We start from the raw sequence: 50226 nt of genomic DNA on the forward strand, positions 1-50226 counted from the left end.
GGAGCAGGCAAAGGCGAAGCCGACCTTGCTGGGATGGTTCGTCGGCCAGGTGATGAAGCAGACCGGCGGCAAGGCCAACCCGCAGGCGGTGAACGAGATGCTGAAGGCGAAGCTCGGTATCGAATGATCCACGGCGACATCCCGGCGAGAGCAAAGTATGTTGTCGCCGTGCCATCGCTGAGATCGGGTTCACATCGCAGAGCAAGTCTACTGACAGATACAACAGGCTCGACGCGATTGTGACGCGCGGCTTGGCGCTATCACCCTAGTTCCATAAGACGAAGCCGCGCCTCCGAGCCACCTAGCTTTCCGATAGTGAGTTGCGGAACACATCGACCTTCGTCTCTAGGCATCGCCGAAGACTAAGGTCTGTCGAACCGACTGCATACCAGCCCTCGGGCTTCTGGTAGAAATCCAGGCCGCGGCCGACCTTGATGGTCCAGCCGTTATCCAATCTGACCTCACGGTCATGCATCTTTTCATTCAGCCTGACCTCGAGCGCCACGTCATATTCCAAGAGGCTCTGCTTGAGCTCGTCCAGCTTTTCCTGGAGCCCAGCCATATCGGTCTGTTGGTCGCAAGAAGTGATGAGGGTATCCGAAACGCCGCCTCGTCCCAGGTTCCACTGCCCAGAAGGATTGCGGTTGAACTGGCCCTTCTGACAAAGCACGCGCCGGAAGGCGATCAGTGGTTCCACGAGGCAAAGTATGACGGCTACCGCATGCTGGCTGGAATCGAAGATTGCCAAGCCCGTCTCGTGACGCGAAACAACCAGGATTGGACGCACCGGTTTCCAGAGCTGGCCGAAGCTCTCGCCAGATTCGCCCCTCGCGGCACGATCTTCGACGGAGAAATCTGCAAGCTCGCTGACTCAGGCCTCAGTTCGTTTGCGGCCCTGCAGCAGGCGCTCTCAGACGAGGCGACAGCGGACTTGGTCTATTACGCCTTTGATCTGCTTTTCCACGAGGGGGTCGATCTGCGGCAACGTCCGCTCGAGGAGCGTAAACGGCTACTAGCTCAGATCCTGACCAATGCCCCACCAACCGTTGTTTTGAGCCAGCACCAAGTCGGTAATGGGCCGGAGATATATGCCCGAGCCTGTTCCCTTCACATGGAGGGCATTGTCTCGAAACGGCGGACGTCGCCCTACATCGGGGCTCGCAGTCCCGACTGGCTCAAGACGAAATGCCTCAATACCGAGGAGTTTGTCATTATCGGCTATACCGATCCGCAGCGTTCGCGGGTCGGCTTCGGGGCCCTTCTCGTTGGTTATTACACCCCATCTGGAGAGCTGACCTACGCCGGCAAGGTCGGGACCGGTTTTACCACCGACCTCTTGTTGTCGATGCACGACATGCTGAGCTCGATCGAGCGGAGTTCACCAACTGCGGTCTTGCCGAAAGGCACCTACATGCGCGCTCCCGTTCATTGGGTCGAACCCCGATATGTCGCACAGGTCGAGTTCTCCGAGTGGACTCGAGACAATATCCTCCGCCATCCTGCTTTCCTTGGACTGCGGGAAGATAAGCCCGCGCGCGAGGTCATCGTTGATCGGTCATCTCAGTAGGATCGGAGATCCCGTCGCGGCGTATCCAGCATTTCCTCGAGAGCGGGATTAATTTTCCCTGGATCAAAGCCCGATGAAGTGTCATGCCGTCCTAACCCTAGGACCTTCCAGCCTCGGGTTTTGTTTATCCAAGGGCGGACAATAGATGCTTAGAGTCAGTATGATCGCTGCTTCGGTCGCCTTGTCGGCCATGTTGATGTGCCCCGCCTCGGCACAGACTGGGACGAAAGGAGCAGAACCGAGAGCAAGCTCGGGCCCGAGCCCTGTCTATGTTAACGGATCCTGGCTAGTTCAAAAGCCGGATAGCGTTCCGGGGAAGAGGATCTACCGTCGGTACTCCTTCACGAAGGATATGGACCTACCGAACGTGATGCTCTTTCAATGTCCGAAAGAAAGACGCGAATTCGTTCATCTCAGTTTGGAGATGAAGCGAGTTGGACCTATCGGCGCGGCCTTCTCAACTGAATTCGAGGATTTCCAGGCGCGGTTTCTCGTCGATGACAAGAGGAGCTTTTCTCTCCCTGGGGAGCTTATCAAAACCGAACTCTTTTTTGACCGCACTCCTGAGACCGCCGATGATTTCGACAGTCTCCTCATGGCACAGGAGTTTCAGATGAGACTCGGTCAGCGGCAGGTCCGGGTTATTTTTAAGGTGCTGCCTGAGTTCACCAAGGCATTGCCCGACATCCTTAAAGCCATGAAGGCCCCTCCGGCGTCGTTCCTAACGACTCAAGAGGCTATACGCGACTGTCGCCTATATCGTGCTGAGGCCTCGTAGCGACTAGTCTGCAAGACGCACTCACCCTCGTGGGATATGCGGACATTCGTAAGGGGGCATACAATCGTCCTGGTTCATCCCCATGATTGAGGCTGCAAGTGGGCTCTGTTGGTCTAAGTCCCTAGAGGCGAGGAAGGTCTTGACCGCGTTCACAAGCGCCGGCTCTACGCTGACCCTGGCCTCGCCGTGGACCCTGAGGAAATCGGCTGCTTGCCCCAGCGCATCGAGCATCCTGACGATTTCGACAACAGTGCCGACAGTGATATTGACGGCCTGCCTGCCGCTATAAAGACGGGGTTCGGTCATTGTTCACCTCTCAGAATGGAAGCAGTGACTGGTTGATAATGACGGTGTTGGCCCGGTTATTCAGTTCATAGCGGATGATGTTCTGCTGGATGGCGAGGGCGGCGCGGCGCTCAGCCGGTGTTCCGGAAGCATTGACGAGCTGACCTCCGAAGACCTTTATTGCTTGGGCTTCGGACAAGGATTCCACGGGCCGGGAGAAGGCAACGATGAGTTTGTGAATGTCGGTGCGGCTCGCAGTCGCCGTAAACGTCCCATCTGCCAAGCGCACTTCGTCTCGGATCGGCGAAAGATGAATGCCCGGAGTTGCAGAACCGAAGATCTTCGTCTCAAACTGCAGGTTATTGACGACCGTTGGCGCGCCCTGAGGCTTGTCGGCAGGCCCTCCGAGATTGGCGAATTCAGCGAGGTCGACGAAATCGTCAATCATTTTAGCAAAGCCGACATTCCCTGTGATCGGGTACATGTAGTCTTTGTCTAGGTTTTTGTCCTTGCAGTAATTTTCCTTCACGTCACGCAGGAGACCCACGAAGGTATCGGTGACGGTGAAGTTCTGGATATTCTGCCGTGAGCGATCGACTCCCGCACTAAGGCCTAGAGTCCGCGTACCACGAAAGAAGGTGTGTAGCAGGCTTGCTCCGCCGCCCAGATTATTCACCTCTTGACCATCGAAGCTGAAATTATAGGCGATCGCCGCCTGACCGTACTTGCCGATATAGGATCGTGTGATCTTGTCGAGCGGCCAAAGATTGATGATGTTTGGATCGATCTGGTCGTGAGCGAGCCTATCACCGAGTTCCTTCGCTTTGGGGTCGGATCTACTGAGCAGCCAGTAAGCCAGTTTGTCTTTGACTGCCTCGCGAGCCTCGCAGCGGATCTTCTTCACGATCTTGAAGCTGGAATAGCTTGTCACATCATCAGGCAGTGGAGCGATGGCGCAGCCGCCGGCTGCTAGGCCGAGGCCTAAGATTACTAAGCGCGATGCCGTTGCGCTCCACCAAGCTGCCCCCATGGCACACTCCGGTTTTTCTCGCAGGGCAGCGTTGCAGGACGGTTAGGAAAAGACAGAGCAAAAACGGATGATTTCCCGTCTCTTTGGGGCAATCTCAGCGGACGTTCCGCGTCGGGACATGGATACTCGATCGCGTTCCGGACCTTGTTCGGCGATGTCCAGCTCAAAAGCCCGCGCTTCTACGTTCCCAAAGAGCGGCAGGCCAACTGTCCGGCAACGATCTCGCCTCTGACGCAGTTGCTTCCCGATCATATTGCGCCGGAGCGCCTGTACCTCGAGACCCGCTGGGCTTCGCTTGTCCCCTATGCGGCAGCCGCCGATCTCCTGGCCGACGTGCTTCCTATCGGGAGCGGCGTCAATGCAACGACGGTCCGTCAGCATGTGCTCCGTGCCGCCGAGCGGATGGAAGACGATCTCGCTGAACAGCGGACTTCATTCACCGACGGCAGAGATCCTCGCGAGTGGGAGGATCTGCTGATACCGGATGGGCGGATGGTCATTGGCCTCGACGGCGGCTACATCCGCGATTGGCGCGAGAGAAAAAAGAACTTCGAGCTCATCGTCGGCCGGTCCATGCCCGAAGAGGGAGACGCCCGATACATCGGCTTCGTTCATGGTTATGATCGCAAGCCGCATCGTCGCATCATTGACCACCTCCACCGGCAGGGTTTCCAGGTCGATCAGGATCTGACCTTCATCACAGACGGCGGAGAGGTCCGTGTGCTTGCCGAGCGGATCAGCCCGTGCAGCGAGCATGTGCTCGACTGGTTCCACATCACCATGCGGATCACGATCCTGCGCCAGTTTGCTCAGGGACTGGTGCACCATGACAAGGAGGCCGGGACGGCGGCTCTGGATGAGCTGCGCCGGATCAAGTGGTTCCTGTGGCACGGCAACACGTATCGCGCTCGGGAGGCTATCGATAACCTTCTCCTCGACCTTGAGGCTCTCGACAGTCGCTATCCCAACCTGCGCAAGTTCAAGATCGCGATGCGGGAGTTCCAGGTCTATATCGTCAGCAATGAAGCGAGCCTGATCAACTATGGCGAGCGCTACCGGTCCGGTGAGCGGATCTCCTCGGCCTTCGTTGAGGCGACGGTGAACGCGGTTATCAGCAAGCGCTTTGCCAAGAAGCAGCAGATGCAGTGGAGCCGACGCGGGGCTCATCTGCTGTTGCAGACGCGGACCAGGACCCTGGATGGCTCACTGCGTGCCGCATTCGAGCACTGGTATCCCGGCATGATGAACGACAATGACAGGGGTCGCAGACAGGCCGCTGCTTGATTGCCCCACAAAACCTCATGCTCTCCACAACCGCCCCCGTAAAAGGGCGAGTCGATTTCAAGACCTTCCCCTAGGCCGGGCAATAGACCGCTGTAGATCTGGCGTATGTCCCAATATACATTTTAGTACTTCCGCCCTGCGTCAATATACGATCTAATAGAGCCTGATCAAGTCTATAGTCAGTGGAGTAATCAGTGATCCAGTCCCTTGTAATCGATTACAACAGGAGATTTGTTCATGGACACCAAAGTGAAAAGGCGGAAAGACAGCCGGGATGATCAGTCGACCGCTCACTACAGCGGCCGCTTACTGGCAATCACGAGTACCGGGCCTGTCCGAAGAGTACGGATAGCTGGCAGAGCTCTCCCGGTGGCTTCGGCCCTAACCGTCTTGACCGAACTTGCTGATCGCGCCGGCGGCGTGGATAGATCATACCGGTCAACGATCGCTCAACGGGTTAAGGGCAAAGCGGCGTATGAGGCGTGGATGAACTTCTACACGCCCCTCTCTCTCGGGCTTCTAACCCTTTCAGCTCGCGACCGTCTGTACGTGCTGTTCGAGATCCTTCGCCATATTAAGCGGGAAAACTCCGCTGCCGGCGTAGAGCCGCTTCTGGCGTCCGCTGTCAACGCCACTTGGCCCTTGCTGTCGGTCGAGGGCCTAGAAACGATCGTGGCCATAGCCAAACGACGTATTGCCGAGTCAACTTTCGCCACCCGGCACGCGACCTCTGTCTCTGACGCGACATCCATGACGACGACATACCTCGCACCGGGCGAGCTACAGCGCATAGATGTGAGCCAATGGATCGATGAGTGGCGACTCCAGCCCACCAGGAACTTCTGGGGAGTGACGGACGCGGCCGCGAACGGGCTTCTGGGCCGACTGGGCTTCGGTGGAGGACCTGCGGGTACGTTCGGCAGCTGGGGCGGGCCTGGACTGCCTGGCGCTAATGGCGACTTCGGCTACGGCGCCCCGGGCGGGTTCGGCGACATCCTTGGCCGACTGGGTTTTGGTGGAGGGCCTGCGGGCACATTTGGCAAGTGGGGCGGATCTGGGTTGCCTGGCAGCAACGGTGACTTCGGCTACGGCGCCCCAGGCGGGCTCGGCGACATCCTTGGCCGACTGGGTTTTGGTGGAGGGCCTGCAGGCGCCTTTGGCAAATGGGGCGGGCCCGGGTTGCCAGGCGGCAACGGGGGCTTCGGTGCCGCAGGCGGGCCTGACGACGCTCTCGGCAGGATTGGTCTCAGCCGCGGCCCGTTTGGTGCGTTCGACCCTGGGATCAATGGAGGGGCCACGGGGTTTGGCGCGGGGCTAGGACAGAGTGGGGCGATGCACCCGGAGGGCGATGGTTTCGGGCACCATCTAGTGGATTTCGCCAAATCCACGTGGCAGGCAGTAACGTTTGGCACGGCAGGCGTCAATGCTGCCGGTAAGCTCTTTGGTGAAAGCGCCGCCCCAGACGCCGCCAAAGACGCCGCCTCAGAAGCCGCCAAAGAAGCCGCCGCAGAAAAAGCCTCAGGACCCCTTGAAGTCGCCTCAAAGGCCACTGCTTTAGTGATACTAAGCCTTGGCGGTGCTTATTTGGTTGGCTCCGCACTAGCGGCTGCTGAGGATGCATCGGATGAGGCTACCAAAAAAGCTTGGGTGCCATCGACGCCCGTGAATCCTGGCGATGGTCAGCAAGGAGGCGGCCAGCAAGGCAGTGGTCAGCAGGGAGGTGGTCAGCAGGGAGGTGGTCAGCAGGGCGGTGGTGAGCACGGTGGTCATGGCGGGCCCGATTCCGATCCGAAAAAACACCGTGAAGGCGACAGCTACCCCGACCCCGACGGTTCAGGTGTAGGCCCTGTGGATCCCACGTGGATCCCTGTCGATGACGGACCTGGATCTGGTGGCGGGAATCCATTGTGGTCTCCCGCGTACGACGGCGACGAGCCGCCGGATCCAACGATGATTTGGGATGAGAATGGGGGTGGCGGAACACCTAACACGACCGGTCGCGGGGTCGTGCTTGAGTTAGTCGCGGGGAAGGGATTGCTTGCCGGCGTCGTTCAAGTCGGACCTAGAACGTTTCAATTAACGTGAGAGGCAGCGCCACCTGGAAGCACAGTGGTGAGAATGAAAAAACGACCTGCATCGGGCAGTATTTCACCAAAATACAATTGCTCGGTGCAGCGTACGAACCAGAAGACCACAAGCCATACCTAATGCGGACAATGTAAAGATCGCGGCGAACATCATGCTGACGTCAAGCTGGCCTGCAAGGGATTTGATGACGTATCCCAAACCGCTTGTTGCCGCAATGAATTCGCCAACTACACATCCCGTGAGGCTTAATACCACCGCGATCTGCAATCCGGTGAAGATGAAGTGTGCCGCCGACGGCAGCTTGACATCGCGCAGTGTCAACCAGCGACTAGCTCCAGCTGCTTTGTAGAGATCTAGAAGCTCCGACTTCGACGCATGCATTCCGGAAAAGGTATTCACGAATGTCGGAAAGAAGCACACGATCGCTGCGAGGAATACCTTTGACTCGGTCCCGATACCAAGCCAGACGATCAGCAGTGGTGCGATGGCGACGACAGGCATGGCCTGAAGCGCCACGACAACAGGGAAGATGAACCGCGCTCCAACCCTGAACTCTCCGAGAAGGACGCCTAAGCCGACCCCAGCGCAGCACCCGACAACAAATCCCATCGCAGCAGCCTTCAGGGTTGCCAGAACATGGACATGTAACGTTCCTCTGACCAGACCAGTGTATAGTGCGCTGCCTACATCCGCCGGTGAGGGAAGAACGGTCGGATCAACGGAGAAGAAGAAGACGGAATAATGCCAGACTGCGAGGAGGACAGTGAGAGCCGCCAAAGGCGCAAGAATCCGTCTCATAGTGCGCTCCTTGGAGCCAGATTGACGATGTTGGTGGCAGGCCTATGCCAAAACACAATTTTCTGACCGGCTGCGCGCACGAGCGCGCTGCTGATCAAGCCTAAGATGCCCAACGCGAACATTGCGGCAATCGAGGTGGTTGTATCCAGGGTATTGGATGAATTCACGATCAGGAAGCCGGTTCCCTGCGTGGCATTGATGAATTCCATGACCACGCATCCCACCAGGGCAAAAGAGGCCGAGATCTCGAGTCCGACGAAGAGTTGCGGAGCGGCTGACGGGATGCGCAGATGGAGCATAGTATGAAGTCTGCCCGCATTTGAGACACGGAACATATTGGACAAGTTCGGATCGACACTCTTCAATCCGGCGAAGGCGGACGTGAAAAGCGGGAAAAAGCAGATTAGAGCGACCAATGCGACTTGGCTCTGCATGCCAAATCCCACCCAGACGAAAACCAGAGGCGCAATCGAGACTTTGGGGATGGATTGGAAGCAGAGGACCAGAGGGTAGAATGAGTTCTCAAGAACCGGAAATTCCGTCAGTAGAATTGCCAGGCTGAGAGCAATGGCGACGCCGATGCAGTAGCCAATAAGGGAGGCTGTTATCGTGGCGCCGATATGGGGCAGCATGTCTCCGCCGACGATGCCCGACCAAAGCCGCAGAAGAACGTCGTCTGGAGATGGGATGAGATGTGACGGCGGCTTAAAAAGCGTGACCGCTGCATACCATGTAAGGAAAAGCACCGTTATTGTGAATAATGGAGCTAAGAGCGAAACGAGTTTGTCGGTGACCCTCAGCATGTGCTTTTCTCACCAAATACGTGCCGCAGGTGCCCGAGCAGGTCGTTGAAGTCCTTCCGAGCCATAGTCTCGACTGTGCGTGGGCGCTCGAGTGGAACAACCAGCTCGTCCACGACGCGCCCCGGTCTTCCTCCCATTATCAGGACACGATCAGCCAGGAAGACTGCTTCCTGAATGGAGTGCGTGATGAAAAGCACCGATTTGTGTGTAGAGGCCCAAATGCGTTGGAGCTCAATCATCATGTGCTCCCGCGTCATAGCATCGAGGGCTGCGAACGGCTCATCCATGAGCAGAAGCGCAGGATCGTGGATCAAGCCGCGAGCAACGGCTACGCGCTGCTGCATGCCACCTGAAAGCTCTGACGGGTAATGGTTGGCAAAGGCTTCAAGCCCAACGAGCTTGAGCAGGTCGAGAGCTTTGTCCCGGTAATTTTTGACAGGTAGCCCCATGGCGCGAACGGGCACCAGAACATTGTTCAGAACGGTCTTCCAGGGTAGGAGCGTGGCCTGCTGGAAGACGATGCCTACGTCCGAGCGAGGCGATTTGACAGGCCGGCCCTTGAGGTGGATCTCGCCTTCCGTTGCGGACAAAAGGCCCGAAACGAGCTTCAGCAAAGTGGATTTGCCGCACCCCGAAGGCCCAAGCACGGCCACGAACTCTCCCGGTTTTACATCGAGCGAGAGATTATCGAGGGCTCTGAGGGGGCCCCTGCTTGTCCCATAGGTGAGCGAGACATCGCGGATCGAGAGACCTGCTTTGTATGCCGAAGCCGTGTCGACGGTGTGCAAAACCGGCCATAAATTGGGTTGCGCCATCCGGTTCATTTCGCCGCCTTCCTGAGGACGTCCGTCCGATCCCAGCGGTTGGCCCCTTCGACGAACTCGCGTGTGATGAATAGATCCGGGTTCAGATCGCCTCGCTTTAGCTGGCCGCTCTGGTGCATCACATCGATAAGGTTCTTGATGGCACCCGGTTCATAATCTCCAAAGCGATCTTCCTTGGCTCCGCCGAAGACGATGTCCATGTCGAGCTTGGTGAGTTGGACATTGCTGGCGATGTACCCGGCCTCCTTCTCGGCGGTCGGCTTCGCCGCAGAATCATAGTCCCAGAAAGCACGGACGCAGCCCTCCAAGTTCGCCCTGCAAGCAAAGTTTGACTTTGCCATCACGCGCGCCATCTTTTCGACCAGTTGGGGCTTCTGGGCGATAGTATCATCGTGGGCGATCAGGCCGTTCGAAAAAAGAGACTTGTACTTCTCGGGAATGGGCAGACGCTTAATTTTCGTGCCGGCCAGAGCCATTGACTCATGCTGGTGGGCGAATAGGCTTAAGGCTTCGACTTGGCCCGAGCTCAACTGTCTCCAGGCTGCCGGCCCGAGGCCGACTGGCATCACCGCCACATCCTTCATCCATTCCACGCCTGAGTCTTTCATGATCGATTTCAGGATAGGGATGTTGCCCCAAGATAAGGCTCCGACGCCAAGCTTCTTGCCCTTTAAATCCGCAATTGAATTGATCGGAGAATCTTCGCGTACCACGAATTCAAAAGGGGAAATCGTATACGCGTTGTAGAAGAGCTTGACGGGGAAGCGCTCGTTCTTGTCCAAAGCTACCAATAGCAGATCGGGGTTTGGTAGGCCGAAGGTAATAGTCTTATTGGCAACTTGAGGCACTAGGATAGCTGTTCCTTGAACAGCAACGAATTCAGGATCCAACTGCTCTTCTTCGAAGAACCCAAGCTTCTTGCCAAAGATGAGGGCGGAGGTATAGGGCTGCCAGGGATTAGGAGCGCCGATCCTGATCTTCTCCGTAGCCGAAGCAGCGCCTACGCCGAAGAAACAAGCTAATGTGGCGAGGAGTGCACTCTTGAACGTTTTCATCTCTAGATTCCCATCTGGTTTGCAGCACTGCATGAGGCTTGAGCGCTCGGCCGGGTTTGCTTCACGCTCGTCCTTCTTGTTGATGCCCTAGAAAGACTGGGCCATTACCGTACAGCCGGGTGCCGGGCTGCAAGCATTTGTAATCCAACTTGGCTGGATTCATGGTAACCGCTGCCGGGGCAGCGAACTCGATGATGTTGCTCGTGATAGGAGCGAAATCGGCACGATAGTGGTTTGTGCTTTTAACAACCACGATACGATGCTCCTCCGGGTTCACGCCGACAGCACGGAAGCTCTCGCGCTCGACGTACCAGGTACGGACGGATGTCACGACAATGCGCACTCCGCCGCACCGGAGTTGAGCCATTTTACCGAGATTCATCTTAGTTCCGCCGAGCATGGGCCCGCGAAGGTCGAAGGGACCCTCATGTAGGCGCTCGACGATGAAGGAGCGCCGTAAAGGTTGGTGACCGGGCATACCCTTGCCCCCAAGGTCGACGACAATCTCGGCGGCTTCTCCGGCGGCATGTGCGAGTGCAGCGGTATCCGGATCGTATAGCAAACCGACGGCGGCGTCCGGTGCGCCGGCGCGCAGCAGCGCCTCGATAGCCCAGATCGTGTCTGAGGTTGCTCCGCCGCCTGCATTGTCCTGGACGTCTGCCATCACTATTGGCTTGCTTGTCGACAAGGAGAGAGCCATTCTCACTGCGGTGTCGACATCAGGCAAGTTGACTGCAAAGTGGGCTTCGGTGGCGAGTATTTCCGCCTCCAAGCAAGAGATGGCCCGCTCAAGCTGTTCCTGATTCGGGCCATACCCATAAACGCAAGGCCTGCACTGAGGCACATCAGCCAAGGAAAAGCCCGTCATGAAGGACAAGCACGTACCCTCTCCGGCTTCCTTTTCCAGCCTCTCCAAAGTTGAATAGAGGGAGCGACAGGGCTCCTCCATCGTCGTTTGCAAATATATCGGCATCAGGAACGGTATGGACCGGAATGTCTTCGCATGACGTGGGCCTCCGGCGAGCAGGGGAGCCAGCAACCGGTAGGCGCGTGCGCCCGTCTCGAGCATGTCCACATGTGGATAGGTGCGGTACGCGGCAATGCCGTCCGCGATCTGGATCATTTCCGCCGTGACGTTGCCGTGAGAATCCAGTGAGATGACCAAAGGCACATCCTCTCCGATCAGTGCCCTCACGCGCCTCAAGACTTCCGCATCCGCGTCCTCGACATGTTCGGCAACCATGGCGCCGTGCAATTCCAGAAACACGGCGTCAAGGCGTTCAACCCGGCGTAGCGCGTCAAGCATTTGCGACATGATGCGCTCGAAGCATTCCCGCTCAAGACGACTGGCGGGAGGAGCGAAGGCATGGATGAGCGGTACGAGCTCATGTCCATCCCGCCGTGCAGCCTCGGCGAAACCATGAAGGCTGAATTTGCTCGGAGTCTTCGTGAAGACATCCGACCCAACGGGAATCCCGCCGCCCATCCAGTCGCCGAAGTCCGCATACTTGGTAGGGAAGGGAGCGAAGGTATTCGTTTCGTGAGCAAAGCCAGCGACTGCAATCCGCATGTCAGCACTCCAGATTGACATCTCAAAAAAATTTCATAAGCTTCATAAACATGTCAAGTGGCGATTATGATGAATCATGACATTTTAACGGCCCCTTCTGAGCCGCAGGAAAAGTTGACGGAGCAGGCCTTCCGGAGGATTCATTTAGGAATCCTGTCCGGCCAGCTAAGGCCAGGAGCGCCGGTGACGGAAGTGGACCTGATGGAGCAATTTGAGCTTACGCGTGCTCCCGTCAGGCACGCCATAGCGCGGCTTGGGCATGAGGGCTGGCTCGTCGCGCAGTCGAAACGCCGTTACGTGGTCAAGCCCATTACCTTGCGCGATGTCCGAGAGGTGTTCGATCTGCGCAAGCAGCTTGAGCCGGAGGCTGCATTGCGCGCCGCTGGCCGCGTGAACGAAGCTCGTCTCGCACAGTTCGACGAGATCATGAGCCAGACCTACGATCCCAATGATGCCGAGAGCGAAACACGGTTTTTTGCCGCTAATTCGGCGCTGCACTGCAGCATCGCCGAAGCGGCAGGCAACCAGCGGATCACCCAGATCGTGAAGAAGCTCCATGACGAGAGTGAGCGCATCCTTCGTGTCGGCATGCGCTACATCAATTGGAGCCACAATTGGCAGCACGGCCACGAAGAGCTGATTTCCGCGCTGGTCTCGGGCCAAGGAGAGTTAGCCGCGCAAATCGCTCTCAGGCAAATCAATCAGTCGGAACGTATAGTCATGGATGCCATGACGGAACTTCTCGACGAAATTAGCTTCGGTCTGGGACCGGACGTTAGGAACACCAAAGTATGACCAGCACTTACGGTCTGACGGCCAGATTCAATCACATTTCTTTGCTCAGCGAAGAGACTCCTCTGGTCGAGCATAGCAGCTTGGGCGAGCGGCTCTCCGGCATAAGGCTATTCATCAAGCGTGACGACATCGCCACTGTTGGCGGCGGGGGTAACAAGCTCCGCAAGCTTGAATTCGCTGTCGGCAAGGCGCTGGAAGAGGGTGCGGATACCCTGGTCACTTTCGGAGCGCTGCAATCCAATCACGCGCGATTGACCGCGGCCGTAGCGGCTAAGCTCGGCATGCAGTGTGAGCTCGTCCTCTCGAAGCGCGTGCCCCGAAGCGGAATACTGTACGAAAACAACGGCAATGTGCTGCTCACAAAGCTGTTTGGGGCAAACGTTCATATCCTATCTCCGGACGCTGATCCTCTCGAATGGTGCGCCCATCACCTGGGAGTGCTGCGGCAGCAGGGGCGGAAACCCTATGTAATTCCTTTCGGCGGATCGGATTGCCTAGGTGCGCTGGGCATGGCGCATTGCGCGTTCGAGCTTATAGATCAACTCAAGAGGCAGAATGCAAAGGCCGACCACGTGGTCGTTGCCAGCGGGAGCGGCGGCACTCAGGCAGGTCTCCTGGCAGGTTTGCACGCCGCTGGCTCCGATGCCCGGGTTCATGGCATCAGCGTTCTGCATCCGGCCGAAAAGCTGTGCGAAATCGTCTCCTCCATCGCTAAGGAGGCTTGCACCGCCATGGGAGATAAGCCCTTCGATGCTTCCAAGGTCCAAGTGAACGATCGGTACGTCGGCGCCGGATATGGCATTCCCTACGACGGAGTTCTCGATTCGATTCGCATGCTCGCTGGAACGGAAGGGGTTCTCCTCGATCCGGTCTATACCGGAAAAGCCTTTACGGGGCTTCGGGAACTAGCCGAGCAGGGAGCATTTGCGCCAGGCGAGACGGTCGTTTTCATCCACACTGGAGGTCTGCCGGGTCTGTTTGCCTATTCGGACGAGTTCACGTCCGCAGAGATGGTCACAGCCTCCAGCTCCACTGAAAGCAGGGCTTATGCGTAGCGATAACGAAGCTCGAATCAAAAGCCTAAAGGACGCTCTCTATACATGGGCGCTCGGGGATGAGCGCTTGAACTCCGATGTCCGCAGCGGGCGGTTCGACGCCGAGGTTGATGAAGACGCAGCGGCCATTAACAGGCGGCAGAATTCGTTCAAGGTCGATCAGGCATCCACCGGAATCGTCGAACATGCCTCGTTCACCGTTGCGCTCTACAAGGCTTTACGTAAGCGGGATCTCGATGCTCAGGAGGCAGTTGCCGCACTTGTCGCTGCAATGTCTAAATGGGTGCTGGAGAATGCCGAAGCCTATTCATTCGCGCGGCTCGGCGTTAGCAGGGCAGATCCAGGAGGGGCTTTCAAGAGCATTCGTGAGAACTTCAAAAAGCGCGGCGAAGAGCGCTTCGGCTCGCATTTCGTCTATGAGCAGGAGATCAGCGATGAAAAGCGATCCTTCGTGAACATCACGCGCTGCTTGTACAACGACCTCCTACGGTCGATGGGATACCCCGAGGTGATTCCGGTGTTCTGCGCCATGGATACGATCTGGGCGGCTGATGTCACGCATCCCCGCTATGGCGTACAGTTCGATCGACCCACGACGCTGGCCATGAACGCGGACAAGTGCAGGTTCCAGTTCTCCAAGGCCGGCACCTCCGCAAAATAACAAAAAGAAGGGCGAAGAATTCCGAGGCCTTTCTCCTGATTCTATATTCTTTGTCTGCTCTGATGACATGCGAGCGAGGACGAACGTCATGGGCCTTTCCTCACAGAATCCAGTACAAACCCAGCACCCCTCCGAAGATGTCCCGGATCAGGTGCGTGCTGGCGAACCAACGGTCTGGTTCAACCCTTTCCGTCTACCGACTTCGCAAGCCTTCGAGGCGGTTGAGCTTCAGGTGGTTGAGGTCGAGGCTGCCGCTGATCGTTGGCGCCGCTTCGCTCCGTTACTTGCCTGTCTCTTTCCCGATGTCCGCGAGACGGAGGGACGTATCGATTCGCCGCTGCTGCCTTTATCCAATGAACTCTCGGAGCGCGTTACGGGGGATCTCTCGGACACTGTCCTAGTCAAGGCCGATCATGCCCTTCCCCTCACGGGCACTATCAAAGCTCGTGGTGGCGTCTACGAAGTTCTTGTTTATGCCGAAGAGCTAGCGCTTCGTGAGGGGCTCATCGGGCAGGGCATCGGTTACGATGCTCTGTCAAGCGAAGAGGCCAAATCTCTGTTCTCGCAACATACGCTTCTGGTCGGTAGCACAGGAAACCTCGGCTTCAGTGTCGGCGTGATCGGCCGGGCCCTGGGGTTCAAAGTCGAGGTTCATATGTCGAGCGATGCGAAAGCGTGGAAGAAAGCACGCTTGCGCGATATCGGCGCGAAGGTCATCGAACATGATGCCGATTACTCGATGGCTGTCGCGGGTGCTCGCGCTTCGGCATCGAAGCGAGGCGCCTGCCACTTCATCGATGACGAGAACTCTCGTCTCCTTTTCTTCGGCTATTCTGCGGCCGCCCTTGATCTCGCTTTTCAGATCAGAAGTGCAGGCATTGAAGTTTCTGAAACAAGCCCAGTCGCCGTGTTCCTTCCCTGCGGAGTTGGGGGTGCTCCTGGCGGAGTGGCCTTCGGCCTTAAAGCGATCTTCGGCGATGCTGTTCAATGCATCTTCGTGGAACCCATCGCCTCTCCTTGCATGCTCGTGCAACTCGCTACAGGCATCGAACGCGCAGTCAGCGTTTACGAATTCGGCCTAGACAACGAGACGGCTGCGGACGGCCTCGCCGTTCCTCAGGCGTCAATGCTGGTCGCTAGATCCATACAGCCGCTCGTCGACGCGGTCGCAACTGTCTCCGATCACAGCCTGTTTTCCTGGGTCGGAGCTTTGTGGGAAGAGGCGGGAATAAGGCTTGAGCCTTCCGCCGCTTCGGGATTTGCAGCTGTCGCCCCCTATCTCAGGGGCCTGAAGATGCGAGGGGCCCGGCTTCCCACAACCTGCATTGCCTGGACCACTGGCGGCTCAAAGCTGCCGAGCGATGAATTCGAGAAAGTTCTGGCTCAGGCGAGGACTTAAAAAGGCCTATGGTAGAACTGATCTGGCAGAGCATCCAATGAGCAGTCGTGCCTTGGTCAACAGGCGAGAGGGCTTTGCCTTGGCTGCATTAATCTCCGTGTTCGCGCTGAGCCAAGCCTTTCGCACCCTGCCTGCGATCATCGTTCGCGATATCGAGCAGGCATTTCAGGCGACGCCTGAGCAGATCGGGACCTATGCCGGGATCTTCCATTTCACGTTCGCCATGATGCAGATCCCGGTTGGGATCTGTCTTGATCGCTATGGCTCTCGGACCGTGGTCCTTGTCTTCACGGCTGTTGCGATCGCTGGCGCGGGCTTGTGCGCTGTTGCCCCATCGTTTGCCGGCCTTCTGCTGGGTCAGGCCCTGATTGGAGTTGGTTGCTCACCGGCACTTATGGCTTCCCTGGTCTATATCTCTCGTGAATATCCGTCCGGCAGGTTTGGGCCGTTGTCGGGTCTGATCGCAGCACTCGGCGGCTTGGGTATGTTACTGACCACAACACCGCTTGCTTGGTGCATCGAGCATACATCGTGGCGTATTGCAGTCGGAGTTCTCGGAGTCCTGTCTGCGCTCAGCCTGCTGGCATGTCTGTCTTTTGTCCATGAGAGCGCCAAGCCGGCAGGACGCACCGAAACCGTCGCGCAAGCAATCAAGGAGATAAAAACTGTCGTCCGGCGCGACACAGCAGGAATCTTCGTGTTGGGGTTCGTCACCTATGCAGCCGTCGTCGCGATCCGCGGGCTATGGATCGTTCCAATCTTCGTGAACTGGCACTCCTTCTCATTGAGAGAGGCAGGCTACGTCGCCTTTGCGATGACAGTCGCAATGATCGTCGGGCCAGCCCTGGCGGGACCACTCGACCCCGGGCCGGCATCAAGGCGTGGAGCAATTATCCTCATCTCGGCTGGGTTGACACTTGCTCTTGCGGTGTTGGCCCTCGGTGCGGGATTTAGCGCAACCGGCAATGCAGCAGTGACGGTGCTCGTCGGCATGCTTTCATCCGTAACTGTCCTGCAGTACGCGTATATTAGATCAAACTACCCGGCCGCTATGATTGGCCGAGCACTCGCAACGTTCAACATGTCCGTATTTCTGGGCATTGCTACAGTGCAGGGCGCTTCGGGTGCAGTTGCGGCCTGGGCTGTCTCAGCCGGTCTGGAACAGTTCTCCGCCGTGTTGTGCTTCATAGCCGTGACCACGGCGGCGGGTTTGCTTCTCTTTTCAGTTCTTCCGCGTCCTGTAGAGAGGCTAGTCCGAGCCAGATAGATGTCCTTTCAGGTGTCTCCGCGCCTTGAGAGGGTGCTAAGGATTTACTCAACAAGAAGAAATGCGTATGAACACTCAAGAAACGCCTGCTTCTGAACTTCCGGTTCGGCAAATCACTCTTGGTCAGGATACTTTCCCCTATATTGACGTCGGATCCGGCTCTCCCGTCGTGTTCCTGCATGGCGCGCTCGGCGATCTGAGAACGTGGCGCCGGCAATGTGCTGCTCTGTCGGGCCGCTTCCGTTGTATTGCCTATACACAGAGGTACTTTGGCACTTCCCCTTGGCGGACGAACGGGCCAGCTTTCGGCACGGGCACACACGCTGACGATCTCATGACGTTCTGCGAAGGTCTCGGCGTCGGGCCGGTGGCGCTTGTCGCTTGGTCATATGCCGGACATGTGGCGCTTCAAGCGGCATCCCGGCGTCCTGAACTGTTCAATCGGATCTTCATTTATGAGCCTGGCGTGCCGAGCTACACGACCGACAGTGACGAACTTGCCGCTTTCGGGCGCGATGCAGAGGCCATGTTCGGCCCCATTTTCCAAGCGGTGGGCAGGGGCGACACCAGAGAAGCCGTGCGCCTGCTGATCGACGGCTCGGGCGGTGAGGGCTATTTTGAGAAGCAAACTGTCGAGTGCCGACAGATTGAGTTAGATAGTGCTCACACCATGCCCTTGCTCCTGGCTCAGGCTGCACCGCCATATCTGAGTTGCGACGACCTCAGCAGTCTGCAGATGCCGGTTTCGATCGCCTGGGGAGAGGCTACGAGGCCTATCTTCAAGATCACGTCACGGGCGGCAGCCCGTTGTCTCAGCAAGAGCCGGCACATGGAGGTGCCAGGCGTTGGCCATCTCTGGCCCGATCAAGACCCAAAGGGGTTTTCTGAGCTGGTGGGAAAGTGGCTCGATAGCTGAGCAGGACGGCAATTGATCTTACCTGGAATTCGAACCGGGCATACCGGCGATGGAACATACCAGATAGATGCTAGGAGAGGATCCAGTCTACTCATCACTCACTTGTAATCTGGACCGGGTTTGACTGGCTTCGTTTCGGAAACTTGAGAAGGGCATACCGAAGCCCGTCGAATGAATCATTCAGATTGCAAGACCTAAGGGTTGATTGGCGAAACGGACTTTGCCTATCGCTGCAGCTCAGCCGAGCTGGACTTTCCAAAAATCGAGAACGGCTTCGACTTCAGTCTTCGGATAGTGGAGGTAGTCGGCATTCGCGAGGTCGCTCCGCATCTTCTCCTTGCGCCTCTCAATTTCGCGCTTAATCCGGGCGGTGAAGGGCGCCGTCCCGGGCGGCAGCACCCCCGGACGATCAGGACTCGGCCAGCTTGCAGGATAGTCGGTTGGGATCCAGCCTGTGCGGACCTGATCCGCCTGCGCCCGCACGCTCTCATGCTCACAGGCCCAGCCGTATAGGTGATAGGAGCAGACCCGCAGCATCGCCTTGATCTCGGGCACCGTGTCTGTGAAGCCCTTCAACGACGTCGGTAACCAGACCATGTTGGCGACACACGAGAAGAAGCGAGGGTCCTGGACGACGCTACTTCGCTGCGCGAAAGATGGATCGTCGTAGCCCCAGATGTGGCAGACGGTCCAATTCTTGGGTCTCGGCAACGCCACATCGAGCGCTGCGAGCAATGCGTTGAGTGCCGCGACATTCCCTTCGAACTTGTCGGCAGTGACACCCGTCGCCTTACGTGTGTTTGTGTATCGCCGTGTCCAGCTCGCGTCATAGAGCGGACGCCCACGCGCCGTATGAGGCGCCCATACCGGCAATGCCTTGAACGTATCGGGGTGGACCCAGCGCGCGGTTCGCTCGATCAACTCGACGATCGCTGGGATATCCTCTCGCAGCACGGCGTTGCCATCAGGCACGAGAAATCCGTTAGCCAAAGGTCTTCCGTCTCTAATTGTGCCCGGCGACCGAGGCACTCCGATGGAGCATGAACCTCTCCTGTAACACCTATGCGCGGCCAACGCATCCAGATACGCGGCCGATCGGCTGACCCAATGACGAAGGAGAGCTTAGGCCGGGCGAGCGGTGCCAAGGGAGAGCTGAGGGCTCATCTAGATCAACAGACAGATGCACTGTCAGTTTCAGAAGACGGTCAGAATAATCTACTTGAAGGCGCTCCCTTGCGATGTAAGGGACTTTGTTTAAGGTTGAAGGCTCCGACTAGCGCAGCGGAGTTGGCCGGACTTTTGCAGTCGCGTTACGCCAGCGATTTCTGTGATCATTGGCGTAAGCTGCTCATTGTGTCCGCGGGGCTATAGAAAGAGGTCCGCATGAGCCTAATCCCAAAGATTCGCCTTGTGTCCACAAACAGCAAGCTTCTAAGTGATCAAGTTATTGAGTTTTCTAGTCACAGAAACGCAGTACGATTGCTTGTCAGAGAGTTCTTTGGTGACAATCAATACTCTGGTCAGCGCCTAATCGGCCTGCGAATAGAGTTTCCAGGAGATGACTTTTCGTCTTGTGAAGCCTTGTTGAACTCAAGTCAGGTGAATCAACTTATCTCGTGCGTGAACGAATTGGCTGACATCGCAGAGCAATCGCACTCCGTAAAGCAGCGGACAATATCGAACCCGTTCGGCTCCAGATGGATCGGTCGCTATTTCAATGATATTTTGATCGGGTACAGGGCGAAAAAGCGATAATAAACAAGGAATTCACGATCGGCTATGAGTTTGGAATCAACAGCGCGAGCATCGACCTACGATATAATTCAAAATATGATGAAGCCTTTATCGTCCTTACATTTTGGTTCACATCTTTAAGCAGTATCATCAGGATTATACCGATCAATCGCGCAAAGCTGTTCGCGTCTTCGCTGGAGCGACAGATCCAGATCGCGCGAGAGCGTTTCTAAAGGCTTGCAACAGTTCGGTTGTCATATGCAGCAGCTGAAAGTAACGGCTTTAGCCCCGCGGTGTACGCCCTTTATCACTTAGTTCGAAACTGACGCAGGCACTAGACTACCTCCGTCCCAAGAGAAACGCCCGGCTCGTCTGAACTTCTTCATGATGAGAGTAAGGGCAGCGATTGCTTCTTCATCAAGAGCTTGCTTGATTTTAGGAACGTTATTTCCAAAGAAGAAGGGGACGTTTCGGACCATTTTGCCGTGTTTTTGGCACAACGCATCGAACAACCGGAACGAGCGCTGAAACTCCGGGGTCTCGATGCCTGAGAGCAATACAAGCCCTACTCGACGCATGAATTCTTGATGCGAGAACAAGTGCGTCAGATGGCGCTCAATGTCTTCATCCGCGATCGCAAGCCTGGCTCGAAATTTGTTCTTTACACTGTTAGGAAGGGTAATTGGGAGAGCGTCGGCATACGCAATCGGGGAACACTCTTGCTGGCGGCATAGCACCTTTAGTTCCCGGGTTGTCAGGCCTATTGTCTGCCCGGCGATGCCGTAGGAGCTATTCCAGAATGCACAACGAGGACCTTTTCCATGGTCGAAGTCATAGGTGTCGATCCCAGTGGAAAAGCCAGGATTATCGGAGTTTGGCTCCCGGCCTACGACGAGGACGAGATCGAAGTCTTTCTCGAGGGTCTTTCCGTAGACCGCTATTGCCGGATGTGCTTCGCCCATATCTGCCCCTTAATTTGCTCTTGAACTGCACGGTATCTGAACGGCTAAGGTTCACAAGAGCTCGGCTATAGGACCTGCAAGAAGGCCCAAGCCAGCCGCTGCTCGACCCCTTACAACTTTCGGTAGATACGGCGCGGGAGGTATCAGAAAATTCCGGCCCAGTACCAACCAGTAGTCGAAAAGACGTGAGTTGGGCCTATTCATCCTGGTCTAATCTGCCGTGCCGTTCCAACGTCTTTATCATTGCCGAGTTTGCATTTTTGAAGTTTTCGAGCTGACCTGCCAGACGGTGTTGCCATTTCAGCCCGTGGAATAAGTTGTTCCGAAAACGGTACACGATGATGAGAACGGCCGTGACGCAGTCATCAGGGGCGTTAGTCCTCCCCCTGATGACGGTTTCAACAAGGCGGGCGTTATCATTCGACCGAAGGCAGAGGTTATTGAAGTGCTCTGTTAGGCTTCCATTGTGGAAGTAGCGATCTCGGAAATAGGCCAGTTCGTCGGCGTAAGCGCGAGCATCGAGAGTGCCGCTCCGATTCCAGGCGTGAACGCAGGCTTGGATCCGAGCCGCGGAGGCATTTGTCCCTAGAATCCGCGCCTCAAAAACGCTCCATATGAGCCCAAACTCCATAATTGCGGAGTGTTCATCTGCGGAAAGGGCAGCAAAACCGCGAACATTATCCGTCAACCACTTAAAGCTCATATCATCCTCAACAGGCGGAAATTCCTATGTATTTATGGTATTTCGTACAGCTGCGGAAGGCTCGCAACGCCTTTAAGAAGCGGGCGCCCATGTTGGCCGCGAACAACCTGGCAAAATTCATGTGACTAGGCGAGGAGATACCTTGCCTCCCCTCGTGTTCCTTGTATGTTCCCCAGAGAAGGCGGTTAGGTTCGCGATGACACGGCAGGCCTGGGATGACGTTGGTTGATGCTCTAGACCACCCTCAGGAGGATAGGCAGCAAGGCCAGGGCGGCATCCGGAAGATCATCCATATCGATGCCGACGCATTCTATGCGTCCGTAGAGCAGCGCGACAATCCGGAACTGCGGGGAAAGCCTGTTGCCGTCGCAGCTCTCGCGCCCGCGGCGTTGTAGCAGCTGCAAGCTATGAGGCTCGGCGCTTTGGCGTACATTCGGCAATGCCGTCCGTCACCGCGATGCGCAAATGCCCTGAGCTGATCTTCGTAAAGCCGCGGTTCGATGTCTATCGAGAGGTTTCGCTGCAAATGCGCGAGATCTTTGCGGAGTATTCCGACCTGGTTGAACCCTTGTCGTTGGACGAGGCATATCTCGACGTCACACACGACTTAAAGGGCATTGGCATCGCGACTAAGATCGCGGAGGAGATCCGAGCCAGGGTTTTTGATCGCACCCACCTAACTGTTTCGGCAGGCGTGGCTACGTCAAAGTTCCTCGCGAAAATGGCGTCCGATCAGAACAAGCCAAACGGCATGTTTGTGATACCACCTAACCGCAGCGAAGCGTTTGTGGCGGAGCTGCTCGTGAAGAAGTTTCACGGCGTCGGGCCGGCGACAGCCGCAAAGATGCACGCGCTGGGAATCTACACAGGCGCCGACTTGAAAACGAAGTCCCTCACATTTCTTGAAGAGCACTTCGGCAAGGCAGGCGAGAGCTACTATTGGATCGCGCGGGGAATTGATAATCGGCCGGTTCGGCCAAATCGTGCCCGAAAGTCGGTTGGTGCGGAGAATACGTTCGAGCGCGATCTGACGGCGTTGGGCGATCTGCAGGAGCAACTCATCCCGATTGTTCGCAAGGTTTGGGAGCATTGCGAAGTACACGGAACTCGCGGGAGGACCGTGACGCTGAAAGTGAAATATGCCAACTTTGATCAGATCACACGGAGCCGATCGATAATCGGATTGGTTGAATCGCGAGAAGAATTGAACGATATCGCCCAAGGCCTCCTGCAAGGGATAATGCCGCTGCAAATGGGAGTTCGTCTGCTTGGCGTGACTCTATCTGGTCTCAGCTCTTTGACGCAAGATCAGCATGTCCAAATGCTTCTAGACCTGTAGGGCGACGAAACTTCGAATCCAATTGCGTGCTCCTTCCCGCCTACTCACATGACGCCTTTATGGGACGGCCACTCGGGTTAGACTATTTAGTGGTATGCAGCCGCACGAGACGTCGCCTGCCGTCGCGCAACCTGCTACACAGTTCGGGAAAAGCGGCTGACTTCGCTCATTGAGCTCCTTCGAGGGGTGTAACTATGCTCCGGAGTGCCCTGCTCATTTCCCTTTTAGCCGCCCCAGCAGCGAGCCTAGCTCAGAGCGCAAAGATTGTGGTGTTCGACTCTGCATGTATCGCGAGAAAAACGAACGAATGCGCTTTGGAGATGAAAAAGCCACAGCATAAGCGCTCCGCGCAGTCGACGTGCCCCGGAGACTCGGAAGCTGCAAATGATGGGCTCTGCTACTTCCATCCTGTCGCAGTGTTTTCGATGTGCGAAGCCAAGGCTAAGGCTGAGTTCGACAAAGGCGAGAACTGCGCGCGTGAGATCAATATAGAAGCGAAAGTCGATGCTCTTACAAAGCTGATGCGCGACGATTTTGTCGCCGCCCTGCGAGAGATCTTAGCCGAAGCTAAGGGGGAAGACAGATAGGGTATACGATGAGGCGGCATCTTACACTGCTAACGTTCATCGCTTTGCCGATAGCGCAGCCGGCTTGGTCGGACGAAGTAAGGGTATTCGACGAAGTGTGCGTCGCAAAACTTGCAAGAATTTGTATCGTACAGAAGGCCAAGGCGATGCCTTTGCAGCGCAGGGATAATCCCCCAAGTGCGCGTCCTCCGATTGGACGCTGTCCTCCGGGGTCGGAGTTCTTTGCGCGTAATGAGATTGACGATACCGAACGTTGCATGACCCTCTCCTATCAGGACTATATAGAGTGTACTTCATGGGCTCGGATGAACTACGCTCTGCCCGGAGCTCAAAGCTGTGAACGAACGATTAAGATTGAAAACCAGTTAGAAGCTCTGACGAAATATCTTCGCGACGATTGGACCGCCGCAGCTAAGGAGATCTTCAACGAGGCGAAGAGATCCGCAGCCGAGTCTGAAACGCCACGATAGTGCGGGCGAGGCATGCCATGCGACCCTTCCACATACTCGCCAGCCTAGCGTGCTATATAGTCAGCGCGCCGCCTGGATTTGCGGAGGAGAATGGAATTCCGGGTTCACCTTTGGTCAATTCGATTGTCTTTCGAGAAACCAAAGGCGGGAATCCTGACGCCTATCGAACTGTTATGCCGCGGCGGTCGCCACCGAATTCCACAGCACTACTAAAGGAAATGAGGTCAGCGCAGGATAAAATCGCCCAGACCGAGCTAGGCAACAAGATTCTGCGCGCGAACATGGACTTTGCCGGAAAGGTGTTCGGGGTTGCACAGAACGCCGCAGGTGCCGAGCTGACTAGCAGGGCTGCCCTAGGAGTGGTAAATTTCGGTTATGGGCAGCTGAGAGATTATGTCGTCGAGCAGTCAGAGCGACAGCTTGAAGAAGTGAAGGTGACGCGATATGCAGCACTGTTTGCGAAGGCTAAGAAGCTCTCTGACAGTGCATTTTCGGAGCTGACCGGCGGGCGTGTCACCGAGCAGAATATCGATGAAGCGCGGCGCATATTGCGCGGTGCCGACGCTGAGCTCGTTGACACTGCATTAGCTGAACGGCCGCAGGACCGTGATGTTCTTGTCCAGGTCCAAATCAGGCAGATGAATGATGGTCTCGCCCGCTATGCGGCTCTGTCAAATTTGGAAGTGGAGGACCTCAATCAGAGGATAAAGTCAGCGTCTGATTCCATTCAGGGGCTTGAGGAAAAATTTAGAAGCCTTTCAACGGAAATGGGTGCTCGCCTGAGCGCCCTCGAGAACGGGCAGAAAGCTCTTACCAGAGCTGTCGATGGTCTGTCGGTCGCTGTCGAGCAGAACGCCAGCGATATATCGTACATGCAGGGACTAATGTGGAAGCGGATGACTGCCGGTGAACAACGGGCGGCCCTCGAAAGTCGGACCTTCTTTCGCGATATGCCCGAGGCCGAACGGAAGAAGGTGGTTGAAGATCTTGCCATAGTTGAAAAGGCTGAAAGTGCTCAGAGGGCGCTGGGTAATGCTGCTGCTCTGGCGGACCTGGGACGCAAGCTCGGTGTATTAAATGAGAGCCAGCACGAGAACCTCGTCAAGAACATTGATACCGCTAAAGTAGCGGTCAATACCATGACGAACTTCGCATCTGGAAACTGGGTTGGCATGGCGATGGCCGCAGGCGGCCTCATGGGAGGTGGCGGAGATCCAAATGCAGCTCGGCAAGCTGAAATTATGAGTGCGTTACGGCAGATTGACGCAAAGCTGAATCAGCTAATCGCCCTGAACAAGCAGATCCTTGAGGAAGTTCGCGCCCTTAATCTTGCCGTGGAGGAATCTAAGCAAACTGTTCTCGCAGCAATCACGAATATCGAACGGCGGCTCGACCGTCTTGAGAAGGCTATCCAAGCCCCTCTCGTAGCAGATTGGAATGCCTGCGATGCCTTTATCAATTCGATGTCGAACTACGGTGGTGCGGCAGGCATATTTGGAACCTACAGCAAGCGGAAGGAACACTTCGACGCTGGGTGGAGGGAGTTTCGTGACTGTATAGACGCGCAGAGTCAAATTGCGCGTGGTACCGGTAACGACCAGTTCCACTCTGTATTCTTCCTGGGAACATACTCGACCAAGGGGGCCCCAAGCCCCCTAGATGACCCTCTGTACGAACTCACTCGAAACTTGACCTATCGGCTTGTTAGCGGCGATGAGATTTCCCGAGAGTGTCAAGACTGGCTATTCAGAGCACTGATCGATACACCAAGTCGTTGGAGCCTCCGAAGAAACCGTCTGGGCTGCACCTCTAGCAAGACCCGCGATGTTGCTTATAAGACGTTCAGCGGCTTCACAATGCACGGTGATGTGGCCCTAGATGCACCAATTTTAGTTCCGGCGGCGGAACGCATCGGGCGCCAACTTCAGTTCTTGTTACCATATCGAGAACTAGTCGCACGAACGCCTCAATCTACCTACGAGCTTAAGTCACCTGAAGCGCTTGCTGCGGGACGTCCGCTAGCGCGGGCGTCGGAAATTCAGGAAGGTGATCCGCTTCCGATTGCAGAAAGCCACATTGACATCCTGAACATCAGCATTGCTCAACAGTCGATTTATTCCGGTGGGCTGATCGCCGACCAAGTGTTTGACGTCATGGCTTCATCTGCGTTTGGAGAGAAGGAATCCCAATATCTCTCCCTTGAGGGGCGCAAAGCACTGGAGAACCTGAGGGAGGCGAAGAACCGATATGATTTGGTTCGAGCGACAATGAGCCTGCTCTCAAGCATCTCAGTTCCACTAAAGGTTCCCGGGCGCTCGGTGACAACCAATCCAGCCAGTGCTGTTGTCTCGGCAGAATTGAGAGCTGCCGAAAATGAACTTCAAAAAGCGCGGGATGCCTTTAAGGCCTTCGCGGAATGTAAAGTAGGTGATCCGGCCGGCTGTGATGCGCGTATGGCACGTTGTGGCTTCAGGGACCTGTATTTAAGAATTGCCTGCGCTCTTGAGCGGAATCCGTACCTCGCCGCCAATGTAGCTATCTATGTGGGACAAGAGTTCCAAAAGACAGTCGGTCGATTGGGCTACGCTGGAGTGCTTGCCACGTCAGATGCAGATCTCCTTCGATCCATGGCCCGCAAGTCTGACGAACCAGCAATAGCTGGCTCTGCATTCAGGTTCGTCTATCTACCGGACGACATGGCAACACGGCAGCGGAGGAAGCCGTGGGGATTTGAGTTCCTCGGTCCCAGTCTTGGTGCGTCGGCAGTGCCGCTTCCAACCCCGAAGCAGGCCGAGGCTGGCGATTTTATTGCAACGCCCGATCTTGAGTCGCTTCGGCGCATGAGGTTGGAACTTGGAACCAAGATCTATGCCGCAAAGGTCCACCTTGAGGACCAGTTGAGCAGTGCCGAAGATCAATTATTGATCCGGCGGATCGGTATCCTCGATCCAGCCCTCGGAGCTGTAACACGGTAAAGGTCATCCAGCTCAACCAGCAAGGAGATGCTGTGCTTCGGCGCAGCACGCGATCGTAATAAGCTATCGTATCTCTGGCTAAAAGCTGCGAATCTGGTTAAGCACGGCTCATGAACTTTTCCATCCTTGAGGACCAATCCGATAGGGCGCCTCTCCCAGTCGAACTCCCAGACTTGCCCTGGGGCTCGATTGCTGGCCCGATGGAGCGCCTGCTCCTGGACATCTGCCACTTTGACGCCAAGCTTGCCGCTTCCGGCCTTGCCGACGGCTGGCAGTCCCGGTGCGACATGAATGATGCGGTCAGGGCACTGTTACTCGACGGACAACTAGTCGATATCGGGGATCTTGTGCTCCACGATGCGGCGATGGACGTTCGCAGTCCAACCCACGAGATCACTCGGGCTGCAGCTGCCCTCAGGGCACGCCGTACGGCCTTAGTTCGGCCGGCGCCCTGGCCGCTGTCGATCGACGGGATATCGGCTCTGAGGGGCATCGCCATTGGGGGAGGGGAGATGGCTAAACTCTCCAGATCGGCACCGCGGCCCGACGAGGCGTCCGAGCTCTACGATGATGATGATCCCTTGGCCGCACACCTGGCGGACATCGATAAACTTCTAGCGCGTACCGACAAGGTCCTGGCCGGTGAAACACCGATTCCCAAATCCAGGTCCTCATTGATCTATGACCCCGAGGAAGACCAGGCCGAGAAGGAGGATCTTTGGCTCGATGCCCTCAAAAGGATGGGCTCATGGCCAGCGCTCGCGACCGCGGCGATTGGCTGGGACCTATGGACCAGTCTTGGGCTTTATGAACGGCAGCCGTGGCTTGGACTGATCATGGCGGCGTCGATTTTACGGGCGCGCGGGGTTACCAGCCGGCTGCTTCCCCTCGCTTCAGGATATAAGGCCTCGAAATACCGGCCAACCGGCCGCGAGACTCCGGCTCAAAAGGTGGAAGGGTTTGGGGCGATCGTTTCCGAAGCGCTGAGGCAATCACAGAAGGACCTCGAGCGCTTGATCCTAGCCCGTGAGGCCATGGGTCGAGCAACTCGTGACCGAAGAAGCAATTCGAAGCTCCCAGACTTCGTGAACATATTTCTGTCTCGTCCGCTCGTGACCGTCGCCTTGGGCGCCAAGCTTCTCAATGTAACGCCAAAAGCGATCGATGATATGATGCGTCAGCTCGGAGGAGCATTGCCGCGTGAACTAACCGGTCGCCGACGATACCGGGCATGGGGGATCGTGTGAGCACCCAGGTTGAGCGGATCGCATTTTCGATTTCTTTAATTCTCTAATTATATCGAATTTGCTCCGACCTCGCGAATTTCGGCAATCCGCAATGCATATCGACAATCGGCAAAGCTGACTTAATTCATATTGTCGATCCTGAAAATAACGGTATCTATATAGCATTATGACCCATGAATCGCTCCAACTCTTGGACAAGGGCGCTGTGAAATACACAAATCACTCGCTCCTAAAGTCGTTTGCTATTCTGCAGAGCCGCACAGCCGGATTTGTGGCTCTCGTGGAGATTCCCATGTGGTTGGAATCGGATAGCTGCGCGGACCGAGAATAATTTTAATTCACGTGAGGAGATGAATTTATGACCGTCCGTGAATTCACGTACGACCTTAGCAGCCCGCTTCACGAGCTCGGGTTGGTCGGCACATGGCATTGGGACCTGCAGAACGGAGAGTTTCTGTGCTCCATCGGCATGTACAAGATGTGGGGCTTCGGGCCGTCTGACGTCGTGAATCCGGCGACGATTGAGGAACATATCCACCCCGACGACAGGGTGGATCCGGGGCAACTCCAACGAAACATCGACCAAGGGTTATAAAACTACCGCCGCATGCGGATCATAAGACCTGACGGCCTGATGCGTTGGGCCGTCAGTCGAGGATGCGTCTTTTGGGGTTGGAACAAGAACTGCTTTCAAACACACGCTAAGCTAGAGCGAACAAAGAACCTCCGTTTTCGCCCGGTCGGATCATGCGGCTCGTGCCAAGGGCTGCGGCAGTCGCAGGGGACGAAAGCCGTCCACGAGCACAGGCTGCTCGCCCGAGGCATAGGTGCCGGTGAGATTGATGTACTTCCAGCTCAGCGGCGACACGTGTTTGAACACCTCAGGCCGAATGACGCGCCCCTGCCGCCGAAGATGATCCACGGCGCGTCCGAGATAGACCGTGTTCCAATGGATGATCGCGCTGACCACCAGGTTCAGCCCGGAGGCCCTGAACGCCTGGCTTTCGAATGAACGGTCCCGGATCTCGCCGCGCTCATGGAAGAATCCGGCCCGTTTCAGCTTGTGAGCTGCCTCACCCTTGTTCAGACCCGCCTGACAGCGGCGCTGGAGTGCCGGGTCAGAATACCACTCGATCATGAACAGGGTGCGCTCGAGGCGCCCAGGCTCACGCAGAGCCCATGCGAGCTGGCTGGGATTGCGGGAGGTGGCTAGCCGCTTCAGGATCGTCGAAGGTGCGACCGTTTGCGTCTGGATCGAGGCTGCCAGATGCAGCAGGTCATCCCAATACTCCATGATCAGGCTGGTGTTGATCGGAACGCCAATATGCTTTTGGAGTGCGGGATACGTCGCTGGTTTCTCGACGGTGTGGAGCTTCCGGTCCTTGAGATTACGAAGGCGTGGAGCAAACCGCCGGCCTGTCAGCGCGAAGAGACCAAAGACATGGTCGCTTGCGCCGCCCGTGTCGGTGAAGTGCTCCTGGATTTCAAGTTCTGTCTCGTGATCAAACGGGCCATCCAGCACGTACGGAGCCTCACTCTCGGTGGCACTGATCGGCAGGATGCTAAAGTAGCCGTACTGGTCGGAGAGATGGCTGTAGAACTTTGGCCCTGGTTCACTTCCGTCGTGCAAATTGATATCGCTGCGCGGGCCTGCGCGATCGCTGGCCTGGAAGAACTGCCCATCTGACGATGCCGTGGAGCCGTCGCCCCAGAGCAGGGCATGGGGGTGTTGGGCGTGCCTGTCGGTGATGCAGGCTTGCGCCAGCTTGTAGGTCTCAGGTCGCGTATGGAAGATCCGCTTCCAGGCAATCTCCCGCGTGCTGATGCCTTTCGAAGCTGCAGCCATCCGCTTTGCTCCGAGATTGGTGGCGTCGGCCAGAACGCCAGCCAACATGGCGGGAATGTTGTCAGGCGGTTCCTGGGTACGGATGTGGGTGAAGCGATCGGCAAACCCGGTCCAGGCATGCACCTCCGTCAGGAGATCGGGTACCTCGATCAGCGGGTATATGTCGCCGAGTTCCCATTTCAGCTCCTCGGCCGCGGCCGGCACATCGCCGGAGAGCGGAGTGACGACGAGCTGTCCGGCCTCGAGCCGGACAGCTTCGACCTTGCCATTGCGGGCACGGTAGGCGAGCCGCTTCAAATTGAAGTCGAGGGCCTGACGCGCCTCGCTGAGATATGCCACGGCATCACCCTGAACGCCGAGACCGAGTTCATCGGCTGCTTTCAAAGCCGCGAAGGCCGGCTTCGGCATCAGCTGTTCGTCCATCGGTCGGAAGGAGCGGCTGCCTTCCACCCAGATGTCGCCAAAGCGCAGTCCCTGATCTGTTGCCATGGCTGCATCGATGGCAGCCATCAGAGCCGCACGCCGATCCTCGCGTGTCGCAGTCCGGACGCCCAGATACTGCGTCAGGCGGCGACTGTGATCGAAGCGGGTGTGATAGCTGCGCGAGTGGAGGGCAAAGGCATTGGAGTCGACCTCCAGCTGTTCGGCCACATAGGCCACCATGGCGGCGGGTGGGCTCTCGTCGACCCCGAGGATCCGACCCGGATTGCGCATGAGGCAGAGTTGGACCGCATATCCGAGCTGATTGTGAGACCGATGCCGGACCTCAGCCTGGAGCCGATCCTGCGGCAACAGAGTGTAGTGCCGGATCAGGCTGGCCTCGTCGTCTGGAATGCCAGGCAGCGCCTGACGCTCCTCAAGGCTCAGAAGCTTCCGACGTGTCATCTCTCATCTCCCGCGCTTGCTGCCCACCGCTTCCGTGGCCTGGAGCACAGGTGCGGGATCTTTCTGCTCGATACAGCCGCCGCTTGTTCTGTCCACACGTAACGTTCTGGATAGCGTTACCGTGATGGTGCAAAGGAACTGCCTGATCTTGGTTCGTCAGAAGGGGAGGGGGCGCGTAGCCCGGACAGAGGGGGTTCCTGGTCCGTTCTAGCTTAGCGTGTGTTTGGAAGCAGTTCTTGTTCCAACCCCAAGTTATCGGCCGTTCATCCTTCATCCGCTAAAGCTTGGCCCCAGTACCAGGAAGGATTACATTTACCGGGATAGGCACAAGAACTGCAGTTCTTGTGCCTATCCCGGTAAGACGGCGACGCCCCGATGGTTTTTATACATTCCGCTACCCTCCAGCCGGAGGCTTCCGACGGCTCACAGCGAGTGATGGAACGGAAGCGGTCTGCATGTCGTTTCGGTGTCATTGGGAAAGGAGAAGCGGATCTTGCCTCGCTTCGTTGACAAGCCGTTCGATTGGGTGTCGATCCTCGCGTTGGCTTCGGGCGCCGCGGTGCTGGTGCCAAGTCTCGCGGCACTCGGCATGACGCTGGTGGCTGTGATCCGCGACCTAGTCTGACAGAGGCTGCGCGCCGCGCCCCGGTGCCGAACGGGCCCCGAGATATGACGAGCATCACCGTTCCGGACGGGCCTGACCTTCGTCGCTCGGATCCTCTTCGAGAAGGACCCGTTCCGCCGCTCCATCCAGATCGTCGTATTGGCCGTTGCGGAGGGACCACAGGAAGGCGGCCAAGCCGACCAGTCCCATGCCCAAGGCGATGAGGATCAACCACCACATGGAACCCATTTGATTGTCCTTCCGGTCCTTGGCTTCACGCAGCTTGGTGCGTCGCTGACAGCCTCATGGCATTGGCGACGACGAGGATCGAGGACACCGACATCGCGACCGCCGCGACAAGAGGCGTCACATAGCCCAGTACGGCCACAGGCACCGCCAGGGCATTGTAGCCGATCGCCAAGGCAAAGTTCTGGAAGATCAACCGCCGGGACTGGCGTGAGATTACAAGGGCGTCGCCAACGGCGGACATGCTTTCGTTCAGGAACACGAAGTCCGCGGCGTTGCGGCCGATATCGGCCGCGGTGGCGGGGGCCATCGACACGTGGGCGGCCGACAGGGCGGGCGCGTCGTTCAGCCCGTCCCCGATCATCAGAACTTTCCGGCCCGCGGCCTCATGCGCCGCGACCCGTGCCACCTTTTCCGCCGGGAGAAGACCCGCCGCTAAGTCACGGATACCAAGCCTGGACGCCAGGTCCCTGACCACGGCCTCACGGTCGCCGGACAGAATTTCCACAGCCAGCCTTTGGCGCACCAGGTTGCTCACCGTCTCCTGCGCCTCGCGGCGGATGCGGTCCTCCAGCACAAAGGTCGCCAGCGGTTCCCCCTCTCGCGTCAGGATCGAGATCGAGGCAGTTGCGGAGGCGTCGTCCCAAGCCCCTTGCCCTGCCGCCCAGTCCGGCCGGCCGAGCCGGTACGTGGCACCGCCTAGTCTGGCTTCGAGTCCCAGACCGGCAGTTTCCTCAATCCCGTCGAATGCGGGAACGTCGCCCACATGCTGGGCGGCGGCTTCGGCAATCGCCCGTGCCGCTGGATGGCGCGAGCCCATGGCCATCCCCCGGGCGATCCGCAGCGCCGCCGGCGAGACTTCGCCCGCGTTGACCAGGGTAGGTCGGCCCAGCGTCAGGGTGCCGGTCTTGTCGAAGGCCACGCCGTCGATCTCAGCCAGACGCTCCAGGGCGGAGCCGTCCTTGACCATGATCCCGCTCTCGAACAGGCGGCGTGCGGCGACGACCTGCACGATGGGCACCGCCAACCCCAGGGCGCACGGGCAGGTGATGATCAGCACGGCGATGGCAATGGTGACGGACACATGCCAATCCCCGGTGACGAACAGCCAGCCCATGAAGGAGAGCAGGGCCAGCGTGTGGACGACGGGCGAGTACAGCGCCGCGGCGCGGTCGGCCAGCCGCCGGTAGCGGGCCCGCCCGCCCTCGGCTGCCTCCATCATGCGGACCATTTCCGCCAGGAACGAGTCTTCGGCCCGCGCGGCGGCCCGGACCGTCAGCGGCCCGGTGAGGTTCATTACCCCCGCCTGGACTGCTTCGCCCGGAGCAGCCTTCCGGGGCGCGGACTCACCAGAAACGAGGGAGCAGTCGAGCTCGGACGTGCCCTGGGCGACCACGCCGTCGACGGGGATCCGCTCGCCCGCGGCGATGAGCACCGCCGCACCGGGTTCGATCTCCGACACTGGGACGTAGAACGGCTTCCCGCCCCGGATGATTGTGGCGCCTGCTGGGGCAAGCCGCGCCAGGCCCGCGACGGCGGAGCGCGCCCGCTCGCGCATCATATGGTCGAGCGTGCGGCCGATGAGCAGGAAGAACAGCAACGAGGTCGCCGCGTCGAAGTACGCATGCGGCTCGTTGTGGAGCGTGTCGTAGAGGCTGAGGGCGAAGGCGAGCGACACGCCGATGGAGATCGGCACGTCCATGTTGGTGCGGCCATGGCGCAGCGCCGACCAGGCCGAGGCATAGAAGATCCGGCCAGAGTAGAGGAGTGCCGGGAGAGCAAGGAGGGCCGAGATGAGATGGAAGGCTTGGCGCGTGCCGGCGTCGGCCCCCGCCCAAACCGACACGGACATAAGCATGATGTTCATCGCGCAGAAGCCCGCCACCGCCAGCGCCCGGATGAGGCGCGCCAGTTCGGGGTCTTTCGCAGCCTGCTCGGACGCGAACAGGTGTGCCTCGTAGCCAATCCCGCGCAGGGCACCGATCAGGTCGGGCGGCCCGCCATCGCCGGTGTTCCAGCGGACCGCAACGCGCTTCGTCGATAGGTTGACCCGGGCGGACTGAACGCCCGGCAGCTTTGCGAGCGTCCGCTCCACTGCGGCGATGCAGGCGGCGCATTTGACCCCAGGCACCGACAGGTCGCTCTGACGGGTGCCGTCGCCGAGGTCGCGGCTGGCCAGCCGAATCTCGTCCCGCAGGGTGCCGGGCAGCATCGGTTCCCCGAGTGCCGCCTGCACGTCGACAGGCGCGCAACAGGTCATTGCTATCCTCCCCAAGGCCTAACGTTCCGCCGGCACATCAGCGCATCGCCCGGTAGGCATGCCAGGTGGCATGACCCAACAGCGGGAAGATAACGATGAAGCCGAGGAAACCCGTCACGGCACTGGCCGCGAACAGCGCGAGCACAACGGCGCCCCAGGCGATCATCGGGGTGAGGTTGTTCCAGACCATAGCCATGCTCGTGCCCATGGCCGTCAGGGCGTCCGTGCGCTGGTCGAGCAGCATCGGGATCGAGAACACGCTGATCGCGAACCCGAATGCAGCGAACAGCCCGCCAATGAGCGTGCCGACAATGAGCATCGCCCAGCCGACCGGCGTCGTGAGGAGCATGGCAACGACCCCATCAAGTCCGGGAAAGGCTCGAACGCCGAAGAACAGGGCGTACACCAGGACCGCAGCCCGGTTCCAGAGCAGCATCAGCAGGCAGAGCAGCAGCCCGGTGTAGAAGATCTGCGCTCCGGCCAGGGGCCGCACAAGCAGCATGGTGCGCAGCGTCGGGTGCTCGCCGGCCTCCAGGGCACGGCTCTTCTCGTAGAGGCCGATGGCCAGCACGGGCGCGACGATCATGTAGCCGGCGATGGCGGGGAACAGGATGTAGTCTCGGCCCGAGGCGATTAGCGCCCAGGCGAGGAGCGCGGTGATCACGAAGACGGCAACGCCATAGGCGAGACTGAGACCCGGCTGGACGAGCAGGTCGCGCCAGCCCCCCCGCAGCCAGTCGAGTGCCGCCTGCGCCGGCAGGTGGCGCTGCCGCGCCGGGTTGCGCGTTTCGTCGATGCTGGAGGTCTCGCTCAACAGGCCGTAGGACTCGTCCGCTTCGCTCATTTGCCTTCCCCGGAGTCGTGCACGCTTGATCTTTCTCTCAGCAGGCGGGCTTCGCCGCCCGGTATGTGCCCGCCTGGGTGCCCGCCTCCTTCAGGTGGGCGACGCAGTCGGGTTGGGAGGCCACCGCGACGTAGACAAGATGCGCGTTGGCGGCCACCACGACGAGCAGCACAGCGGCCGCCAGGAACCAGGCCAGCAAGGGCCACTTGGCCCGCTTTGCCACGGGACCGGCCGTCATCGCTTCGCGTCCCTCAGCGAGTTGACGTATAGCGCCAGGATCTTGATCTCCGCCGGGGTCAGGCGCTCATCCCAGGTCGGCATGTGGCCCTGCCGCCCGCCGTGGATCGTGTTGATGATGGTCTGCAGGTCGCCGCCGTAAAGCCAGAACTGATCGGTCAGGTTTGGGGCACCAACCTCCCGGTTGCCCTTGCCATCCTCGCCGTGGCAGGCGGCGCAGGTGGTGAGAAAGGTTTCCCGTCCGGCATGGATCTGGGGGCCGTTCTGTGGCGTCGACACGGCCGGATTGGACAGAGATTGCACGTAGGTCGCGACGTTCGCCACCTGAGTGCGGTCGAGCATCGCGTCGCGCCCGAAGGCCGGCATCTGCGCAACCCGGGTGTTCTGATGGCGCGAGTTGATGCCCAGGCGCATGGTCTCGGCGATCTTGTCCACCTCACCGCCCCAGAGCCAGTCGTCATCCGTCAGGTCGGGATAGTTGGCGCGGCCCCTGCCGTCGGACCCATGGCAGGCGGCGCAGTTGTCGCCGAACAGCTGGCGCCCCGTCGAGCGGACGACCCTCATCAGGTCCACGTTGGACTGGATCTGCTCGTAGGTGTCCGTCTCGATGGCTTTCATCCAGGCCGCGCGCTCGGCCTGTGCGGCGACCAGATCCTGCTGCACGGCCTGGCGCTGGTCGATCCCCAGAATGCCCTTGGTGTAGGTGGTGACCATCGGCCAGGTCGGCATCAGGATCCACCAGAGCAGCGCCCACACATGCGTGACGATGATGAACATCAGCACGCCGCGCGGCACCGGCGTGTCAAGTTCCTTGATGCCATTCCATTCGTGTCCCGTCGTCGGGCGGCCGCTGACGGGATCGCGTTCCTCTACTGCCATGGCCGGTCGTCCTCACCCAGAATGTTCCGCTTGGCGTCGTCGAACTTCCTCCGGTTGCCTGGCCAGAAGGCGTAAATGACGACGCAGACGCTGAAGCCGATAAAATAAAACAGGCCCCAGCTCTTGGCGAAGCCGACGAGGGTGTCGTGGTCGATGTCCATGAACTGACCTCCTTTTCCTTCGTCAATTAGTGGGATTGGGCGCCTGTTCCGGCGCGGCGGTGTTGGAATAGGCCGCATCGGTCAGCCGCCCGAGTACCTGAAGATAGGCGACCAGCGCGTCCATCTCGGTGAGCTGAGTGACGACGCCGTCGAAGCCGCTGACCTGGGTCTTCTCGCCATAGCGCTGGGTCACCCCAGCCGCGAACGGACTGTCCGGGGCGGCCTGCCCGAAGGCGTCGCCGGCGGCGTTGGCGATCATCTCGTCCGTGTAAGGCACGCCCAGCGCCCGCTGCGCCCGCAGATGCCGCCCGAGGTCCTCCGTCTCCAGGGCAGTGCGGGCGAGCCAACTGTAGGCTGGCATGTTCGACTCCGGCACCACGCTGCGTGGATTGGTCAGGTGCGCAACGTGCCAGAAGTCGGAGTACTTGCCGCCTATGCGGGCGAGGTCCGGGCCGGTGCGCTTCGAGCCCCACAGCATCGGGTGGTCGTACTTGGACTCCACCGCCAGCGAATACGGGCCGTAGCGCTCGACCTCGTCACGCAGAGTGCGGATCATCTGGCTGTGGCAGGCGTAGCAGCCCTCGCGGACATAGATGTTGCGCCCGGCGAGCTCCAGCGGAGTGTAGAGGCGCATGTCCGGCGCGTCCTCGACGGTTGTGTGGATGGTGAAGAGCGGCGCGATCTCAACGATGCCGCCGACGCTGGCGGCCGCGATGATAGCGACGACGAAGCCGATAGCAGTGCGCTCCAGTTTACGGTGAAACAGTTCGGCCATGATGTCACTCCGCTGGGGTCGCTGCGGCGCCGGGCGCCAGTCCCGTTTCGGGCACGTCCGTCCGTCTATCCACGGTGGCGGGCACGGCGCGCACCGTCATCCAGATGTTGAAGGCGGCGACGATGGCGCCGAGCAGGAACAGCAGGCCGCCAAAGGCGCGTGCGATGTAGTAAGGGTACATAGCGACAAGCGAGTCGAGGAAGGAATAGGCGAGGGTTCCCTCCTGCGTGTAGGTGCGCCACATCAGTCCCTGGAGGATGCCCGAGTTCCACATGGCGAACACGTAGATGAGGGTTCCTGCGACGGCGAGCCAGAAGTGGACTTCCACCAGCACTGGCGAATACATCCGCTCGCGCTTCCAGAGCGAGGGCACCAGGGTGTAGATCGACCCGAAGGTAATGAACGCGACCCAGCCAAGCGCTCCGGCGTGAACATGGCCGACGGTCCAGTCGGTATAGTGGGACAGCGCGTTGACCGGCCGGATGGCCAGGAACGAGCCCTCGAAGGTCGACAGCCCGTAGAAGATCACCGCCACGAAGATGAAGCGCAGGGTCGCGTCGTCCCTGACCTTCTGCCAGGCGCCGTTGAGGGTGAGCAGCGCGTTGCCGGCCGAAGCCCAGGACGGCACGAGCAGCATGACCGAGAACGTCATGCCGAGGTTCTGCACCCAGTGCGGCAGCGCCGTGTAGTGCAGGTGGTGGGAGCCGGCCCACATGTAGAAGAACGTGATGCCCCAGAAGCTGAGAATCGAGAGCCGGTAGGAGAAGATCGGACGCTGCGCCCGGACCGGCAGGTAGTAGTAGAGCATCGCCAGGAAGCCGGCAGTCAGGAAGAAGGCCACGGCGTTGTGGCCATACCACCACTGCACCATGGAGTCCTGCACGCCGGCCCAGATCGTGTAGCTCTTGGCCTGGCCGAACGAGACCGGGATAGCGAGGTTGTTGACGATGTGGAGGATAGCCACCACGACGATGAACGCCATGTAGTACCAGTTGGCGACGTAAATGTGCGGCTCCTTGCGCCGGGCGATGGTGCGCAGGAAGAGGACGAAGTAGGTTACCCAGACGACCACCAGCCACAGGTCGGCGTACCATTCGGCTTCCGCGTATTCCTTCGACTGGGTCACTCCCATGAAGTAGCCGGTGACGGCCAGGACGCAGAACAGGTTGAAGCCGAGCAGCACGAACCACGGGCTGACCTGGCCTGCAAGGCGGGCGCGGGAGGTGCGCTGCACAACGTGGAAGGAGGTGGCGATCAGGGCGTTGCCCCCGAAGCCAAAGATCACGCCCGTCGTGTGGGTCGGGCGCAGGCGCCCGAAGGTCGACCAGGGGGCGTCGAACGCGAGGTCCGGCCACGCCAGCTGGGCGGCCGTCCAGACGCCCATGAACATGCCGAAGATGGCCCAGGCAAGCGTCAGGGCGATGCCGACCTTGGTCGGGTCGTCATAGTAGTGCGAGGGACGATCCTGGGTCGGCTCGGGCTCGTAGTACGAGCGCATGACGAGGGCGGCAAGGCCGGCGCCGAAGAGGAGGACAATCACGCCGTGCACGCCGAGCGGATCGGAGCCGCCGGCTGCCGCCATTGCGATGCCGACGACGAAGACGCACACAATGATAACCAGGGCGTTCTGGCGTTCGCCGGTGGTTAGCTGTTGGACCATGCCACTCTCTCCGTAGACCTCAGACATACCGACGGCTCCACCAGTGCAGGCTACCCCGAATGAGCTGGTGGCACCCTATTAACTGGCGGACGTCGGCTGGACGTCAACCGACTGCCAAGCTTCGATGGTCGAGCACAGGGTACGACCAAGCCTCGGCAGCAAGGATGCCGACAGAGTGTAGTGCCGGATCAGGCTTGCTTCATCGTCTGGAATGCCGAGCAGCGCCTGACGCTCCTCCGGGCTCAGAAGCTTCCGCCGTATCATCACTTATCTCCTGCACTTGTTGCCCCACGGCTTTGACGGTTCGGAGCAAAGGTGCGGGATGTTGCTGCTCGGTACAGCAGCCTCCCGATCTGTCCACACGTTACGTTCTGAATAGCGTTACCGTGACGGCGCGGGCGAACTGCGCGATCTTGCTTCGTCAGAAGGGGAGGGGGCGAGGAGGCTGCAAAGGGACAGAAAGGGAGTTCCTGGTCCGTTCTAGCTTAGCGTGTGTTGGGAACAGTTCTTGTTCCCACCCCAGTCAGATTGAGGACTGCGCGGCGTATCGCGGGCCGAAGGTTGCGGAGCTACCTACCTCCATCGCAGTGGATGGCTCAGTGACACCCCGCGAGATCGGCTTGGCCCTACGATAATAGGGCTGCTCCCCAGTCTCTCAAGCGAGTCTGGCATTGCGTGGCAAGGTTCGGTGGCCCCATCGCCGAGTTTCATGCAGACAGGATCTGAGGCACTTTCCAACCGCGAACAGAACGATCCTAAATCGGCTTGTATCTGTGACCTGATCGGCCAAGAGGAGGGCACAGCGCTCTCGTTTATGCGGAGATCTAAATCCCGCCGGTCGCGAAACGACAAAAAACAGCCTCGCCAATATTTCGCGGTAGCCAGATAAAACAGAGTTCGGTTCAGCTTAGGTTATGGCGCCGCACGTGCCGAGCCGGCGCACGATACCTGGGCCGGCAATTTTGCCGTTGACAGTCATCTGATCCGTGCAAGAATAGAATACTCTGTATTCTTTTAGAAGACAACTTCTGTGAGCGTCCGTCCGCTTTCCTCAGTCCTGAAGGCCTTCGCAGCCCTGGACATCATTGCCTCCTCCACCGAGCCGCTGCGGTTGGCCGATGTCGCTCGCATGCTTGGAGAGGCGCGCGCAACGACCCTCCAAAGGCTCGTGACCCTCGTGGAAGCCGGATGGATCGAGCAGTCAGATGACGGGCGATACCGCTTGACCTTGAAGGTCGTCCATCACGCGACCATTGCGATGGAGCAGGCAGGCATCGGAACACGCCTGCTCGATGTCCTGCACGAGGTAGTGGCCGAAAGCGGCGAGACCGCTTCCCTGGCCGTTCTTGAAGGAACTGAGTCGGTCATCATCAACCGGGTTGAGTCACGCGGCCTCCTGCGCGCCGATCTGCGGATTGGGACCCGTCTCCCCCTGTCCGACTCGGCGACAGGACGCGTCCTTGTCGCTCACGCCTCGTCCGACACCATCAACCGCCTCGAGTGCGCTGGTATTGAACTCGGAGAACCAGCAGTGCTTTCCGAGGTCCGTGAGCGTGGCTTTGCGGTTTCCGGACCGCTCGGACCACGAACAGTAACCGCCGTTGCAGCGCCAGTGTTTGGTGTACATGGCGAGTGCATCGCTGCCCTTTCCATCTCTGGGCCGACAAACGGGTTCGACATGGATCTGAGTTCCAAAATTGTCACGCAAGCCGCTTCTAAAGCCACAGCCCGCATCCGTGGAGCCAACGAGTGAACGTAGCCTTGAACTTTGACGTGCGGGAGAACCACCTTCTCCGCAAGCTGATGCGCCCCGCATCAGAACTCATGACACCCGATCGATTGGCGGCCATCCAGCCATCACGGGTTAGTGCTTCTCGGGCTTTAATGAATCAAGCCGTCCGGGAGCGCTGGAAGATCGAGTGCACACGCTTCGAAATCGACGACCGTGCCCGCGGAACCGCGCTGTATATAGTCGATACCGGAAACTATCGTTTCTCATTTCCGGTCTACTCGTTCGAACCGTCACCTGAAGGGCGCACCGGTCGGATCATCGGACGAGCCTGGGACATGATGGGGGCATTAATCGAAGGCGAAATCACTTCTGAGGATCTCGAGACGACCCGTCGAGAACTCCCGAAACTCTACGAGGGCCGCGCGACACCTGGTACCCTCACCTGGTGCCGTTCAAACCGGAGTGCACGGTTCTTCGATTTCGCGCTGGACGCATTGGCCTCAGGGCGTCAGCCAGATGTCGCCCCGTTGGGCAAGACCTGCTATCTCATGCGAAACACAGGTCTTGATGGCAACGGAACGTTCGGAACGCGCACATTCCTGACGCTTGAGGCTGACCACCCACTCCGGTGGTCACTGTCCGCGCAGATGTTATCTGCTTACATGATGCGGGTCTTTGCGGAGGACCTTCTGAATCATCTGGCGCGCCTTCGTTCCCCCCAGGCTGTTTCGATGGCTCCGGAGCTTGCTCGGTACCTCGGCGTCGGCAACGGCTCCGCCCTTGGTCTCATGCTCTTTGTCAATAACCATCCCCGGCTGATAGATCGTTGGATCTTCATCAGGGAGGAGGCTCTCGCACACGCGAAAATGCTCGTGCCGCAACCCGACGGCAACGAGGTTAACGACCTGATCGCCTTACTTCGGAAGGCGATTCGGTTCCGCCGAGAGGACCGCGTGGTCTACGAAGCCTTTACCAAGAGCGACATCGTTGCAGATAATCTGGAGATCGCGTTGCGTGAGGCGGAAGAGTTGCGCTCGCGCTACGCAAGGCGCGAAGCGGTCACCGCCCTGCCGTTTGCTGAGCTTTGTGAGACGCTGCAGGGACGGATCCATGATGAAGCCCTTGAAACGCTTCACTCCCTGCTCATCGAACTCGTCCCGGAGGTCGCCGATAGACTAGTTCAAACCTTGATCGTGGATGAAGAGCCAACACTTCGTCCCGAAATGACCGTCCGGCGCCTGCGCGACATCGTCCGGAATGATTACGCTTGGGCCTTCAACCTGGATTTGGTGTCGGAACGTTCTCAGCGGTACGTCTGGTACAAATCACAGACAGCCGAGGAGCCGCGACGGGGGCCAAGGGAGGAAGTCGGCGACGTTGTCAACCTCGGGCTCGACTTGCCACGCCTGATCGTGCGGCTGGACGCTGATCTCAGTACGGCAGATCCTGCGATGAGCGTCGCGCGATTCCTCCTCGCAAATCCATCACACCGCGCAATTGTGACCAGGGTCCAAGCGCTGGCGGGCCTCCCGTACCACTCCGTCCACTCCGATATTATGAGTGAGGACTTTGTGCCCGCACATATCACGCGGCTCCTTAACGTCGGGATCCATGGGATCGATAAGGCACGCGACTTCCTAAATCGGAACCTACGCGGAGTTCTCTTCCACGGCGCTCCGACCGCACACGATCTCGCTAACGGTGACGGGGACACGCAATGGTTTTACCCTGCGGAGCCAGCAATATGAGCAGCGAATTCGGATCCGATCACAATCTTCGTGTGAGCCTCCGGGAGTGCCGGATGGTCTTGGAACGGCTCATGCATGTTGCGAAGCTTGACCTTGGCCAAGTTGCGTCGACGCGAGACAGCGCTCTTTACTCGGCGATGCTGGGCCTCGGAGGCTTCGCCAGCCTCCGTAAGAACATTCAACTGCTCCGAGCCTCGGAACAGTGGCAGGTAACGCTGGACCACGATGCTCAGCCCATGCGGCTCGACTGTGCAGGGCAACATGCATGGGTCATCGCGCCGCTTCTATCAGACCTATTGGTGGATGATGTCCGCTGTGGCGGGACTGGTGAGATAAGCATATCGGGCATGGTTGCACCCGGCGAGGTTCGCGTCGTTGAGCCTTTTCTGCAGGCGCAGGGTTTCACGGCAGAGGTCTCGTGGGACAGCGTTCGTGAAGTTGCCAGAGTTTCCGTACGACCGATGCCAATAGGGCTCTCCCGAGATCCCCTCGATCCGGTCCGTCGAGAAGGACTAGTGGTGCCGGCGGCGACTTGGTGGGACCTGTTCCGGCTATCGAGCGAGGCACTAGCGCCCGATTCGTTTGAATCGCGAAGGCACGCCGGCGCCATCATTGTCGAGGCTGATGGCCGGGTCATTGGCCGTCAGGACGAAGATGACACAGACCTTTCTCTGCTCGCGAGGCAGCTGAAAGGGTCAGTCCAAGATGCTTCACTCGACCAGTAGGTGGACAAACGAAATGCTCATAGACGGCCTCCAATGCGGACACTTCACCCGTGATGTTTTCATTGATCTAAAAAAGGGCGGGTTCACCTGCGTGACCCCAACGCTTGGCTTCTGGGAAGGCGCCATCGAGTCTTTGGACGCTATTACCCAGTGGCGTGAGCTCGAGCGCTCGTCGTCGGACCTCATACTAATCGCGAAAAATGTCGCGGATATTCAGAGAGCCCACGAGACTGGACGGGTTGCTGTCCTACTCGGGTTTCAAAACACCAACCTCTTTGAGGATCGGATCGCCTTTGTGGAGTTGTTCGCCGACCTCGGCGTTCGGGTGGTCCAGCTAACCTACAACAATCAAAACGAGCTCGGTGGAAGCTGTTACGAGGAGAACGATAGCGGCCTTGCTCGGTTTGGGCGAGAAGTTGTTCGCGAAATGAATCGGACTGGCATTCTTATCGACCTCTCCCACGTGGGAGACCGGACTACTCTTGATGTCATCCGTTTCTCGGAACGACCAGTGGCGATCACTCACGCAAATGCCGCGAGCATCTTTCCCCATAAGCGCAACAAAAGTGACGCCGTTCTGAGAGCTCTGAAGGATAACGGCGGAGTTATCGGCTGTGCAACCTACCGCAACATCACTCCCGAGGAGGCATGCGCCTCAGTCAAGGGGTGGTGTGAGATGGTTGCCCGCACGGTCGATATCGCGGGGATAGACCACGTCGCCATCGGAACCGATGAAGGTCACAATACCACACAAGCTGACCTCGACTGGATGCGGAAAGGTCGCTGGACCCGCAGGGTCCAATACGGTGCTGGCTCAGAGGCCCGACCTGGCAAGGTAGCAAAGCCACAGTGGCTTTCCTCCCCAGGTGAACTCGGCGTCCTTCACGACGGACTTGCAGCAGTCGGCTTTCACGCTGAAGAAGTTCAAAAAATCACGTCAGGGAATTGGATGCGCGTCTACAGCTCGGTATTCGGCTGACGCCGATCACGCTCAGTGGCGACGAATTTCAAACAATAACCAGGGAGGATACCAGTGAAGATCGGCAAGACAGCCAACAGAATTGACGGGATCTCTCGCAGAACCGTGCTGACAGCCGGAGCAGGCGCGCTTCTGGCCATACCCTTCATCAAGCGCGCAGAGGCCACCGAGAAGGTCCTGTACGTCAACACATGGGGTGGCCTGTGGGACGAAGTTGCGCGTGACGTTTGGTTCAAGCCATTCACAAAGGAAACCGGCATTGAGATCAAAACCGTCTCCCCGGTATCGTTTGCAAAGCTAGCGGCACAGGCACGCACCGGGGTTTACGAATTTGATGTCACGACTCTCGGTGTGGCCGAGCTTGGTCGGGCTCACGCTGCGAAGATCATTGAACCCATCGAAGGCAGCGCTATCGATCGTTCGGCTCTTTGGGATGGCGCAGTGATTATGAATGGCGTGAAGTCTCATGCCTTCTCCAATGCCATCGTGTACCGAAAGGATCATTTCCCGAATGGTGGACCGCAAAACTGGCGGGACTTCTGGGATGTTCAAAAGTTCAACGGCTCCCGGTCGCTCCAACGCTACGCTGCCCGGACCCTTGCCTTCGCCCTCCTTGCTGACGGAGTCGCACCGGAGCAACTTTTCCCGTACGACCTTGACCGAGGGTTCGCGGCCTTGGACAGGCTCAAGCCTCATCTTCGGGTCCTGTGGACTCAAGGCCCCCAATCGGCCCAGCTGGTTCGAGACGGGGAAGTCGAAATGATCGGAATGTGGACCGGACAGGCCGGGAAACTGGTTGAAGCAAATGTGCCTGTCGAAATTGTCTGGAACCAAGCGCTTCTGGATCAGGCGTTCTGGGTCGTGGCTAAGGGGACGCCGCGAGCCGAAAACGCTTGGCGCTTCATTCAATCGGCCGTCAAGGCGGAACGGCTGGCAGAATTCTGCTTGCGGGATAAGAATGGCCCGCTCAACCCAAAGGCGTTTGACTTCATTTCCCCCGAACAAGCGAAGTTGATGCCGACCTATCCGGAGAATTTCAAGCAGGCAATCATCCTCGATCCAGAGAAGATCGCTCCGCAATTGGATGAACTCAACCAGCGCTTCGACCGCTGGATCTCAAGTTAACGGTAGAGACTGCCCGGGAAGCGAATGACGATGTCCAGGAAACCGAGGATTAAAACTGGGCCTATCTTGTTGGGACTGCCGGCAGGCCTGTTTCTGTTAGCCTTTTTCTTAGTTCCTCTTGGGTATGTTACCGTCCTAAGCTTCAGTGATCCTTCATGGGGAATAGCGAACTATCGCGAGTTGTTTAACTCGCGGTTGTTCCTGATGACCCTCGGCAATACGTTTTGGATGGCCGCGGTCGTGACCGGTCTAAGCCTGTTGCTCGCGTATCCGCTGGCTTATGTGGCTGCGACATCGAAAGGAACGTTAGGAAAGACGATCCTCATGATTGTCGCGCTCAGTTTCTGGACCAGTTATCTCGTCCGGACCTATGCGTGGATGGTGATCCTCGGAGTACAGGGCCCGATTCCTGCGCTCGTTGCGCTCTTCGGCCACTCTCCGCCACCTCGTCTCCTCTTTACGAGCTTTGCGGCAACCCTCGGAATGACACACGGGCTCATCCCGTTCATGACGATGGCGCTTTTCGCGGTGATGAAGCGGATCGACCCAAAGCTCATGGACGCCGCAGGCAGCCTGGGTGCAAGGCCATGGCGCGTCTTTTGGCACATCTATCTTCCATTGAGTGCGCCCGGCATCATCAATGGGATCACACTCGTGTTCATCACCTGCCTTGGGTTCTACGTAATGCCTGTTCTCCTGGGTAGCCCTCGCGAACAGACGATCGCTGGTCTCATCGGCGATCGAATGGAGCAAATTCTCGATTTCGGCGGGGCCGCAGCGATGTCACTTGTCCTCCTTGCCGCCTCCCTTGGTCTCTTCAGTGTCTATAGCCGCTATTTCGGCATGGACCGTCTTTGGGGAGGCCGGATATGACTCTGGTCCGCCTCGGCGCAATCGCGATTACCATATTTCTGGCGGCGCCCCTCCTGGTTGTGGTGCCGATGTCATTCAGCACCGCACCATCGCTTCAATTCCCGCCACCTGGTCTTTGGGTGGGATTCTACGCGAAGTTCTTTGCGGACCCCAACTGGACCGGACCGCTGGTCAATAGCATCATCATTGGGATTGCGACGGCCGTCCTGACCATGGCGGTTGCGGTTCCTGCCTCATTCGCTCTCGTTCGCCATCGGTTCCCGGGTCGGAGCGCCTTTAACCTTCTCCTGATGACCCCGCTCATTGTGCCTCATATCGTGATGGCTCTCGGATACTATGTCTATTTTGGAGAACTGCGTCTCCTTCAGAGCTATCTCGGCGTCGTTCTCGCTCATACGTGTTTCTCGATCCCTGTTGCAATGCTGATCATCACGGCGGCGCTCAAAGGGTTTGATCTGTCGCTGGAACGCGCCGCAATGAGCCTCGGTGCCCGCCCTCTGACGGTCTTCCGACTGGTCACGATGCCAATCCTCGCGCCGGCCTTCGTCATCGCCGGGTTGTTTGCCTTCGTCCATTCATTCGACGAGACTGTGGTCTCGCTCTTTATCTCCGGACGTGACGTCGCGACCCTCCCGCGTCAGATGTTCAATAGCTTTAGGATGGAAGCCGATCCGGTGATCTCGGTAGCCTCATCCTTGCTGTTTGCGGCAGCTCTCGCCGGCGTTCTGGTCCCAGCCGCGGTACGGTCTGTTCGCCGTACTCTGGACCGGCGGAACTCTCCACTTGCTTCCTGAATACCGACCAGAGGCTCCGATATCATGCCTGCTCGCTCCCTTTCCCTAAGAAACCTCGTGAAGCACTACGGTGCACTCCAGCGGGCCGTAGACGATGTCTCGCTCGACGTCGCTCCTGGAGAGTTCATCACATTCCTCGGTCCGTCGGGATCTGGAAAGACGACGACGTTAATGATGATCGCTGGCTTCCAAGAGCCCTCGGGAGGCTCGATCAACGTCGATGGGAGGGCGATCGGGCATGTCCCACCCTACGAGCGCAACATCGGCGTCGTGTTCCAAAACTATGCTCTATTTCCTCACATGAGCGTGGCCAACAATGTAGCATTTCCGCTCAAGATGCGAGGTGAGGCCAAGAAGGAGAGGCAGGTAAAATCATTGGAGGCCCTGGCGAGAGTTGGGTTAGGCGGCTTCGGTGATCGTTACCCTGGTGAGTTGTCCGGCGGCCAGCAGCAGCGTGTGGCGCTCGCCCGCGCCCTGGTCTTTCAACCCGATCTGATCCTCCTGGACGAGCCACTCGGTGCGTTGGACAAAAACCTTCGAGAGCACATGCAAATCGAGCTCAAGCGGATCCATCGTGAGGTGGGTGTGACGATGATCTATGTCACGCATGACCAGACCGAAGCTATGACGATGTCGGACCGAATTGCAGTCTTCAACTCTGGCAAAATTGAGCAGGTAGGTACTCCGCTGGAGGTTTATTTTAGGCCCAGGACAAGGTTTGCCGCTTCCTTTGTCGGAGACAGCAACCTGATTGATGCCGAATTCGCCAAGGACGACCGAACCGTACGAGTGCCTGGCTTCGGAGAGTTCACGGTTAATCCTGGACATTCCAAACGCGGCGACAGGGTCAATCTTCTCATCCGCCCCGAGATGATCCGTCTGCGCCCTGGAAAGAGCCAAAATCCAAGCACAAACGCCTGCGATGTTACGGTCGAGTCGATCGTCAATTATGGCGACAACCTCCTAGTGATTGGAAGGGCAGGGGAGCGGAGCCTTCGGATCCGAGTTCCTAGCCTAGACGGGAAATCGCTGCGGGAGGGGATGCCCTGTGTTGCCGAATGGGACCAAGATAGTATCCACGTTATGGCCGAACGCTGACGCAGAGCAAATTGCGGATAGGCGGCTACCTTATCGTGCAAGGGGCATAAGCCCTTTCTTCGGTACTGTTGCGTTAACCTTGGCGGTATAGGGAGGGGCGGTTCGTCGAGGGGCCGCTCTGTTGGATCTGTTCAAGCGCCGTCGCTTCCTAGTTGAGATCATCCTGCTGTGCGTGCGGTGGTACTGCAAATACGGCATCAGCTATCGCGATCTGGCCGAGATGATGCAAGAGCGGGGCACCAATGTGAACCCATCCACGATCTTCCGCTGGGTTCAGCGCTACGCGCCGGAGATCGAGAGGCGGGTGCGCCAATACCAGGGACATCGTTCAGGTTCATGGCGGGTGGATGAGACCTATGTACGGGTTGGCGGACAGTGGCGGTACTTGTTTCGAGCGGTCGATAAACACGGTCGGCTGATTGCCTCCATGCTCTCCGATCGGCGTAATGCTGGAGCGGCCTATCGCTTCCTGCGTAAAGCTCTGCGGGCGGTGAGAGACTATCCTCCCTCATCCATCACGACCGACAAACTGGCTTCATATTCCAAGGCAATCCTGCGCTTTCAGGACGAAGGGCTGCTGCCGAAAGATGTAGAACACCGCACCTCGAAATATATGAATAACATCATTGAAGCTGACCATGGCGCGCTCAAGCGCGTGATCCGTCCGACTCGCGGCTTCCAAACAATGAAAACCGCCGCCAGGACCCTGACAGGTTTTGAAATCATGGGCATGATCCGCCGCGGCCACTGCATCCAGCGGAAACGTCGAGCGACAGGCGAAATCTGTCTCGTCAATAAGCTTTTTGGTCTTGCTGCCTGAGCGGCCCGTTGAATCGGGTTCGTTCTGCTTGGTCCAAGTTGTTGCAACAGTGCCTCCAAGCGTCAATGCCAGTTTCGGCAATGACCAGAATTCTTTTCCAGCGCCGCCGTCGCGGACGAATGTGAAGGCGTCGGCAAAGCCCAGGGCCTCCAAGATCGTCTGGGCCGTTCCTTGCGTCGAGGTGAGTTTGTGACCGACACCGGCGAACAGCGAGCGGTCTCCCACAGTGCGCTCACAGATGACATTGAGGGCATAAGTGTAAGACATTCGACATGTCTTTTTTGGGTTTCTCGGATCATTGGTTCGTGAGGATGATCGGACCACGACGTTCGGAATCGGACGGTTCGGGTTTGATGACCAGCACAACGAAAAACCCGCCGTAGCGGGTTTTGGGGGTAGAGCGGTTGGCAACGTCATCGGCTGAGCGGTTCACCTGCGAAAACCCCAACGATCTAGATACCGTCGAAGCCGTCCCCGTCCTCGCAGGTCTCAATCAAGGTTGTAAATCTCGGCGGCATTGCCGAGGACCGTGTGAACAGCGGCCTCTTTGGACGTTTCGTTGAGCGCGATGCAGTGAACCGCCTCAGATGCTGACTTCCGAGCGGCTTCGCGCACGAAGTCGTCGAAGCCATAGATGACGGTCTAGGTCTTGAAGGGGGGATGTCGGTAGTTGGGCAATGGTTGCGTCCACAGAGACATTCTCCTCCAGGTTTAACTGATGGTTGGGTCATCAAACAGCGGGCACAACAAAAAACCCCAGAGTGGCGGGTTTGGCCTACTGTCGTGGGGTGCGTCCGTTCCTCAGGAGATGCGAAGCCGGGGCACGGCGAAGAACGTGAGGTAAAGGCTCATCGGGAAGCGGCGCAGGGCAAATAGACCACCGGGTAGGCCGGAACGTGCTGGTCATGCGACAGAAAGGTGAGGTTTTCGCAGATCGCTTGGGCGATCAACAGATGGTCGAACGGATCACGATGGTGCATTGGCAGGTCGGCGAGGGCCGCCAGGTGGTAAGGGCGGATATCGAGGGTGTCGAAACCCTGTGCGTCGATCGCCTCACTGATCTCTGCAATATCGGCCTCAAGCTTGCCGACCCGGACCTTGACGACAATCTCCCATAAGGAAGCGACGCTGATCAGGATGTCGTTGGCCGGGTCGGTGATGGCATCCATGGCAGCCTGTCCGATCCGCGGGTCGCCCTGCAACCACCAGAGAAGGGCGTGGGTGTCGAGAAGGATCCTCACTCGTGCGCGCCTTCCATGGCGGACAGCACATCGTCGGGCAGAATGTCAAAATCATCGGCCATGCGGATCTTGCCTTTCAGCATGCCCGGAATCCGGCGGGCCCGCTCCTGACCTGACGGCGGTCGGATCTCGGCAATCACCTCATTGCGGGACATGACAAGAACCGACGCCCCATGACGAGCCTGACGGAGCAGTCCGCTGAGGTTGGCGCGCAGTTCGCGGACGCCTACCCGGATCTGCTTATCGTTGTTCGGACGAAGCATGGCTCGCTCCTGTGTACTCATATGTGTACACAAGATCTCTGCGATTAGCAAGTGGCTCGAGCTTGTACGGTGCATCGTTGACTGAGCGGATCAGGGGACAATGAAAGCCTCAATCGATGGACTTGCCGCTCTACGAGGGATTGGCCCCGGACGAGGGGAGGGGGAACTCAAGCGCCCAATGGGTAAGCCGGATCCAGAAGACGATGACTCCTACCCGCCCTTCGCGAACGACGCTGATC

At 58.4% G+C, this 50226-nt stretch carries 47 protein-coding genes and 2 pseudogenes; 26 read left to right on the forward strand and 23 right to left on the reverse strand.

Going from position 1 to position 50226, the window contains the following annotated elements:
* On the forward strand, nucleotides 1-127 hold a 127-nt coding region (locus tag LJD17_RS21910), incomplete at its 5' end, for a hypothetical protein (RefSeq protein ID WP_227386377.1).
* Nucleotides 128-301: 174 nt separating this feature from the next.
* On the opposite strand, the gene LJD17_RS21915 is transcribed toward LJD17_RS21910, so the two are convergent.
* On the reverse strand, nucleotides 302-748 hold the full coding sequence (locus LJD17_RS21915; RefSeq protein WP_227386334.1) for an MIT C-terminal domain-containing protein: 447 nt from the start codon (nucleotides 746-748) through the stop codon (nucleotides 302-304).
* Here LJD17_RS21915 and ligD point away from each other — a divergent pair.
* Together ligD and LJD17_RS21925 are read left to right on the forward strand one after the other, a co-directional pair.
* Nucleotides 659-1567: a non-homologous end-joining DNA ligase gene (gene ligD / locus LJD17_RS21920; RefSeq protein ID WP_227386378.1), complete on the forward strand. Its 909-nt coding sequence runs from the start codon at nucleotides 659-661 to the stop codon at nucleotides 1565-1567. The genes LJD17_RS21915 and ligD overlap by 90 nt on opposite strands.
* A 160-nt stretch (nucleotides 1568-1727) precedes the next feature.
* The gene (locus LJD17_RS21925; protein WP_227386335.1) at nucleotides 1728-2345 is read left to right on the forward strand and encodes a hypothetical protein; all 618 of its coding nucleotides are present in this window, start codon (nucleotides 1728-1730) and stop codon (nucleotides 2343-2345) included.
* 21 nt (nucleotides 2346-2366) lie between these two features.
* Here the strand turns inward: LJD17_RS21925 and LJD17_RS21930 are convergent, their stop codons facing one another.
* Together LJD17_RS21930 and LJD17_RS21935 are read right to left on the reverse strand one after the other, a co-directional pair.
* On the reverse strand, nucleotides 2367-2651 hold the full coding sequence (locus tag LJD17_RS21930; RefSeq protein ID WP_227386336.1) for a hypothetical protein: 285 nt from the start codon (nucleotides 2649-2651) through the stop codon (nucleotides 2367-2369).
* 10 nt (nucleotides 2652-2661) lie between these two features.
* A complete protein-coding gene (locus tag LJD17_RS21935; RefSeq protein WP_227386337.1) occupies nucleotides 2662-3534 on the reverse strand; it encodes a hypothetical protein in 873 nt (290 codons plus the stop codon).
* A gap of 225 nt (nucleotides 3535-3759) precedes the next feature.
* On the opposite strand from LJD17_RS21935, the pseudogene LJD17_RS21940 reads away from it, so the two are divergent.
* Together LJD17_RS21940 and LJD17_RS21945 are read left to right on the forward strand one after the other, a co-directional pair.
* A pseudogene (locus LJD17_RS21940) lies at nucleotides 3760-4944 on the forward strand (ISKra4 family transposase); the annotation flags it as partial.
* 486 nt (nucleotides 4945-5430) lie between these two features.
* The gene (locus tag LJD17_RS21945; protein ID WP_227386338.1) at nucleotides 5431-7029 is read left to right on the forward strand and encodes a hypothetical protein; all 1599 of its coding nucleotides are present in this window, start codon (nucleotides 5431-5433) and stop codon (nucleotides 7027-7029) included.
* Nucleotides 7030-7092: 63 nt separating this feature from the next.
* On the opposite strand, the gene LJD17_RS21950 is transcribed toward LJD17_RS21945, so the two are convergent.
* From LJD17_RS21950 to LJD17_RS21970, 5 genes are all read right to left on the reverse strand, one after another.
* Nucleotides 7093-7830 (reverse strand): ABC transporter permease, encoded by a 738-nt coding sequence (locus LJD17_RS21950; RefSeq protein ID WP_227386339.1) that lies wholly within the window; start codon nucleotides 7828-7830, stop codon nucleotides 7093-7095.
* Nucleotides 7827-8633, reverse strand: coding sequence for an ABC transporter permease (locus LJD17_RS21955; protein ID WP_227386340.1), 807 nt, complete (start codon nucleotides 8631-8633; stop codon nucleotides 7827-7829). Before LJD17_RS21955 ends, LJD17_RS21950 begins: the two co-directional genes overlap by 4 nt.
* Complete coding sequence (locus LJD17_RS21960; protein WP_227386341.1) at nucleotides 8627-9448, reverse strand: ABC transporter ATP-binding protein; 822 nt, start codon at nucleotides 9446-9448, stop codon at nucleotides 8627-8629. Before LJD17_RS21960 ends, LJD17_RS21955 begins: the two co-directional genes overlap by 7 nt.
* A gap of 5 nt (nucleotides 9449-9453) precedes the next feature.
* Nucleotides 9454-10512, reverse strand: coding sequence for an ABC transporter substrate-binding protein (locus LJD17_RS21965; protein ID WP_227386342.1), 1059 nt, complete (start codon nucleotides 10510-10512; stop codon nucleotides 9454-9456).
* Between the two features lie 61 nt (nucleotides 10513-10573).
* Nucleotides 10574-12082, reverse strand: a complete 1509-nt coding sequence (locus tag LJD17_RS21970; RefSeq protein WP_227386343.1) for a M81 family metallopeptidase — start codon at nucleotides 12080-12082, stop codon at nucleotides 10574-10576.
* 69 nt (nucleotides 12083-12151) lie between these two features.
* Here LJD17_RS21970 and LJD17_RS21975 point away from each other — a divergent pair, with 69 nt between their 5' ends.
* The 6 genes from LJD17_RS21975 to LJD17_RS22000 all read left to right on the forward strand — a co-directional run bounded on the left by LJD17_RS21975 (nucleotide 12152) and on the right by LJD17_RS22000 (nucleotide 18175).
* The gene (locus tag LJD17_RS21975; RefSeq protein ID WP_227386379.1) at nucleotides 12152-12877 is read left to right on the forward strand and encodes a GntR family transcriptional regulator; all 726 of its coding nucleotides are present in this window, start codon (nucleotides 12152-12154) and stop codon (nucleotides 12875-12877) included.
* Nucleotides 12874-13932, forward strand: coding sequence for a D-cysteine desulfhydrase family protein (locus LJD17_RS21980; RefSeq protein WP_227386344.1), 1059 nt, complete (start codon nucleotides 12874-12876; stop codon nucleotides 13930-13932). The genes LJD17_RS21975 and LJD17_RS21980 overlap by 4 nt, the downstream gene beginning before the upstream one ends.
* A 67-nt stretch (nucleotides 13933-13999) precedes the next feature.
* Nucleotides 14000-14593, forward strand: a complete 594-nt coding sequence (locus tag LJD17_RS21985; protein WP_227386345.1) for an L-2-amino-thiazoline-4-carboxylic acid hydrolase — start codon at nucleotides 14000-14002, stop codon at nucleotides 14591-14593.
* 88 nt (nucleotides 14594-14681) lie between these two features.
* On the forward strand, nucleotides 14682-15992 hold the full coding sequence (locus LJD17_RS21990) for a D-serine ammonia-lyase (RefSeq protein ID WP_227386346.1): 1311 nt from the start codon (nucleotides 14682-14684) through the stop codon (nucleotides 15990-15992).
* The gene (locus LJD17_RS21995) at nucleotides 15955-17259 is read left to right on the forward strand and encodes an MFS transporter (protein WP_227386347.1); all 1305 of its coding nucleotides are present in this window, start codon (nucleotides 15955-15957) and stop codon (nucleotides 17257-17259) included. The genes LJD17_RS21990 and LJD17_RS21995 overlap by 38 nt, the downstream gene beginning before the upstream one ends.
* A 67-nt stretch (nucleotides 17260-17326) precedes the next feature.
* Nucleotides 17327-18175 (forward strand): alpha/beta fold hydrolase, encoded by an 849-nt coding sequence (locus LJD17_RS22000; RefSeq protein ID WP_227386348.1) that lies wholly within the window; start codon nucleotides 17327-17329, stop codon nucleotides 18173-18175.
* Between the two features lie 237 nt (nucleotides 18176-18412).
* On the opposite strand, the gene LJD17_RS22005 is transcribed toward LJD17_RS22000, so the two are convergent.
* The 3 genes from LJD17_RS22005 to LJD17_RS22015 all read right to left on the reverse strand — a co-directional run bounded on the left by LJD17_RS22005 (nucleotide 18413) and on the right by LJD17_RS22015 (nucleotide 21574).
* Entirely contained in the window at nucleotides 18413-19147 is a 735-nt protein-coding gene (locus LJD17_RS22005) for a hypothetical protein (protein WP_227386349.1), read from the reverse strand.
* Between the two features lie 1073 nt (nucleotides 19148-20220).
* Nucleotides 20221-20871 (reverse strand): hypothetical protein, encoded by a 651-nt coding sequence (locus LJD17_RS22010; protein WP_227386350.1) that lies wholly within the window; start codon nucleotides 20869-20871, stop codon nucleotides 20221-20223.
* 196 nt (nucleotides 20872-21067) lie between these two features.
* Nucleotides 21068-21574 carry a hypothetical protein gene (locus tag LJD17_RS22015; RefSeq protein WP_227386351.1) on the reverse strand — a complete coding sequence of 169 codons (507 nt, stop codon included), beginning with the start codon at nucleotides 21572-21574 and terminating at the stop codon, nucleotides 21068-21070.
* Between the two features lie 215 nt (nucleotides 21575-21789).
* On the opposite strand from LJD17_RS22015, the pseudogene dinB reads away from it, so the two are divergent.
* The 5 genes and pseudogenes from dinB to LJD17_RS22040 all read left to right on the forward strand — a co-directional run bounded on the left by dinB (nucleotide 21790) and on the right by LJD17_RS22040 (nucleotide 28787).
* Nucleotides 21790-22913: pseudogene (gene dinB / locus LJD17_RS22020) on the forward strand (DNA polymerase IV).
* A gap of 194 nt (nucleotides 22914-23107) precedes the next feature.
* The gene (locus LJD17_RS22025) at nucleotides 23108-23500 is read left to right on the forward strand and encodes a hypothetical protein (protein WP_227386352.1); all 393 of its coding nucleotides are present in this window, start codon (nucleotides 23108-23110) and stop codon (nucleotides 23498-23500) included.
* 487 nt (nucleotides 23501-23987) lie between these two features.
* Nucleotides 23988-26945: a coiled-coil domain-containing protein gene (locus LJD17_RS22030; RefSeq protein WP_227386353.1), complete on the forward strand. Its 2958-nt coding sequence runs from the start codon at nucleotides 23988-23990 to the stop codon at nucleotides 26943-26945.
* A 110-nt stretch (nucleotides 26946-27055) separates the two neighbouring features.
* A complete protein-coding gene (locus LJD17_RS22035) occupies nucleotides 27056-28192 on the forward strand; it encodes an RHE_PE00001 family protein (protein WP_227386354.1) in 1137 nt (378 codons plus the stop codon).
* A gap of 358 nt (nucleotides 28193-28550) precedes the next feature.
* Nucleotides 28551-28787, forward strand: coding sequence for a hypothetical protein (locus LJD17_RS22040; protein ID WP_227386355.1), 237 nt, complete (start codon nucleotides 28551-28553; stop codon nucleotides 28785-28787).
* Nucleotides 28788-28937: 150 nt separating this feature from the next.
* On the opposite strand, the gene LJD17_RS22045 is transcribed toward LJD17_RS22040, so the two are convergent.
* Nucleotides 28938-30923, reverse strand: a complete 1986-nt coding sequence (locus LJD17_RS22045; RefSeq protein WP_227386356.1) for a Tn3 family transposase — start codon at nucleotides 30921-30923, stop codon at nucleotides 28938-28940.
* Between the two features lie 493 nt (nucleotides 30924-31416).
* Between LJD17_RS22045 and LJD17_RS24155 the strand changes: the two genes are divergently transcribed.
* Nucleotides 31417-31548, forward strand: coding sequence for a hypothetical protein (locus LJD17_RS24155; protein ID WP_264478545.1), 132 nt, complete (start codon nucleotides 31417-31419; stop codon nucleotides 31546-31548).
* 54 nt (nucleotides 31549-31602) lie between these two features.
* On the opposite strand, the gene ccoS is transcribed toward LJD17_RS24155, so the two are convergent.
* From ccoS to LJD17_RS22090, 9 genes are all read right to left on the reverse strand, one after another.
* On the reverse strand, nucleotides 31603-31776 hold the full coding sequence (gene ccoS / locus LJD17_RS22050) for a cbb3-type cytochrome oxidase assembly protein CcoS (protein ID WP_227386357.1): 174 nt from the start codon (nucleotides 31774-31776) through the stop codon (nucleotides 31603-31605).
* A 25-nt stretch (nucleotides 31777-31801) separates the two neighbouring features.
* The gene (locus LJD17_RS22055) at nucleotides 31802-34033 is read right to left on the reverse strand and encodes a heavy metal translocating P-type ATPase (protein WP_227386358.1); all 2232 of its coding nucleotides are present in this window, start codon (nucleotides 34031-34033) and stop codon (nucleotides 31802-31804) included.
* A gap of 37 nt (nucleotides 34034-34070) precedes the next feature.
* Entirely contained in the window at nucleotides 34071-34877 is an 807-nt protein-coding gene (locus LJD17_RS22060) for a DUF2189 domain-containing protein (protein WP_227386359.1), read from the reverse strand.
* A 37-nt stretch (nucleotides 34878-34914) separates the two neighbouring features.
* Complete coding sequence (locus LJD17_RS22065) at nucleotides 34915-35115, reverse strand: hypothetical protein (RefSeq protein ID WP_227386360.1); 201 nt, start codon at nucleotides 35113-35115, stop codon at nucleotides 34915-34917.
* Nucleotides 35112-35993 carry a cytochrome-c oxidase, cbb3-type subunit III gene (ccoP, locus tag LJD17_RS22070; RefSeq protein ID WP_227386361.1) on the reverse strand — a complete coding sequence of 294 codons (882 nt, stop codon included), beginning with the start codon at nucleotides 35991-35993 and terminating at the stop codon, nucleotides 35112-35114. The genes LJD17_RS22065 and ccoP overlap by 4 nt, the downstream gene beginning before the upstream one ends.
* Entirely contained in the window at nucleotides 35984-36154 is a 171-nt protein-coding gene (locus tag LJD17_RS22075; RefSeq protein ID WP_227386362.1) for a cbb3-type cytochrome c oxidase subunit 3, read from the reverse strand. Before LJD17_RS22075 ends, ccoP begins: the two co-directional genes overlap by 10 nt.
* Before the next feature lie 22 nt (nucleotides 36155-36176).
* Nucleotides 36177-36929, reverse strand: a complete 753-nt coding sequence (gene ccoO, locus LJD17_RS22080) for a cytochrome-c oxidase, cbb3-type subunit II (RefSeq protein ID WP_227386363.1) — start codon at nucleotides 36927-36929, stop codon at nucleotides 36177-36179.
* Between the two features lie 4 nt (nucleotides 36930-36933).
* Nucleotides 36934-38589: a cytochrome-c oxidase, cbb3-type subunit I gene (ccoN, locus tag LJD17_RS22085; RefSeq protein WP_227386364.1), complete on the reverse strand. Its 1656-nt coding sequence runs from the start codon at nucleotides 38587-38589 to the stop codon at nucleotides 36934-36936.
* 78 nt (nucleotides 38590-38667) lie between these two features.
* Nucleotides 38668-38853 (reverse strand): DUF4158 domain-containing protein, encoded by a 186-nt coding sequence (locus LJD17_RS22090; protein ID WP_227386365.1) that lies wholly within the window; start codon nucleotides 38851-38853, stop codon nucleotides 38668-38670.
* Nucleotides 38854-39619: 766 nt separating this feature from the next.
* On the opposite strand from LJD17_RS22090, the gene LJD17_RS22095 reads away from it, so the two are divergent.
* The 9 genes from LJD17_RS22095 (at nucleotide 39620) to LJD17_RS22135 (ending at nucleotide 48483) form a co-directional block, all read left to right on the forward strand.
* Nucleotides 39620-40342 carry an IclR family transcriptional regulator gene (locus tag LJD17_RS22095; protein ID WP_227386366.1) on the forward strand — a complete coding sequence of 241 codons (723 nt, stop codon included), beginning with the start codon at nucleotides 39620-39622 and terminating at the stop codon, nucleotides 40340-40342.
* A 50-nt stretch (nucleotides 40343-40392) separates the two neighbouring features.
* The gene (locus LJD17_RS22100) at nucleotides 40393-42069 is read left to right on the forward strand and encodes a hypothetical protein (RefSeq protein ID WP_319799721.1); all 1677 of its coding nucleotides are present in this window, start codon (nucleotides 40393-40395) and stop codon (nucleotides 42067-42069) included.
* The gene (locus LJD17_RS22105) at nucleotides 42066-42794 is read left to right on the forward strand and encodes a hypothetical protein (protein WP_227386368.1); all 729 of its coding nucleotides are present in this window, start codon (nucleotides 42066-42068) and stop codon (nucleotides 42792-42794) included. The genes LJD17_RS22100 and LJD17_RS22105 overlap by 4 nt, the downstream gene beginning before the upstream one ends.
* A gap of 13 nt (nucleotides 42795-42807) precedes the next feature.
* Nucleotides 42808-43773: a membrane dipeptidase gene (locus LJD17_RS22110; protein WP_319799722.1), complete on the forward strand. Its 966-nt coding sequence runs from the start codon at nucleotides 42808-42810 to the stop codon at nucleotides 43771-43773.
* Between the two features lie 54 nt (nucleotides 43774-43827).
* Nucleotides 43828-44898: an ABC transporter substrate-binding protein gene (locus LJD17_RS22115; RefSeq protein ID WP_227386370.1), complete on the forward strand. Its 1071-nt coding sequence runs from the start codon at nucleotides 43828-43830 to the stop codon at nucleotides 44896-44898.
* A gap of 24 nt (nucleotides 44899-44922) precedes the next feature.
* Nucleotides 44923-45771 carry an ABC transporter permease gene (locus LJD17_RS22120; protein ID WP_227386371.1) on the forward strand — a complete coding sequence of 283 codons (849 nt, stop codon included), beginning with the start codon at nucleotides 44923-44925 and terminating at the stop codon, nucleotides 45769-45771.
* Nucleotides 45768-46565, forward strand: a complete 798-nt coding sequence (locus LJD17_RS22125; RefSeq protein ID WP_227386372.1) for an ABC transporter permease — start codon at nucleotides 45768-45770, stop codon at nucleotides 46563-46565. Before LJD17_RS22120 ends, LJD17_RS22125 begins: the two co-directional genes overlap by 4 nt.
* A gap of 24 nt (nucleotides 46566-46589) precedes the next feature.
* Nucleotides 46590-47663 carry an ABC transporter ATP-binding protein gene (locus LJD17_RS22130; RefSeq protein WP_227386373.1) on the forward strand — a complete coding sequence of 358 codons (1074 nt, stop codon included), beginning with the start codon at nucleotides 46590-46592 and terminating at the stop codon, nucleotides 47661-47663.
* A gap of 121 nt (nucleotides 47664-47784) precedes the next feature.
* On the forward strand, nucleotides 47785-48483 hold the full coding sequence (locus LJD17_RS22135) for an IS6 family transposase (protein WP_227386374.1): 699 nt from the start codon (nucleotides 47785-47787) through the stop codon (nucleotides 48481-48483).
* A gap of 848 nt (nucleotides 48484-49331) precedes the next feature.
* Here the strand turns inward: LJD17_RS22135 and LJD17_RS22140 are convergent.
* Both LJD17_RS22140 and LJD17_RS22145 read right to left on the reverse strand, forming a co-directional pair.
* On the reverse strand, nucleotides 49332-49724 hold the full coding sequence (locus LJD17_RS22140; protein WP_227386375.1) for a type II toxin-antitoxin system VapC family toxin: 393 nt from the start codon (nucleotides 49722-49724) through the stop codon (nucleotides 49332-49334).
* Entirely contained in the window at nucleotides 49721-49987 is a 267-nt protein-coding gene (locus LJD17_RS22145; RefSeq protein ID WP_227386376.1) for a type II toxin-antitoxin system Phd/YefM family antitoxin, read from the reverse strand. The genes LJD17_RS22140 and LJD17_RS22145 overlap by 4 nt, the downstream gene beginning before the upstream one ends.
* Nucleotides 49988-50226 lie beyond the last annotated feature (239 nt).

It is taken from the genome of Microvirga rosea, from assembly GCF_020595095.1.
Taxonomy (GTDB): Bacteria; Pseudomonadota; Alphaproteobacteria; order Rhizobiales; family Beijerinckiaceae; genus Microvirga; species Microvirga rosea.

Coding starts and splice junctions, on each gene's coding strand:
- LJD17_RS22130 (WP_227386373.1), top strand. CDS start 46,590: ATGCCTGCTCGCTCCCTTTCCCTAAGAAACCTCGTGAAGCACTACGGT.
- LJD17_RS22060 (WP_227386359.1), bottom strand. CDS start 34,877: ATGAGCGAAGCGGACGAGTCCTACGGCCTGTTGAGCGAGACCTCCAGC.
- ccoP (WP_227386361.1), bottom strand. CDS start 35,993: ATGGCAGTAGAGGAACGCGATCCCGTCAGCGGCCGCCCGACGACGGGA.
- LJD17_RS22040 (WP_227386355.1), top strand. CDS start 28,551: ATGACCGTCCGTGAATTCACGTACGACCTTAGCAGCCCGCTTCACGAG.
- LJD17_RS22035 (WP_227386354.1), top strand. CDS start 27,056: ATGAACTTTTCCATCCTTGAGGACCAATCCGATAGGGCGCCTCTCCCA.
- LJD17_RS22090 (WP_227386365.1), bottom strand. CDS start 38,853: ATGATACGGCGGAAGCTTCTGAGCCCGGAGGAGCGTCAGGCGCTGCTC.
- LJD17_RS22125 (WP_227386372.1), top strand. CDS start 45,768: ATGACTCTGGTCCGCCTCGGCGCAATCGCGATTACCATATTTCTGGCG.
- LJD17_RS22100 (WP_319799721.1), top strand. CDS start 40,393: ATGCGCCCCGCATCAGAACTCATGACACCCGATCGATTGGCGGCCATC.
- LJD17_RS22025 (WP_227386352.1), top strand. CDS start 23,108: ATGCTCCGGAGTGCCCTGCTCATTTCCCTTTTAGCCGCCCCAGCAGCG.
- LJD17_RS22030 (WP_227386353.1), top strand. CDS start 23,988: ATGCGACCCTTCCACATACTCGCCAGCCTAGCGTGCTATATAGTCAGC.
- LJD17_RS22055 (WP_227386358.1), bottom strand. CDS start 34,033: ATGACCTGTTGCGCGCCTGTCGACGTGCAGGCGGCACTCGGGGAACCG.
- LJD17_RS22120 (WP_227386371.1), top strand. CDS start 44,923: ATGACGATGTCCAGGAAACCGAGGATTAAAACTGGGCCTATCTTGTTG.
- LJD17_RS22045 (WP_227386356.1), bottom strand. CDS start 30,923: ATGACACGTCGGAAGCTTCTGAGCCTTGAGGAGCGTCAGGCGCTGCCT.
- LJD17_RS22065 (WP_227386360.1), bottom strand. CDS start 35,115: ATGACGGCCGGTCCCGTGGCAAAGCGGGCCAAGTGGCCCTTGCTGGCC.
- LJD17_RS21980 (WP_227386344.1), top strand. CDS start 12,874: ATGACCAGCACTTACGGTCTGACGGCCAGATTCAATCACATTTCTTTG.
- LJD17_RS22145 (WP_227386376.1), bottom strand. CDS start 49,987: ATGCTTCGTCCGAACAACGATAAGCAGATCCGGGTAGGCGTCCGCGAA.
- LJD17_RS22075 (WP_227386362.1), bottom strand. CDS start 36,154: ATGGACATCGACCACGACACCCTCGTCGGCTTCGCCAAGAGCTGGGGC.
- LJD17_RS21995 (WP_227386347.1), top strand. CDS start 15,955: ATGAATTCGAGAAAGTTCTGGCTCAGGCGAGGACTTAAAAAGGCCTAT.
- LJD17_RS21945 (WP_227386338.1), top strand. CDS start 5,431: ATGAACTTCTACACGCCCCTCTCTCTCGGGCTTCTAACCCTTTCAGCT.
- ccoO (WP_227386363.1), bottom strand. CDS start 36,929: ATGGCCGAACTGTTTCACCGTAAACTGGAGCGCACTGCTATCGGCTTC.
- LJD17_RS21930 (WP_227386336.1), bottom strand. CDS start 2,651: ATGACCGAACCCCGTCTTTATAGCGGCAGGCAGGCCGTCAATATCACT.
- LJD17_RS21965 (WP_227386342.1), bottom strand. CDS start 10,512: ATGAAAACGTTCAAGAGTGCACTCCTCGCCACATTAGCTTGTTTCTTC.
- LJD17_RS22000 (WP_227386348.1), top strand. CDS start 17,327: ATGAACACTCAAGAAACGCCTGCTTCTGAACTTCCGGTTCGGCAAATC.
- LJD17_RS21990 (WP_227386346.1), top strand. CDS start 14,682: ATGGGCCTTTCCTCACAGAATCCAGTACAAACCCAGCACCCCTCCGAA.
- LJD17_RS22010 (WP_227386350.1), bottom strand. CDS start 20,871: ATGGGCGAAGCACATCCGGCAATAGCGGTCTACGGAAAGACCCTCGAG.
- LJD17_RS21925 (WP_227386335.1), top strand. CDS start 1,728: ATGATCGCTGCTTCGGTCGCCTTGTCGGCCATGTTGATGTGCCCCGCC.
- LJD17_RS21955 (WP_227386340.1), bottom strand. CDS start 8,633: ATGCTGAGGGTCACCGACAAACTCGTTTCGCTCTTAGCTCCATTATTC.
- LJD17_RS21950 (WP_227386339.1), bottom strand. CDS start 7,830: ATGAGACGGATTCTTGCGCCTTTGGCGGCTCTCACTGTCCTCCTCGCA.
- ccoS (WP_227386357.1), bottom strand. CDS start 31,776: ATGGGTTCCATGTGGTGGTTGATCCTCATCGCCTTGGGCATGGGACTG.
- LJD17_RS22015 (WP_227386351.1), bottom strand. CDS start 21,574: ATGAGCTTTAAGTGGTTGACGGATAATGTTCGCGGTTTTGCTGCCCTT.
- LJD17_RS21960 (WP_227386341.1), bottom strand. CDS start 9,448: ATGGCGCAACCCAATTTATGGCCGGTTTTGCACACCGTCGACACGGCT.
- LJD17_RS21970 (WP_227386343.1), bottom strand. CDS start 12,082: ATGCGGATTGCAGTCGCTGGCTTTGCTCACGAAACGAATACCTTCGCT.
- ccoN (WP_227386364.1), bottom strand. CDS start 38,589: ATGGTCCAACAGCTAACCACCGGCGAACGCCAGAACGCCCTGGTTATC.
- LJD17_RS22105 (WP_227386368.1), top strand. CDS start 42,066: ATGAGCAGCGAATTCGGATCCGATCACAATCTTCGTGTGAGCCTCCGG.
- LJD17_RS21975 (WP_227386379.1), top strand. CDS start 12,152: ATGAATCATGACATTTTAACGGCCCCTTCTGAGCCGCAGGAAAAGTTG.
- LJD17_RS22110 (WP_319799722.1), top strand. CDS start 42,808: ATGCTCATAGACGGCCTCCAATGCGGACACTTCACCCGTGATGTTTTC.